This window comes from Geodermatophilus sp. SYSU D00814, assembly GCF_054050055.1.
On the sequence record NZ_JBJGYP010000017.1, the window covers coordinates 1 to 56780 of the forward strand.

At 76.3% G+C, this 56780-nt stretch carries 53 protein-coding genes and 2 pseudogenes (1 of these 55 running past the window's edge); 19 read left to right on the forward strand and 36 right to left on the reverse strand.

What is annotated here, in order from left to right:
• Window positions 1-107 precede the first annotated feature (107 nt).
• A complete protein-coding gene (gcvP, locus tag ACI780_RS14495) occupies window positions 108-3101 on the forward strand; it encodes an aminomethyl-transferring glycine dehydrogenase (protein ID WP_457003711.1) in 2994 nt (997 codons plus the stop codon).
• A gap of 83 nt (window positions 3102-3184) precedes the next feature.
• The gene (locus tag ACI780_RS14500; protein WP_457003713.1) at window positions 3185-4126 is read left to right on the forward strand and encodes a hypothetical protein; all 942 of its coding nucleotides are present in this window, start codon (window positions 3185-3187) and stop codon (window positions 4124-4126) included.
• A 31-nt stretch (window positions 4127-4157) separates the two neighbouring features.
• Here the strand turns inward: ACI780_RS14500 and ACI780_RS14505 are convergent, their stop codons facing one another.
• Complete coding sequence (locus ACI780_RS14505; RefSeq protein WP_456872824.1) at window positions 4158-4361, reverse strand: DUF5999 family protein; 204 nt, start codon at window positions 4359-4361, stop codon at window positions 4158-4160.
• Between the two features lie 318 nt (window positions 4362-4679).
• Entirely contained in the window at window positions 4680-5642 is a 963-nt protein-coding gene (coaA, locus tag ACI780_RS14510; RefSeq protein ID WP_457003865.1) for a type I pantothenate kinase, read from the reverse strand.
• Between the two features lie 94 nt (window positions 5643-5736).
• On the opposite strand from coaA, the gene ACI780_RS14515 reads away from it, so the two are divergent.
• Window positions 5737-6567: a GNAT family N-acetyltransferase gene (locus ACI780_RS14515; RefSeq protein WP_457003715.1), complete on the forward strand. Its 831-nt coding sequence runs from the start codon at window positions 5737-5739 to the stop codon at window positions 6565-6567.
• Between the two features lie 47 nt (window positions 6568-6614).
• Here ACI780_RS14515 and ACI780_RS14520 read toward each other — a convergent pair whose 3' ends face one another.
• On the reverse strand, window positions 6615-7160 hold the full coding sequence (locus ACI780_RS14520; protein ID WP_456872826.1) for a YbhB/YbcL family Raf kinase inhibitor-like protein: 546 nt from the start codon (window positions 7158-7160) through the stop codon (window positions 6615-6617).
• A gap of 139 nt (window positions 7161-7299) precedes the next feature.
• Between ACI780_RS14520 and ACI780_RS14525 the strand changes: the two genes are divergently transcribed.
• Entirely contained in the window at window positions 7300-8049 is a 750-nt protein-coding gene (locus ACI780_RS14525; protein ID WP_456872827.1) for an HAD family hydrolase, read from the forward strand.
• Entirely contained in the window at window positions 8046-10418 is a 2373-nt protein-coding gene (locus ACI780_RS14530; protein WP_456872828.1) for a glycoside hydrolase family 65 protein, read from the forward strand. Before ACI780_RS14525 ends, ACI780_RS14530 begins: the two co-directional genes overlap by 4 nt.
• Here ACI780_RS14530 and pdxR read toward each other — a convergent pair.
• A complete protein-coding gene (gene pdxR / locus ACI780_RS14535) occupies window positions 10415-11887 on the reverse strand; it encodes a MocR-like pyridoxine biosynthesis transcription factor PdxR (RefSeq protein WP_456872829.1) in 1473 nt (490 codons plus the stop codon). The genes ACI780_RS14530 and pdxR overlap by 4 nt on opposite strands.
• Window positions 11888-12037: 150 nt before the next feature.
• On the opposite strand from pdxR, the pseudogene ACI780_RS14540 reads away from it, so the two are divergent.
• Window positions 12038-12826, forward strand: a pseudogene (locus ACI780_RS14540) (DMT family transporter); the annotation flags it as partial.
• An 82-nt stretch (window positions 12827-12908) separates the two neighbouring features.
• On the opposite strand, the gene ACI780_RS14545 reads toward ACI780_RS14540, so the two are convergent.
• On the reverse strand, window positions 12909-13565 hold the full coding sequence (locus ACI780_RS14545; RefSeq protein ID WP_457003719.1) for a M50 family metallopeptidase: 657 nt from the start codon (window positions 13563-13565) through the stop codon (window positions 12909-12911).
• 201 nt (window positions 13566-13766) lie between these two features.
• On the opposite strand from ACI780_RS14545, the gene ACI780_RS14550 reads away from it, so the two are divergent.
• The 3 genes from ACI780_RS14550 (at window position 13767) to ACI780_RS14560 (ending at window position 16794) form a co-directional block, all read left to right on the forward strand.
• Window positions 13767-14369: an antibiotic biosynthesis monooxygenase gene (locus ACI780_RS14550; protein ID WP_457003721.1), complete on the forward strand. Its 603-nt coding sequence runs from the start codon at window positions 13767-13769 to the stop codon at window positions 14367-14369.
• A gap of 707 nt (window positions 14370-15076) precedes the next feature.
• On the forward strand, window positions 15077-15946 hold the full coding sequence (locus tag ACI780_RS14555; protein WP_457003723.1) for an alpha/beta fold hydrolase: 870 nt from the start codon (window positions 15077-15079) through the stop codon (window positions 15944-15946).
• Between the two features lie 605 nt (window positions 15947-16551).
• A complete protein-coding gene (locus tag ACI780_RS14560; RefSeq protein ID WP_089403824.1) occupies window positions 16552-16794 on the forward strand; it encodes a hypothetical protein in 243 nt (80 codons plus the stop codon).
• A 50-nt stretch (window positions 16795-16844) separates the two neighbouring features.
• On the opposite strand, the gene ACI780_RS14565 is transcribed toward ACI780_RS14560, so the two are convergent.
• A complete protein-coding gene (locus ACI780_RS14565; RefSeq protein ID WP_457003725.1) occupies window positions 16845-17363 on the reverse strand; it encodes a hypothetical protein in 519 nt (172 codons plus the stop codon).
• A 106-nt stretch (window positions 17364-17469) separates the two neighbouring features.
• On the opposite strand from ACI780_RS14565, the gene ACI780_RS14570 reads away from it, so the two are divergent.
• The 5 genes from ACI780_RS14570 (at window position 17470) to ACI780_RS14590 (ending at window position 21808) form a co-directional block, all read left to right on the forward strand.
• Window positions 17470-18246, forward strand: coding sequence for a glycerophosphodiester phosphodiesterase (locus tag ACI780_RS14570; protein WP_456872657.1), 777 nt, complete (start codon window positions 17470-17472; stop codon window positions 18244-18246).
• Window positions 18243-19130, forward strand: a complete 888-nt coding sequence (locus tag ACI780_RS14575) for a lysophospholipid acyltransferase family protein (protein ID WP_457003727.1) — start codon at window positions 18243-18245, stop codon at window positions 19128-19130. The genes ACI780_RS14570 and ACI780_RS14575 overlap by 4 nt, the downstream gene beginning before the upstream one ends.
• Before the next feature lie 73 nt (window positions 19131-19203).
• Window positions 19204-20547 carry an MFS transporter gene (locus tag ACI780_RS14580; protein ID WP_456872655.1) on the forward strand — a complete coding sequence of 448 codons (1344 nt, stop codon included), beginning with the start codon at window positions 19204-19206 and terminating at the stop codon, window positions 20545-20547.
• Window positions 20544-21263 (forward strand): thymidine kinase, encoded by a 720-nt coding sequence (locus tag ACI780_RS14585; RefSeq protein WP_457003730.1) that lies wholly within the window; start codon window positions 20544-20546, stop codon window positions 21261-21263. Before ACI780_RS14580 ends, ACI780_RS14585 begins: the two co-directional genes overlap by 4 nt.
• A 200-nt stretch (window positions 21264-21463) precedes the next feature.
• Window positions 21464-21808, forward strand: coding sequence for an RNA polymerase-binding protein RbpA (locus ACI780_RS14590; protein ID WP_073419820.1), 345 nt, complete (start codon window positions 21464-21466; stop codon window positions 21806-21808).
• Between the two features lie 104 nt (window positions 21809-21912).
• Here ACI780_RS14590 and ACI780_RS14595 read toward each other — a convergent pair whose 3' ends face one another.
• From ACI780_RS14595 to ACI780_RS14610, 4 genes are all read right to left on the reverse strand, one after another.
• Window positions 21913-22425: an FxsA family protein gene (locus ACI780_RS14595; RefSeq protein ID WP_456872653.1), complete on the reverse strand. Its 513-nt coding sequence runs from the start codon at window positions 22423-22425 to the stop codon at window positions 21913-21915.
• 44 nt (window positions 22426-22469) lie between these two features.
• Complete coding sequence (locus tag ACI780_RS14600) at window positions 22470-23264, reverse strand: polyprenol monophosphomannose synthase (protein ID WP_457003733.1); 795 nt, start codon at window positions 23262-23264, stop codon at window positions 22470-22472.
• Complete coding sequence (gene lnt, locus ACI780_RS14605) at window positions 23261-24913, reverse strand: apolipoprotein N-acyltransferase (RefSeq protein WP_457003735.1); 1653 nt, start codon at window positions 24911-24913, stop codon at window positions 23261-23263. The genes ACI780_RS14600 and lnt overlap by 4 nt, the downstream gene beginning before the upstream one ends.
• A 182-nt stretch (window positions 24914-25095) precedes the next feature.
• Complete coding sequence (locus tag ACI780_RS14610) at window positions 25096-26616, reverse strand: amidohydrolase (protein WP_457003737.1); 1521 nt, start codon at window positions 26614-26616, stop codon at window positions 25096-25098.
• A gap of 126 nt (window positions 26617-26742) precedes the next feature.
• On the opposite strand from ACI780_RS14610, the gene ACI780_RS14615 reads away from it, so the two are divergent.
• A complete protein-coding gene (locus ACI780_RS14615; protein WP_457003739.1) occupies window positions 26743-27270 on the forward strand; it encodes a GNAT family N-acetyltransferase in 528 nt (175 codons plus the stop codon).
• A gap of 4 nt (window positions 27271-27274) precedes the next feature.
• On the opposite strand, the gene ACI780_RS14620 is transcribed toward ACI780_RS14615, so the two are convergent.
• The 6 genes and pseudogenes from ACI780_RS14620 to ACI780_RS14645 all read right to left on the reverse strand — a co-directional run bounded on the left by ACI780_RS14620 (window position 27275) and on the right by ACI780_RS14645 (window position 30931).
• On the reverse strand, window positions 27275-28339 hold the full coding sequence (locus tag ACI780_RS14620; protein WP_457003741.1) for a hypothetical protein: 1065 nt from the start codon (window positions 28337-28339) through the stop codon (window positions 27275-27277).
• Window positions 28336-28608: a sigma factor-like helix-turn-helix DNA-binding protein gene (locus ACI780_RS14625; RefSeq protein ID WP_457003743.1), complete on the reverse strand. Its 273-nt coding sequence runs from the start codon at window positions 28606-28608 to the stop codon at window positions 28336-28338. Before ACI780_RS14625 ends, ACI780_RS14620 begins: the two co-directional genes overlap by 4 nt.
• Before the next feature lie 162 nt (window positions 28609-28770).
• A complete protein-coding gene (locus ACI780_RS14630; protein ID WP_456872646.1) occupies window positions 28771-29646 on the reverse strand; it encodes a lysophospholipid acyltransferase family protein in 876 nt (291 codons plus the stop codon).
• Window positions 29647-29689: 43 nt separating this feature from the next.
• Window positions 29690-29878, reverse strand: a complete 189-nt coding sequence (locus tag ACI780_RS14635) for a hypothetical protein (protein WP_457003869.1) — start codon at window positions 29876-29878, stop codon at window positions 29690-29692.
• A 196-nt stretch (window positions 29879-30074) separates the two neighbouring features.
• Window positions 30075-30503 (reverse strand): annotated as a pseudogene (locus ACI780_RS14640) (carboxylate-amine ligase); the annotation flags it as partial.
• 14 nt (window positions 30504-30517) lie between these two features.
• Complete coding sequence (locus ACI780_RS14645) at window positions 30518-30931, reverse strand: glutamate-cysteine ligase family protein (RefSeq protein ID WP_457003746.1); 414 nt, start codon at window positions 30929-30931, stop codon at window positions 30518-30520.
• Between the two features lie 166 nt (window positions 30932-31097).
• Between ACI780_RS14645 and ACI780_RS14650 the strand changes: the two genes are divergently transcribed.
• Entirely contained in the window at window positions 31098-31961 is an 864-nt protein-coding gene (locus ACI780_RS14650; protein ID WP_456872644.1) for a hypothetical protein, read from the forward strand.
• Window positions 31962-31983: 22 nt separating this feature from the next.
• On the opposite strand, the gene ACI780_RS14655 is transcribed toward ACI780_RS14650, so the two are convergent.
• From ACI780_RS14655 to ACI780_RS14670, 4 genes are all read right to left on the reverse strand, one after another.
• Entirely contained in the window at window positions 31984-34143 is a 2160-nt protein-coding gene (locus tag ACI780_RS14655; RefSeq protein WP_457003748.1) for an intein-containing Rv2578c family radical SAM protein, read from the reverse strand.
• A gap of 139 nt (window positions 34144-34282) precedes the next feature.
• Window positions 34283-35173: a DMT family transporter gene (locus ACI780_RS14660; RefSeq protein ID WP_457003750.1), complete on the reverse strand. Its 891-nt coding sequence runs from the start codon at window positions 35171-35173 to the stop codon at window positions 34283-34285.
• A gap of 13 nt (window positions 35174-35186) precedes the next feature.
• Complete coding sequence (locus tag ACI780_RS14665) at window positions 35187-35672, reverse strand: Lrp/AsnC family transcriptional regulator (RefSeq protein ID WP_456872641.1); 486 nt, start codon at window positions 35670-35672, stop codon at window positions 35187-35189.
• A complete protein-coding gene (locus ACI780_RS14670; RefSeq protein WP_457003753.1) occupies window positions 35647-36786 on the reverse strand; it encodes a M24 family metallopeptidase in 1140 nt (379 codons plus the stop codon). The genes ACI780_RS14665 and ACI780_RS14670 overlap by 26 nt, the downstream gene beginning before the upstream one ends.
• 103 nt (window positions 36787-36889) lie before the next feature.
• On the opposite strand from ACI780_RS14670, the gene ACI780_RS14675 reads away from it, so the two are divergent.
• Window positions 36890-37882 (forward strand): 5'-3' exonuclease, encoded by a 993-nt coding sequence (locus ACI780_RS14675; protein WP_457003867.1) that lies wholly within the window; start codon window positions 36890-36892, stop codon window positions 37880-37882.
• A gap of 44 nt (window positions 37883-37926) precedes the next feature.
• Here the strand turns inward: ACI780_RS14675 and ACI780_RS14680 are convergent, their stop codons facing one another.
• From ACI780_RS14680 to ACI780_RS14690, 3 genes are all read right to left on the reverse strand, one after another.
• Entirely contained in the window at window positions 37927-38550 is a 624-nt protein-coding gene (locus tag ACI780_RS14680; protein WP_457003755.1) for a DUF4333 domain-containing protein, read from the reverse strand.
• 126 nt (window positions 38551-38676) lie between these two features.
• Complete coding sequence (locus tag ACI780_RS14685) at window positions 38677-41523, reverse strand: DEAD/DEAH box helicase (protein ID WP_457003757.1); 2847 nt, start codon at window positions 41521-41523, stop codon at window positions 38677-38679.
• A 158-nt stretch (window positions 41524-41681) separates the two neighbouring features.
• Window positions 41682-42620, reverse strand: coding sequence for a diacylglycerol kinase family protein (locus ACI780_RS14690; protein ID WP_457003759.1), 939 nt, complete (start codon window positions 42618-42620; stop codon window positions 41682-41684).
• Window positions 42621-42811: 191 nt separating this feature from the next.
• On the opposite strand from ACI780_RS14690, the gene ACI780_RS14695 reads away from it, so the two are divergent.
• Window positions 42812-44311, forward strand: coding sequence for an FAD-dependent oxidoreductase (locus tag ACI780_RS14695; protein WP_457003761.1), 1500 nt, complete (start codon window positions 42812-42814; stop codon window positions 44309-44311).
• Between the two features lie 93 nt (window positions 44312-44404).
• Here ACI780_RS14695 and tatC read toward each other — a convergent pair whose 3' ends face one another.
• The 5 genes from tatC to ACI780_RS14720 form a co-directional block, all read right to left on the reverse strand.
• Window positions 44405-45328 (reverse strand): twin-arginine translocase subunit TatC, encoded by a 924-nt coding sequence (gene tatC, locus ACI780_RS14700; protein ID WP_457003763.1) that lies wholly within the window; start codon window positions 45326-45328, stop codon window positions 44405-44407.
• Window positions 45329-45347: 19 nt separating this feature from the next.
• Complete coding sequence (tatA, locus tag ACI780_RS14705) at window positions 45348-45674, reverse strand: Sec-independent protein translocase subunit TatA (protein ID WP_457003765.1); 327 nt, start codon at window positions 45672-45674, stop codon at window positions 45348-45350.
• Between the two features lie 83 nt (window positions 45675-45757).
• Entirely contained in the window at window positions 45758-45970 is a 213-nt protein-coding gene (locus ACI780_RS14710; protein ID WP_456872633.1) for a hypothetical protein, read from the reverse strand.
• Window positions 45971-45980: 10 nt separating this feature from the next.
• Window positions 45981-46961 carry a helix-turn-helix transcriptional regulator gene (locus ACI780_RS14715; RefSeq protein ID WP_457003768.1) on the reverse strand — a complete coding sequence of 327 codons (981 nt, stop codon included), beginning with the start codon at window positions 46959-46961 and terminating at the stop codon, window positions 45981-45983.
• Window positions 46958-47947: a helix-turn-helix transcriptional regulator gene (locus ACI780_RS14720; protein ID WP_456872631.1), complete on the reverse strand. Its 990-nt coding sequence runs from the start codon at window positions 47945-47947 to the stop codon at window positions 46958-46960. The genes ACI780_RS14715 and ACI780_RS14720 overlap by 4 nt, the downstream gene beginning before the upstream one ends.
• A gap of 78 nt (window positions 47948-48025) precedes the next feature.
• Here ACI780_RS14720 and ACI780_RS14725 point away from each other — a divergent pair, with 78 nt between their 5' ends.
• On the forward strand, window positions 48026-49162 hold the full coding sequence (locus ACI780_RS14725) for a DUF3866 family protein (RefSeq protein ID WP_456872630.1): 1137 nt from the start codon (window positions 48026-48028) through the stop codon (window positions 49160-49162).
• A gap of 38 nt (window positions 49163-49200) precedes the next feature.
• On the opposite strand, the gene pafA is transcribed toward ACI780_RS14725, so the two are convergent.
• The 8 genes from pafA to arc all read right to left on the reverse strand — a co-directional run.
• Complete coding sequence (gene pafA / locus ACI780_RS14730) at window positions 49201-50559, reverse strand: Pup--protein ligase (RefSeq protein WP_457003770.1); 1359 nt, start codon at window positions 50557-50559, stop codon at window positions 49201-49203.
• Between the two features lie 50 nt (window positions 50560-50609).
• Window positions 50610-51539 (reverse strand): proteasome subunit alpha, encoded by a 930-nt coding sequence (gene prcA, locus ACI780_RS14735; RefSeq protein ID WP_456872566.1) that lies wholly within the window; start codon window positions 51537-51539, stop codon window positions 50610-50612.
• Between the two features lie 5 nt (window positions 51540-51544).
• Window positions 51545-52402: a proteasome subunit beta gene (gene prcB, locus ACI780_RS14740; protein WP_456872567.1), complete on the reverse strand. Its 858-nt coding sequence runs from the start codon at window positions 52400-52402 to the stop codon at window positions 51545-51547.
• A 153-nt stretch (window positions 52403-52555) separates the two neighbouring features.
• Complete coding sequence (locus ACI780_RS14745) at window positions 52556-53125, reverse strand: endonuclease VII domain-containing protein (protein WP_457003773.1); 570 nt, start codon at window positions 53123-53125, stop codon at window positions 52556-52558.
• A 217-nt stretch (window positions 53126-53342) separates the two neighbouring features.
• Window positions 53343-53552 (reverse strand): ubiquitin-like protein Pup, encoded by a 210-nt coding sequence (locus tag ACI780_RS14750; RefSeq protein WP_089403799.1) that lies wholly within the window; start codon window positions 53550-53552, stop codon window positions 53343-53345.
• 72 nt (window positions 53553-53624) lie between these two features.
• A complete protein-coding gene (locus ACI780_RS14755; RefSeq protein ID WP_457003775.1) occupies window positions 53625-54608 on the reverse strand; it encodes an acyl-CoA dehydrogenase family protein in 984 nt (327 codons plus the stop codon).
• Window positions 54608-56113 carry a depupylase/deamidase Dop gene (gene dop / locus ACI780_RS14760; protein ID WP_456872570.1) on the reverse strand — a complete coding sequence of 502 codons (1506 nt, stop codon included), beginning with the start codon at window positions 56111-56113 and terminating at the stop codon, window positions 54608-54610. The genes ACI780_RS14755 and dop overlap by 1 nt, the downstream gene beginning before the upstream one ends.
• Window positions 56114-56247: 134 nt before the next feature.
• Window positions 56248-56780: the 3' end of a proteasome ATPase gene (gene arc / locus ACI780_RS14765; protein WP_089403796.1), read on the reverse strand. It continues 1249 nt past the right edge of the window; the window shows 533 of its 1782 coding nt (coding positions 1250-1782); its start codon lies beyond the right edge, outside the window — the gene reads right to left on this strand; the stop codon is at window positions 56248-56250.

A 56780-nucleotide genomic window follows, 5' to 3' on the forward strand; every position in this document is an offset into this window, starting at 1 on the left:
CGCCCCGCCCCGCCCCGACCCGGCGCCCCGCCCCGACCCCTGACCACGCGCGCTGATCGGCGCCCGCCGGCGCGGGGGTGCGGCGGCCCGCTGGTAGCGTCGTGGCAATGGCGGACGCTGCTGCTGGCCCCCTCCCGTCACTGCGCGCACTGAGCCCCGCGGGCTCGTTCGCCGCCCGGCACATCGGCCCCCGCGCCGACGAGACCGCCGCGATGCTCGAGGCCGTCGGGTACGACTCGTTGCAGTCACTGGTCGACGCGACCGTGCCCGAGGCGGTGCGCGACCGCGACGCGCTGAGCCTGCCGCCGGCCGCCGACGAGGCCGCCGTCCTCGCCGAGCTGCGCGAGCGCGCCGCGGCCAACGAGGTGTTCACCTCGATGATCGGGCTGGGCTACTCCGGCACGGTCACCCCGGCGGTCATCCAGCGCACCATCCTGGAGAACCCCGCCTGGTACACCGCCTACACGCCCTACCAGCCCGAGATCAGCCAGGGCCGGCTCGAGGCGCTGCTCAACTTCCAGACGATGGTCGCCGACCTCACCGGCCTGCCCGTGGCCGGCGCCTCGATGCTCGACGAGGCCACCGCCGCCGCCGAGGCGATGACCCTGGTCCGCCGGGCCGGCCGCGCCAAGCCGGGCGCGGTGTTCGTCGTCGACGCCGACACGCTGCCGCAGACCCTCGCGGTGCTGCGGACCCGCGCCGAGCCGCTCGGCATCGGCCTGCACGTCGCCGACCTGTCGCAGGGCTGGCCGGCCGACCTGCCCGAGGCCGGCGCGTTCGGCGTCCTGCTGTCCTACCCCGGCGCCAGCGGCGCGGTCCGCGACCACCGGGCGCTGGCCGAGGCCGCGCACGCCGCCGGCGCGTCGGTCGTCGTCGCCGCCGACGTCCTGGCGCTGACCCTGCTCGAGGCGCCCGGCGCGTGGGGGGCCGACGTCGCCTGCGGCAGCACCCAGCGCTTCGGCGTCCCGCTGGGCTACGGCGGCCCGCACGCCGGCTACCTGTCGGTGCGCGAGGGCCTGGCCCGCCAGCTGCCCGGCCGGCTGGTCGGGGTGTCGGTCGACGCCGACGGCGACGTCGCCTACCGGCTGGCGCTGCAGACCCGCGAGCAGCACATCCGCCGGGAGAAGGCGACCAGCAACATCTGCACCGCCCAGGTGCTGCTGGCGGTGATGGCCGGCGCCTACGCCGTCTACCACGGCCCCGAGGGGCTGACGGCGATCGCCGCCCGCGTGCACCGCAGCGCGCTGGCGCTGGCCGGGTGGCTGCGCGCCGGTGGCGTCGACGTCGTCCACGAGGCGTTCTTCGACACCGTGCAGGCGCGCGTCCCCGGCCGGGCCGACGACGTGGTCGCGGCCGCCGCCGCCCGGCGGGTCAACCTGCGCCGCGTCGACGCCGACACCGTGGCCGTCGCCTGCGACGAGACGACGACGCCGGCGGTGCTGCGGCTGGTCGCCGAGGCCTTCGGGGTCGCCGCGGAGGAGTCGGCGCTCGACGACGACGGCCCCGACGTGCTGCCCGACGAGCTGCGCCGCCGCACGCCGTTCCTCACCCACCCGGTCTTCTCCGCGCACCGCTCGGAGACGGCGCTGATGCGCTACCTGCGGTCGCTGTCGGACAAGGACCTGGCGCTGGACCGCACGATGATCCCGCTGGGCTCGTGCACGATGAAGCTCAACAGCGCCGTGGAGATGGCCGCGATCAGCTGGCCGGAGTTCGCCGGGGTGCACCCCTTCGCGCCGGCCGGGCAGGCCCGCGGCTACCGGCAGCTGATCGACGAGCTGTGCACCTGGCTGGCCGAGATCACCGGCTACGCCGCCGTCAGCGTGCAGCCCAACGCCGGCTCGCAGGGCGAGTTCGCCGGGCTGCTGGCCATCCGCGGCTACCACGCCTCCCGCGGGGAGTCGCACCGCGACGTCTGCCTCATCCCGAGCTCGGCGCACGGCACCAACGCCGCCAGCGCGGTCATGGCCGGCATGCGGGTGGTCGTGGTGGCCTGCGACGAGGCGGGCAACGTCGACGTCGCCGACCTGCGCGCGAAGATCGACCAGCACGCCGGGCGGCTGGCCGCGATCATGATCACCTACCCGTCGACGCACGGGGTGTTCGAGACCGACATCCGCGACATCTGCGCGGCGGTGCACGACGCCGGCGGGCAGGTCTACGTCGACGGCGCCAACCTCAACGCGATGGTCGGGCTGGCCCGGCCGGGGCGCTTCGGCTCCGACGTCAGCCACCTCAACCTGCACAAGACGTTCTGCATCCCGCACGGCGGCGGCGGGCCCGGCGTCGGCCCGATCGGCGTCCGGGAGCACCTGGTGCCCTTCCTGCCCGGGCACCCGCTGGCCGACACCGGCGGGCAGGGCCCGGCGGTGTCCGGCGCGCCGTTCGGCTCCGCGGGCATCCTGCCGATCTCGTGGGCCTACCTGCGGCTGATGGGACCCGACGGGCTCCAGCGGGCCACCGAGCACGCCGTGCTGGGCGCCAACTACCTGGCCGCCCGGCTGCGGGAGCACTACCCGGTGCTCTACACCGGCGCCGGCGGGCTGGTCGCCCACGAGTGCATCCTCGACATCCGGCCGCTGACCCGGGCCACCGGCATCACCAACGACGACATCGCCAAGCGGCTGGTCGACTTCGGGTTCCACGCGCCGACGATGAGCTTCCCGGTGGCCGGCACGCTGATGGTCGAGCCCACCGAGAGCGAGGACCTCGCCGAGCTCGACCGGTTCGTGGAGGCGATGGTGGCCATCCGCGCGGAGATCGAGCAGGTGGCCACGGGGGAGTACGACCGCGAGGACAACCCGCTGCGCAACGCCCCGCACACGCTCAAGATGCTCACCGGCGAGTGGGCGCGGCCCTACCCGCGGTCGACGGCGGTCTTCCCCGTGCCGCGGCTGGCCACCCGCGGCTACCTCGCCCCGGTGCGGCGGATCGACCAGGCGTTCGGCGACCGCAACCTGGTGTGCTCCTGCCCGTCCCCGGAGGCCTTCGCCGAGCCGGAGCCCGCGCACGCGCCGCGGACGCACGTCCCCGACCGCGGCGAGGGCGCCCCCGACGACCTCGGCACCGCCGCCGACGTGGTGGGCGCGGGCCGGGCCTGAGCGCGGCCCCCGTGGCACGGGTACCGGCCGGTTCCGACCTCCGGAGGGTGCGGCAGGTCACCGCGCCGGTGGATCATGCAGCCATGGCGGCCACGACGCGGCGACGGGTCCGGACGACGGGTGCGGCGCTGGCCGCCGCGGCGCTGCTGACGGCGGGCTGCGCGGGCTCCGACGAGCTGGCACCGGCCGCGGCCACCGACGAGAGCTCGACGCCGGCGCCGTCGCCGACGCCGCAGACCTCCCCGCCCGCGACCTCGGCGCCCGGGAGCTCCGCGCCGGGGACCTCGGCGCCCGGCACGTCGGCACCGGAGACGTCGGTGCCGGGGACGTCGGGCACCCCGTCGGCCACGCCGGCGCCCCCGCCCGACGCGGGAGGCTCCGGTGAGCTGGACGACCGGCTGCTGCCCGCCTCGGCGTTCGGCGAGGACGCGACCGTCGTCGCCATCACCCTCGACCAGCTCGGCGCCGGCTCCGGCTGGGGTGGCTGGGGAGGGTGGGGCGGCTGGCCCGGTCCCTGGTACGACAGCGACCAGGACGGCGACGGCGACGACGACTGGGCCGGTGAGGTGACCGTGGAGCCGGCCGGCTGTCAGGCGGCCCTGGAGGCCATGCCCGCCCTCGGCGACCAGCTCGACGGCCTGGCCGTCGCCTCGCAGGCCGCCCGCACCCCGCAGACGCAGACCGTGCAGGTGCTGGCCGAGTCCCCGCAGCTCGAGGGGCTGCCGCTGCCCGTCGACGAGCTGCTGGCCCGGTGCTCGTCGATCACCACGACCGGCCCGTGGGGCGGGAGCACGACCGTGCAGCTGACCCGCCTGGACGTGCCGCAGCTGGGCGACCGCAGCGCCGGCGTGCAGTTCACCGTGGCGCCGGCCGGCGAGGAGAGCCACAGCGTGCTGGTCGGCTTCGTCGTCGACGGGTCCCGCGGGCTGCTGCTGGCGCAGAGCGCCGCGCCGGACGCGGCCGAGCCCGACCCGGCGGCGTTCACCGCCCTGCTGGGCGAGGCCGCCGAGGCCGCGGCGGGCTGACCGGATCGGGCGGTCGGGTCCGGCGGTCGGGTCAGGCGGAGACCAGGCCGGGGGACCGCCACTGGTGGTGGTCGGCGACCGCGCGGCCGTCGGGCAGCAGCTCGCCGTCGTCGTCGAACAGGACGACGCCGTTGCACAGCAGGCTCCAGCCCTGCTCGGGGTGGCTGCTCACGACGGCGGCGAGGTCACGCGCGTCGCTGGTGGCGTCGGGGCAGGGGGTCGTGTGTACGCACATCAGGAGGACTCCCGATCGGGCCGGCTCACGCCGGGTCTACGTGCAGTGAGCGTCCGGTCACCGGACGTCTCCGAGTGTGCGCCCGCCCCTGCGGTGTTCCGAGTGACGAATCCCACGACCTGACCCGTTCGGGTCGTCAGACCTCGCCATGGCGGAGGCCGCCGGTGGCGCGGACCATGCCGCCGGCGCGGACCATGCCGCCAGCGCGACGGCGGAGGTGCCGATCGCCTCCCTTGACCGTTATCCCCAACTTGGCCGCGCGCGGGCACGATGGCCGGGTCGGGGAGGGGGAGCAGCGAGGAGAGGGACGCCGCCCGGTCAGAGCTTGCGGAGCAGGATCCGGCGCACCGAGTGGCCGGCGGACTTCTGCAGCACCAGCCGCGCCCGCGACCGCGTCGGGGCGATGTTCTGCCGCAGGTTCGGGCCGTTGACCGCCGCCCAGATCGACAGCGCGGTGGCGCGGGCGTCGTCGTCGCTGAGGTCGGCGTAGCGGTGGAAGTAGGCGGAGGTGTCGGCGAAGGCGGTGCGGCGCAGCGCGAGGAACCGCTCGACGTACCACTGCTGGATGTCGCTCTCCGCGGCGTCGACGTAGACGGAGAAGTCGAAGAAGTCCGAGAGGAACACCTCGGGCACCCGGCCGTCGTCGCGGCGGCCGGCCTGCAGCACGTTGAGCCCCTCGAGGACGAGGATGTCGGGCCGGTCGACGGCCTGCCGCTGCCCCGGCACGACGTCGTAGGACGAGTGGCTGTACACCGGCGCGCTGACCTGGCCGCGGCCGGACTTCACGTCGGCGAGGAACCGGACCAGCGCGCGGCGGTCGTAGCTCTCGGGGAAGCCCTTGCGGGTCAGCAGCCCGCGGGCCTCCAGGACGGCGTTGGGCCACAGGAACCCGTCGGTGGTGACGAGGTCGACGCGCGGCGAGCCGGGGCCGGCGGCCAGCAGGGTCTGCAGCAGCCGGGCGGTGGTGCTCTTGCCGACGGCGACGCTGCCGGCCACCGCGATGACGTAGGGGACCTTCGCGGTGGTGTCGCCGAGGAAGCGGTTCTGCGCCGCCCACAGCCGCTGGCTGGCGGTGACGTGCAGGCCCAGCAGCTCGGCCAGCGGCAGGTAGACGGTGGCGACCTCGTCGAGGTCGATGCGGTCGCCGAGGCTGCGCAGGGCCTGCAGGTCGGCCTCGTCCAGCGGGAGCGTGCGGGCGCCGGCGAGGGCTCGCCACGCGTCGCGGTCGAAGGCCGCGTAGGGCGAGATCGAGGGCCGGGTCCCTGCCGTCACGCCGTCCATCGTGCCGCCCGGGTCCCGCCGGCCCGACCGCCGGGTCACCCCGACAGGGGGAACGACCCCGGTCCGGCGCGGGGCACGCGCATAGGGTGCCGGTGTGCCGACCCGCCCAGGGCTGCTCGACCGCGTGGAGCGGTACGCCGCCGCCGCGCCGCTGCCGGACGCGCGCCCGGTGCCGGCCGGGGCGCTGGACGTGCCGCTCGGCCCGCCGGCCTGGCCCTACCCCGCCCGCCCGCGGCCGGGCGCCGGTGCCGTGAGCGCCGAGGACGTGCGCGCCGCCGCCGCGCTGCAGGAGCAGGCGGGGCTGCCCGCGGCGGTGGAGTGGATCGTGCAGCGCACCCCGTCGCTGGACGCCGCCGCCCGCCGCGCCGGCCTGCTGGTGTCGCACTTCCCGCTGCTGGTGGTCGACGACCCGGTGGAGGTGCTGCTGCCCGCGGGCGTCCGGCTCTACGTGGTGGGCGCCGAGGACCCGGCGCTGCCGCACTACCAGCACCTGCTCGAGACCGGCTTCGCCGCCCACCACGACGACGACCCCGACGGCACCACCAGCGACGAGGAGACCGACGAGGAGACCCTCCCGGAGCCCCGCGCGGCGGTGCTGCGCGAGCGGGTCGCCTCGGGCCGGACGGTGGTCATGGTGGCCATCGAGGACGGCGAGCCGGTGGGCGTGGGCTCGCACCACCCGGTCGACGTCGACGGCACCGAGATCAGCGAGATCGTCGGCGTGGCGAGCTCCCCGCGGCGGCGCGGCCGGGGCGTCGGCGCGGCGCTGGCCTCCGCGCTGGTGGCGCAGGCCGCCGAGACCGCCGACCTGGTCTTCCTCACCGCCGGCGACGACGACGTCGCCCGCGTCTACGAGCGGGTCGGCTTCGCCTGGCTGGGCTCGACCGGGGTCGCCGCCCGCCCGCCGGAGCGGCCGCACGGCTGACGCCCGGCGGCGTCCCGACCCGTGCGAGGGCCGGGACGCCGGGGCGGTCAGTCCTGGGTGTAGGTGACCACGAGGGTCGCCCGGGCCAGCGTGTGGCCGAACAGGTTGAAGCCGTGGAACGCGGGGCTGGCGTCGGCGGGCACGCCCATGTCCTCGGTGTCGAGGGCGTGCACCACCACGTAGTAGCGGTGCGGGCCGTGGCCGGCGGGCGGCGCGGCGCCGACGTACCCGGGGAAGCCGGCGTCGTTGCGCAGCTGCCGGGCGCCGGCCGGCAGGCCCGACCCCTCCTGGTCGCCGGCACCGTGGGGCAGCTCGGTCACCGAGGCGGGCAGGCCGGTGACCACCCAGTGCCAGAAGCCGCTGACCGTGGGGGCGTCGGGGTCGAAGACCGTGACGGCGAACCCGCGGGTCTGCTCGGGGAAGCCCGACCACGACAGCTGCGGGGACCGGTCCTCCCCGCCGGCGCCCATGACGCCGCTGACGTGCGGCATGGGCAGCACCTCGCCGTCGCGCAGGTCGGTGCTGGTCACCGTGAACGACGGGACGGGCGGCAGGAACTGGTACGGGTCGGGGGGAACGGGCCGGTCGGCCACGGGCGGTCCTCTCCTCGGGTGGACGGGCGGTGCGGGGCACTCCGCGCCGAGCCCAGGCTGCCGACTGCGCGCCCGCCCCGCGACCGGGGGCCGGACGTCTCGACAGGTCAGCGGCGCGACGCGCCGGTAGCGTCGCAGCGTGCTCGGACTCCCCGACGGCATCCGCGCCTGTCTCTTCGACATGGACGGCGTCCTCACCCGGACCGCCACGGTGCACATGGCGGCCTGGAAGCGCACGTTCGACGAGTTCCTGCGCGCCACCGAGCCGCAGGCCCCGCCGTTCACCCAGCTGGACTACAACCGCTTCGTCGACGGCAAGCCGCGCGCCGACGGCGTCCGCGACTTCCTCGCCAGCCGCGGCATCACGCTGCCCGAGGGCACCCCCGACGACCCGCCGGCCGCGCAGACGGTGCACGGCATCGGCCGCCGCAAGAACGAGCTGCTCCTCACCGAGCTCGCCGAGCACGGCGTCGAGGTCTACCCCGGCTCGATGGCCTACCTGCGCGCGGCCAAGGAGGCCGGCCTGGCCACCGCCGTCGTCACCGCCTCGGCCAACGGCGAGCAGGTGATCGACGCCGGGGGGTTCGCGCAGTACATCGACGCCCGCGTCGACGGGGTGGTGACCGCCCGCGAGGGGCTGCGCGGCAAGCCCGCGCCCGACACGTTCCTCGCCGGCGCGCGGGCGCTGGGCGTGGAGCCCGCCGCCGCCGTGGTGTTCGAGGACGCGCTGGCCGGTGTGGCGGCCGGTCGCGCGGGGCACTTCGGGTACGTCGTCGGCGTCGACCGCGTCGGGCAGGCCGACGCGCTGCGCGAGAACGGCGCCGACGTCGTGGTCACCGATCTGGACCAGCTGCTGGGGGACCGCACCGCGGAGGGAGACACCAGGTGACCGAGGGGCGCCCCAGCTTCCCGATCGAGCCGTGGTCACTGACCGAGATCGGTCTCGACCACGCCTCGCTCGGTGTGCACGAGTCGGTGTTCACCCTGGCCAACGGGCACATCGGCATGCGCGGCTCGTTCGAGGAGGGCGAGCCGATCGTCGTCCCGGGCACCTACCTCAACGGCTTCTTCGAGGAGCGGCCGCTGCCCTACGCCGAGGCCGGCTACGGCTTCCCGGAGCAGGGCCAGACGGTCGTCAACGTCACCGACGGCAAGCTGATCCGGCTGCTGGTCGGCGACACCCCCTTCGACCTCGACTACGGCGAGATCGTCGAGCACCGCCGCACCCTCGACCTGCGCCGCGGGGTGCTGCGCCGGGTCACCGAGTGGCGCTCGCCCAACGGCCGGGTCGTGAAGGTCACCAGCACCCGGCTGGTGTCGCTGCGCCGCCGCTCGATCGCCGCGATCGAGTACTCCGTGGAGTGCAGCGACGACCGCGGCGACCTCTACGTGGCGCTGCAGTCGGACCTGCTGGCCAACGAACCGGTCGACAGCGGCAGCGAGAGCGACGACCCCCGCGCGGCGGCCGCACTGCGCCGTCCGCTGGTCAAGGAGATGGCCGTCGCCCGGATGCAGCGGGCGGTGCTGGTGCACCAGACCCGCCGCAGCAAGCTGCGCATCGCCGCCGGCATGGACCACGTCGTCGACGTGCCCGACTCGGTCACCGAGGACATCGAGGCCGGCGAGGACCTCGCCCGCTACACCCTCGCCGCGCGGCTGCCGCAGGGCTCCACGCTGAAGCTCGTCAAGTACCTCTCCTACGGCTGGAGCTCGCGCCGCTCGGCCGCGGCGCTGCGCGACCAGGTCGAGGGGGCGCTGGCCACCGCGAAGCTGGCCGGCTTCGAGCGGCTGCTGCGCGAGCAGAAGGAGGTGCTCGACTCGCACTGGTCGCTGGCCGACGTCGAGATCGAGGGCGACGACGAGCTGCAGCAGGCGGTGCGGGTCGGCGCCTTCCACCTGCTGCAGGCCTCGCTGCGCGCCGAGCGCCAGCCGATCCCGGCCAAGGGTCTCACCGGCCCCGGCTACGACGGGCACACCTTCTGGGACACCGAGACCTACGTGCTCCCGGTGCTGACCTACATCGCCCCCGACGCCGTCCGCGACGCGCTGCGCTGGCGGCACTCCACCCTCGACCTGGCCCGCGACCGGGCCCGCGAGCTCGGCCGCCGCGGCGCGGCCTTCCCGTGGCGCACCATCCGCGGGGAGGAGACCTCGGGCTACTGGCCGGCGGGGACGGCGGCCTTCCACATCAACGCCGACATCGCCGACGCCGTCGTGCGCTACCTGCACGCCACCGGCGACGAGGAGTTCGACCGCGACTTCGGCGCCGAGCTGCTCATCGAGACCGCCCGGCTGTGGGCGTCGCTCGGGCACTTCGACGCCGAGGACGGGTTCCGCATCGACGGGGTGACCGGCCCGGACGAGTACACCGCCGTCGTGGACAACAACGTCTACACCAACCTCATGGCGCAGCGGAACCTGCGCGAGGCGGCCGCGGCCGTCGAGCGGCACCCCGACGTCGCCGGGCGGCTGCAGGTCAGCGAGGACGAGGTGACGCTGTGGCAGCGGGCCGCGCGCATGATGCGGGTGCCCTGGGACCCGCGGCTGAGCGTGCACATGCAGTCGGAGGGGTTCACCCACCACGAGGAGTGGGACTTCGCCGCGACCCCGCCCGACCACTACCCGCTGCTGCTGCACTACCCGTACTTCGAGATCTACCGCAAGCAGGTGGTCAAGCAGGCCGACCTGGTGATGGCCCTGCACCTGCGCGGGGACGCCTTCACCCACGAGGAGAAGGTCGCCGACTTCGCCTACTACGAGGCCCGCACGGTGCGCGACTCCTCGCTGTCGGCCACCCAGCAGGCGGTCGTGGCCGCCGAGACCGGGCACCTGGAGCTGGCCTACGACTACTGGGGCGAGGCGGCGCTGACCGACCTGCAGAACCTGCACGGCAACGCCGGGCACGGGCTGCACATCGCCTCGCTGGCCGGCGGCTGGACGGTCGCCGTCGCCGGGTTCGGCGGCATGCGCGACCACGACGGCCGGCTGCTGTTCGCCCCGCGGCTGCCCTCGCGGATCACCGGGCTGCGCTTCCGGCTGGCCTACCAGGGCCGCATCCTCGAGGTCGCCATCGGCCGGGAGCAGACCACCTACCGGCTGCACGAGGGCGAGCCGCTCGACATCCACCACCACGGCCGGCGGGTGACCGTCGACGAGGGCGACACGGTGCTGGACAACCCGCCGCCGCCGGAGGTGGCCCCGGTGACCCAGCCGCCGGGCGCGGCGCCCCGCCGGCGCGGCAAGGGCCAGCGCGACTAAGCGAGGACGCGGGCCAGGCGGGTGACGGCCTCGTGCAGGCGGCCGGGCGGGGAGGCGGCGTAGCCGAGCACCAGGCCCGGCGGGCCGGGCCGCACCCGGTGCCAGGACAGCGGGTGCACCAGTACGCCGGCCTGCCGCGCGCGGGCGGCCAGCTCGGTGTCGTCGAGCCCGGGCCGCCCGGGCAGGGTGAGCAGCAGGTGCAGCCCGGCGGCCACCCCCTCCACCCGGGCGGCGGGCAGGTGCTCGCGGACGGCGGCGACGACGGCGTCGCGGCGGGCCCGCTGCCGGGCGCGGACCCGGCGCAGGTGCCGGTCGTGCGCGCCGCTGGTCAGCAGCTCGGCCAGGACCAGTTGCGGCAGCACCGGGCTGCCGAGGTCCATGGCGTGCCGGGCGGCGACCAGGTCCGCGTGCAGGTGCGCCGGGGCGGCCAGCCACCCCAGCCGCATCCCGGGCGCCAGGCTCTTCGACGTGCTGCCGGTGTGCAGCACCGACCCGGGCGCGGCGGACTGCAGCGCGGGCACCGGCGCGCGGTCGTAGCGGTGCTCGGCGTCGTAGTCGTCCTCGACCACCAGCCCGCCGCGCTCCCGCGCCCAGGCCAGCACCGCGCGCCGGCGCCCCGGCGCCAGCACCACCCCGGTGGGGAACTGGTGGGCGGGCGTCAGCAGCACCGTCGGCACGTCCGTGGCGGCGAGCGCGTCGACCACCAGCCCGTCGCCGTCGACGGGGACCGGCACCGGGTCGACGCCCCAGTGCGCCATCGCGTCCCGGGCGCCGCGCGACCCGGGGTCCTCCACGGCGATCCGCGGCGCCCCGCCCGACCGGGCGCGCAGCACCGACGCCAGCAGCGTCAGCGTCTGCGCCACCCCGGCGACGACGACCAGCTCGTCGGCGCCGGCCCGCAGCCCGCGGGTGCGGGCCAGCCACGCGGCGAGCACCGCCCGCAGCCGCGGGTGGCCGCGCGGGTCGCCGTAGCCGAGGTCGGCGTCTCCGGCGCCGCTCAGCACTGCCCGCTCGGCGCGCAGCCAGGTGGCGCGGGGGAAGGCGGCGAGGTCGGGCACACCGGGGGAGAGGTCGATGTCGACGCCCTCGGGTGCCCGCACCGGCAGCCGTGGCGCGGCGCCGTCGCCGGGGAATGCCTCGGACACGGCAGCGGACACGGGAGCGGCCCGGGCGGTCCGGAATCCCGGCGCGGGGCCGGCGACGACGGTGCCCGACCCGGTCCGCGCCACCACCAGCCCCTCGTCGGCCAGCCGGCGCCACGCCTCGACGACGACCCCGCGGGAGGTGCCGAGCTCACCGGCCAGCACCCGGGTCGGGGGCAGCGCCGCACCCGGGGCCAGCCGCCCGTCGGCCACCGCGGCACGCACCCGGTCGACCAGCCAGGTGGTCAGGCCCTGCGGCGGCGCCTCCTCGCGGCGCAGCTGCAGGAAGTCCGCGCCGCCGTCGTCCCGTGCTCCGGATCGGTCCACTCCACCTCGTCCCCATCGGACCTGTCCACCGGTCCACCGCGCGCCCAGGGTGGCACCGTGACCGCCCACCCGGACAGCCCCCGACCCGACAGCCCCCGGCCCGACAGCTCCGGCGGCACCGTCCGCGCGGCGGTGCCCGGTGCCCTGGCGATGACCTTCGTCGGGGGCAGCGTCGCGGTCTCGGGGCTGCTGGGGTCCGCCGAGGACGCCACCGCGCAGGCCGTGCGCTACGCGGCCGCCTGCGCGCTGCTCGTCGTGCTGGCGCGGGCCGCGGGCCGGCCGCTGCGGCGCCCGCGCGGCGCCGAGTGGGGCTGGCTGCTCGGCGTCGCCGGCACCGGGCTGGTGCTGTTCAACGTCGCCCTCGTCGAGGGGGCGGTGCACGCCGAGCCGGCGGTGCTCGGGGTCGCCGTCGCCAGCGTGCCGCTGCTGCTCGGGGTGGCCGGCCCGCTGCTGGAGGGCCGCCGGCCGCGCCCGCGGGTGCTCGTCGCGGCCGTCGTCGTCACCGCCGGGGCGGCACTGGTGCAGGGGCTCGGGCGCGCCGATGGCACGGGCCTGCTGTGGGCGCTGGTCGTGCTGGCCTGCGAGGCGGCGTTCACCCTGCTGGCCGTCCCGGTGCTGGGCCGGCACGGCCCCTGGGGGGTGTCGGTGCACACGACCTGGTTGGCCGCGCTCGGCTTCGCCGTCCTGGGGCTGACCACCGAGGGGCGCGGCGCGGTCCTGCGCCTGGGGCCGGCGGAGCTGCTCGCCGTCGGCTACCTCGCCGTCGGCGTCACCGCGGTCGCCTTCGTGTTCTGGTACGCGACGGTCACCCGCCTCGGCGCCGGCCGCGCCGGGCTGCTCACCGGCATCGCACCGGTCGCCGCGGCCGCCACCGGTGTGCTGCTCGGCGGGCCGCTGCCGACCCTGCCGGTGTGGGCCGGCGTCGCCGTCGTCGCCGCCGGGCTGCTGCTGGGGATGGGCGCCGGCGACCCGGTCAGCGCAGCAGCAGCCACCAGGCGGCCAGCGCGAGCGCGGCCTGTTGCTAGAGAACTAACAGCACGCCCCACAGCAGCGCGGTCTGGCGGGTGCGCGTGGCGAGGTGGGCGGGGTGGGAGTGGGGGGCGCGCCGCGGGCGGCGCGCGCCCTGCAGCTCCAGCACCGTCCGGGGCGCGGCCAGCAGCAGGAACCAGGTGACGACGGCGGCGAAGGCGGCCTGACCCGCGGCGGGCAGCCAGGCGGTGGCCCCGGCGACGACCGCGCCGGTGGCCAGCACCGCCCACAGCCCGAAGAAGTTGCGGATCTGCAGCAGCAGCAGCGCCAGCAGGGCCAGTCCCGCCCACAGGACCCCGGCGGCGTGCCCGGCGGCGAGCAGGGCCGCCGCGCCCAGGCCGAACAGCGCGGGGCCGACGTAGCCGGCCGCGCAGGTGAGCACCATGCCCGGGCCGGTGGGGCGGCCGGCGGACACGGTGAGCCCCGAGGTGTCCGAGTGCAGCCGGATGCCGGCCAGGCGGCGGCCGGTGGCCAGTGCCGCCAGCCCGTGGGCGCCCTCGTGGGCGATGGTCACCACGGTGCGGGTGGGCCGCCACAGACCGGGGCTGGCCACCACGACCAGCGCGACGACGGCGGCGCCGGCGACCACCGCCGGCGGGAGGGGGGCCACCGCGGCGGCGCGGGTCCAGAGGCGCTCGAGGAGGTCCACCGGACGGAGTCAACCGCACGGGTCTGTGAGCTCCAGGAACGCGGCAGCCGGGCGTGTGCGCCCGCCCATCCACTCGACGATCGTCGTCCGTTATCCCCAACTACTCCTCGTTTTTTCGGCAGGGAAGACCGACAGCGAGAGCGGGGGAGGTCACAGCCGGGGACCGTGCACCACCCGTGCCCGCGCGTCGATCCTGGTCGCGTGTCCTCGCCGTCCGCCCTGGCTCCCGAACGCCTGCCGGTCACCGTCTCCTTCACCCGCCGCGCCGACCCGGCGCACACCCGGGAGATGACGGCCTGGATCCGCGCCGGCCTGACGATGGCCGAGTCGTTCCCCGGCTTCCTCGGCGGCGGATGGATCCGCCCCCGCAACGGGTCCGACGAGTGGCACATGCTGTGCCGGTTCACCCACCACGAGGCGCTGGAGGCCTGGGAGGCCTCCGCCGAGCGGGCGTGGTGGCTGCGCTCGGCCGAGGGGCTCGCCGAGGTCACCCGCACCGAGCGGCGCACGGGCATCGAGGGCTGGTTCGACGTGCCGGTCGGCACCGAGGTGGTGACCCCTCCGCAGGCAGCCGCTCCGCCGCGGTGGAAGCAGGCGACGACCATCTGGCTGGTCTTCTACCCGCTCAACCTGCTGGCCACGGTGACCCTCGGCGTGTGGCTGGCCGACCTGCCGGTGGCGCTGCGGGTCGCCGTCGTCACGCTGACCCTGACGCCGCTGATGACCTACCTGCTGCTGCCCTGGATCACGCGCCGCCTGCAGTGGTGGCTCACCGGGCGTCCCTGGCGCGCCCGGCGCGGCTGAGGTCGTCACCGGCGCTCGGTGGGGGAGCGGGGCGGTCGTAGCGCCGAGGCAGCGGTCCCGCTGAGATCGCGCCGCCGACCGTCCGGGCCGCACCGGGCCGCACCGGGGTGGCCGCCTCGCGGGTGCGACGACGCTCGCAGTCGGCCCGCCGACGTCGAGGAGCTGGTGTGCGGTGGGACGGACCGTACGGACTCATCCCGTTATCCCCAACTCGCGCCGGACATTTGTCGACGGGAAGACCAACACCTATCGGGCAAGGCCCCTTGCGCCAGGGGAGCGGGGTCGTCGTAGCGGCGCCGTGGCGGATCCCCGACGCGCCGGAGCGGCGCCGGTGACGGGTGGACCGGAGCTGATCCGGTACCTCTGTGCGGGCGCCGGCGGTTCCGAGCTCGGGCGCGCGGCGGTGGTCGCCCTGGGCGACCGGCCTGCGCGAGCGATGGCGGACGACTCGAGCACGGCGGACCGGCGACTGCCGAGTGGCACGCCGGCAGGAGTACCACCATCGTCCGTTATCCCTAACAAAAAGGTGATCATTACACAGAGAACCAAGGAACAACACTGACCACAGGGAACCCCGGGGCGACGTCCTCGTGGGGGAGGAGCGGCGCGGCGGTCACCGCCACGCGTCCGGACAGCCTGGGGGGAGTGCGGTCCTGGCAGGCTGACCGGGCCCGCCCTCCGCGCGGGCCGTCGCCGGGGAGGCCGCCGTGGATCGCTCGCTGTACCGCACCGCGGCATCCCGCGAGGCGGTCCGTGCGTGGTGCGAGGGCCGGCTGGCCGAGTGGCCGACGGCGCACGAGCGGTCGGAGCTGGACACCCGGTTGGGCGCCACGCACCTGGTCGTCGCCGGCCAGGGCGAGACGACCGTGCTGTACCTGCCCGGGACGAACGTCAGCGCAGCCACCAGCCTGCCGGTGCTGTCGGCGCTGGCCGCCGGTCGCCGGGTCGTCGCCGCCGACGTGCCGGGTCAGCCGGGGCTCTCGGCCGGCGTGCGCCCGTCCGGTGACCGCCTGGCCGGCTACGGCGCCTGGGTCGGGGAACTGGTGGCTCACCTGCACGCCGGCCGCCTGGTCCTGGTGGGGCACTCCCTGGGGGCGGCGATCGCCCTGGCCGCCGAGCCGGACGGTGTGGCCGGGCTGGTCCTGGTCGACCCGGCCGGGGTCGTCCGGCTGCGGGTCGGGGCGTCCGTGCTCGCCGCGACCGTGCCCTGGCTGCTGCGGCCGACCACCGCGCGCAGCGCCCGCCTGGTGCGGCAGCTGCACGGGTCCGGACGTCACCGGGCGGACGACGAGGTCGAGTGGATGACGCTGGTCGCCCGCAGCACCCGGACGTCCGCGGCTCCCGGTCCGCTGCCGGCGTCGGTGCTGCGGCGCTGGCGAAGGACACCGCGGGCGGTGCTCTCCGGTGAGCGCGACTGCTTCCTGCCCGTGCCGCGTCTCCGGGACGCCGTCCGCCGCCACCTCGACGTGGAACTGCAGGTGCTGCCCGGGACCGGTCACATGGCGCCCGACGAGCAGCCGGAGGCGATCGTCGCGGCCGTGGACGCGCTCGGAGGACGCGGCGCCGGTGCCGGGTGAGCGCGCCACTCGTCCGGCATGACCCCGTCGTCGCGGCGCGGTGGAGGAGCGCTCAGGGGGCGGGATCCCGGACGCTACTTGACATAATGTGCATTATCGGCGCGACGGATGGGGTGCTCGGGAAGGGGTTCGAGGCCGGTCGCCGGGCCGGCCTCGTGTCACCGACGGATCCGTCGCATCGCGTCGACGTGCATCGTGCCGACGACACCAGTGGACGTCCACGAGCGACGGCGACGTGTGGCCGGATCCCGCCCGCGGGATCCGGCGACCCCAGCACTCGGCGACCCCAGCACTCGGCGACCCCAGCACTCGACGACCCCAGCACTCGACGACCCCAGCACCCGGCGACCCCGGCTGGCGGTTCGGCGCCCGTCGCCTCACGCGCCGGCTCGTCGAGGCACCCGGCTCCATCCGGCGGCTGGGCCCCGACCCGGAGTGCCGACGTCCTGGACCCGAGACGACGTCACGACCGGGCGTGCACACCGTTGTCGGCCCACTCCCCTCGACCTCCTCGATCACCCGTCATTGCGTCACCGTGACGTAATGACGGTGGTGTCGGCGGCTTCGACGGGCGGTGTGCCCGGTGCCTGCTTAGGGTCGGGTGCATGGAACTCCGACGTCCGCTCGCCGCCCTCCTGACCGCGCTGGCGCTGTTCGGGGGCGGCGCGACGGTGACCGCCTGCCAGGCCGCCGGGGACGGGCAGAACGACGGCACGACCGACGACAACAGCAGCAACGACAGCGGCGACGACCCGTCCGAGGACTCCCAGGACAACCTGCCCGACAACAGCAACGAGGACCAGGGCAACCCCGAGGACCAGGACGACGACACGCAGGACCCGGACTGACCCCGGACTGATCCGGACGGCGGCGGCCGGGGAACGGGTCGGCGGTCGGGTCAGCCGGCGCGCTCGGTGACCCAGAGCCGGTCGAGGCGGCCGGTGGAGTGCAGCAGGTCGGCCAGGGACCGCTCGAGCTCGGCCTTGGTGTGGCGCTCGCCGAGCAGGGTCTGCACGTCCTCGAGGGCGCAGCGGAGCTGGAACAGCCGGTCCTGCAGGCCGTCGAGGTCGGCGCGCTTGACGAGCACGACGTCGTCGGACAGGCCCGCCTTGGCCGTCGCCGACCGCTGCTCGTAGGCCCGCTGACGGCACGCCTGCCCGCAGTAGAGCCGGGGGCGGCCCACCGACCCGGCCTGGGGCAGGACGCGGCTGCACCAGCCGCACCGGCGGTCGGTACCGCTCCCCTGCCCCGCTGTGCGGGGCGCCGGCGCCGGGTGCGTCGTCACCGGGCGCGCCGCCGTCTCCTCCACCGGGTGCTCGGCCGCTCGCTTCGTCGCCCGTGCCGTGCCGGCCTCCCTCGTCCTGACCGCCTTCCGGGCCGTGCGCGCGGCCGCGCCGCGGACCTGCTGTTCTGCCACGGACCGGACGCTAGACGGCACCACCGACAGTCCCGGGTGACACGCCCGGGTGAGGCTCCGGAAGGGGCGCGGCGGCGTGTCGGGGGCCGCCGCTAGCGTGTCGCCCGTGGTCTCCGCCCGGTTCGCCTACCTCGACGGGCCGACGCCGCTGGCGATGGCGCACCGGGGCGGCGCGATCGAGCACCTGGAGAACACCATGCCGGCCTTCGAGGCCTGCGTGGCGATGGGCTACCGCTACCTCGAGACCGACGTCCGGGTGACCGCCGACGGTGCGCTCGTCGTCTTCCACGACCCGACGCTGGACCGGGTCACCGACCGCACCGGCCGCATCGAGCACCTGACGTGGGCCGAGGTCGCGCAGGCCCGCATCGGGGGCCGCGAGCCGGTGCTGCGGCTGGAGGAGCTGCTCGGGGCCTGGCCCGACGTGCGGTTCAACCTCGACATCAAGGCCGCCGGGGTGCTGGCGCCGCTGGTGCGCACGGTGCGCCGGATGGGGATGACCGACCGGATCTGCCTGGGCTCGTTCTCCGACGCGCGGGTGGCGGCCGCCCGGCGGGTGTTCGGGCCGTCGGTGTGCACGTCGCTGGGCCCGCGCGGGGTGGCGGCGCTGCGGCTGTCGTCGTACTCGCCGCGGGCGGCCGGGCTGGTGCGCGTGCAGGCCGGGTGCGCCCAGGTGCCGCTGCAGCTGGGCGGGCGGGCGCTGGTCGACGAGCGGTTCGTCGCCGCGGCGCACGCCCGCGGCCTGCAGGTGCACGTGTGGACCGTCGACACCCCGGAGGAGACGACGGCGATGCTCGACCTCGGCGTCGACGGGATCATGACCGACCGCCCGGCGATGCTGAAGGAGATCCTGCGGACCCGCGGGCAGTGGGTGCCCCGGTGAGCCGGTGGGCGCGGTGGCTGCGCACCTGGCGGCCTCCGGCGCCCCCGCTGCCGGACCACCTCGAGCCGGGACTGCGCGGCGACGACCCCGAGTGGTTCGCCCGGCAGCTGGCGATCGCCGCCGCGCCGCCGTGGCCGGTCTGGCTGTTCCTGCTGCGCCGCTGCTCGTGGCTGGTCGAGCTGTTCGGCCGGATCGAGGTCACCGGCACCGTCCCGGAGGAGCTGCGCCGCGGGCCGCTGCTGCTGGCCGCCAACCACGTCGGCGACTTCGACCCCTTCGTGATCGCCGTGGCGCTGCACCGGCTCGGCGTCGTGCCGCGGATCATGGCCACCGGCGGGATCCTGAGCGCGCCGGTGGCCGGGCCGCTGCTGGAGCGCGCCGGCGGCATCCGGGTCGACCGCGGCACCTCGCTGGCCCGGCACGCGGTGCGGGTGACCGAGGTCGCGCTGGCGCACGGCGGGCACGTGGTGGCCTATCCCGAGGGCCGGGTCGGGCTCGCCCCCGACGGCTGGCCCGAGCGCGGCCGCACCGGCACGGCGCGGCTGGCCCTGGGCGTGCGGGTGCCGGTGCTCCCGGTCAGCCAGTGGGGGGCGCAGGAGGTGCTCGCCTACGCCGACGACGTCACCAAGCTGCGCACCCTGGCGCGCTCGCTGCTGCGGCGTCCGGTGCTGCGGGTGCACGTCGGCCCGCCGGTGGTCCTCGAGGACCTGGAGCCGGGCCGGGTCGGGGACGCCCACCGGGCGCGGGTGCGGATCGCCGCGGCGATCACCCGGGGGCTGGTGCCGCTGCGCGCGGCGGGCCCACCGACGGCGCCCGACCCCACCCGGCCGACGACGGGGGTCGCGGCCTTCCCCGGCGGGATCGTGCCGACGGACGTCCCGTGACCCGGCGCGGGACGGGACATCCCGTGACCGGCCGGTGCTGGAGTTGCCCGGCCCCGTTTGGCACCCTGCGCCGGTGACTCCCGACGTCGACGCAGCGCCCGCCGATCCCGCGCTGCGCCGCGAGCGCTTCGGCTGGTACTCCTACGACTGGGCGATGTCGGTGTTCAACACCAGCGTCACCACCGTCTTCCTGGGCCCGTACCTGACCAGCGTCGCCGAGGACGCCGCCGGCGCCGACGGGCGGCTGCCCTTCCTGGGGCTGTCGATCCCGCCGGGCAGCTGGTTCTCCTACGTGCTGTCGTTCTCGGTGGTCCTGCAGGTCGTCGTGCTGCCGCTGACCGGTGCCGTGGCCGACCGCAGCGGGCACAAGCGGCGGCTGCTCGGCGCGCTGGCCGGCCTGGGTGCGCTCGCGGCGACGTGCCTGTTCTTCGTCGCCGACGGGCGCTACCTGCTGGGGGCGGCGCTGTTCGTCGTCGCCAACGTCGCCTTCGGCGCGGCCACCGTCGTCTACTACTCCTGGCTGCCCGACCTGGCCTCCCCCGACGAGCGCGACGCCGTCTCCAGCCGCGGCTGGGCGTTCGGCTACGTCGGCGGGGCGCTGCTGCTCGCCGTCCACCTGGGCCTGTTCCTGGGCGCGGGGTCGCTGGGGCTGACCGAGGGCGAGGCGGTGCGCATCTGCCTGGCCACGGCCGGCCTGTGGTGGGGGCTGTTCACCCTGGTGACGGTCTCCCTGCTGCGCGACCGGCCGCCGGTGTCCGGGCACGGCGGCGCGGCCCCGAGCGGGTTCCGTCAGTTGTGGGCGACGCTGCGGGGGATGCGGGCGTTCCCGCTGACGCTGTGGTTCCTGGGCGCCTACCTGCTGTTCAACGACGGCGTGCAGACGGTGATCTCGCTGAGCGCCACCTACGCCAGCGAGGAGCTGGGGCTGTCGCAGTCGGTGCTCACCGGCGCCATCCTCATGGTGCAGGTGGTCGCCGTGTTCGGGGCGCTGGGGCTGGGCCGGGTGGCGGCCCGCTACGGCGCCCAGCGCACCGTGCTGGGCTGCCTGGTGGCCTGGACGGCGGTGCTGGTGGCGGCGTACTGGCTGCAGGAGGGCGCGGTGGCGCAGTTCTACGCGCTGGCCGCCGTCATCGGGCTGGTGCAGGGCGGCACCCAGGCGCTGTCCCGGTCGCTGTTCAGCCACCTCATCCCGGCCGGCCGGGAGGCGGAGTACTACAGCTTCTACGAGATCAGCGACCGCGGGACCAGCTGGCTGGGGCCGCTGGCGTTCGGCCTGACCTACCAGCTCACCGGCTCCTACCGGTACGCGATCATCAGCCTGGTGGTGTTCTTCGTGGCCGGGTTCGCGCTGCTGGCCCGGCTGCCGATGCGGCGCGCGGTCGTGGCCGCCGGCAACACCCCGCCCGAGCGGCTGTGAGCGGTCCGGCACCGGCGTCGGTGCCGGCGTCGGGGGACCGCCGCCGCTCCCCCGCCCCGGCGCACCTGCGCTTCTTCCACGGGCCGATGGACTGCGGCAAGTCCACCCTGGCGCTGCAGGTCGACCACAACCAGAGCCGGCAGGGCCGCTCGGGGCTGCTGCTGACCCAGGGCGACCGGTCGGCGCGGCCGCAGATCAGCTCCCGGGTGGGGCTGGCGCACGACGCGGTGGAGGTCGACGCCGCCACCGACCTGGTCCTGCTGGTGCGCGGCCGCTGGGCCGAGGGCACCCGGGTGGACTACCTCATCGTCGACGAGGCGCAGTTCCTCACCCCCGGGCAGGTCGACCAGCTCGCCGAGCTCGTCGACGCCTCGCACGTGGACGTGTACGCCTTCGGCCTGACCACCGACTTCCGCGCCCGGCTGTTCCCGGGCACCCAGCGGCTGCTGGAGGTCGCCGACGACGTGCAGCGCATCCAGGTGGAGGTGCTGTGCTGGTGCGGCGCGCCGGGGCTGCTCAACGCCCGCGTCGTCGACGGGCAGATGGTGCGCGAGGGCGCGACGGTCGTCGTCGCCGACACCGCCCCCACCCCGGTGCCCGAGACCGACCACACGCCCGGCCCGGAGGTGCACTACCAGGTGCTGTGCCGCCGGCACCACGTGCTCGGCCAGCTGGGACCCACCGCGGCCGGCCCCGGCCAGCTCGAGCTGCCCTGACCCCTCTCCGGGCGGCACGGCTCCCCCGTCCGGGGGGCGGTACGCGCCCCAATACCACTCCATGCGATGATGGGGAACCGACTCAGCGGAATCTATCCGCGAAATCCGTCGTTGGTCTCCTTGACTCCCCGCGCGGTGGGTACTGCCTGCTGCGACGAGGACACCTGACCGACACCACCAGCACGAGAGGACGGTGTGCCATGGGCGAGCGTTCCCTGCGGGGCAGCCGACTGGGCAGCGTCAGCTACGAGACCGAGCGGAACACCGCTCCGATCGAGCGCCAGTACGTCGAGTACAAGTGCCCCTCGGGCCACCAGTTCACCGTTCCCTTCGCCGACGACGCCGAGGTGCCCGACACCTGGGAGTGCAAGTTCGACGGGGCGGCGGCCAAGCTGGTCGGCGGCGCCGAGCCCGCCCCCAAGAAGGTCAAGCCGCCGCGGACCCACTGGGACATGCTGCTGGAGCGCCGCTCCGTGGAGGACCTCGAGGAGGTCCTGGCCGAGCGCCTCGAGGTGCTGCGCGGCCGGCGGACCCGCGCCAGCTGAGACGGATCCCCTGCACGACCCCTGCACGACCCGGACGGCCCCGGTGGGACACCCCACCGGGGCCGTTCCGCGTCCGGGGACCGGTGGGTCCCCGGCGCCGCTGGTCAGCCGCGGGGGCCGGTGTCCACGACGTCGCCGGCGACCTCGCCCTCGATCACCCGGGTGGCACCCGACGGGCGCGGGATGGTCGCGCCGGGCACGCGGGCGCTGCGCACCCGCACCGGCCCCGCGGGGACCAGCCCCAGCCGGGCGGCGATGCCGCGACCGACGGCGGCGCGCACCAGCGGGCGGGTGACCGGCAGCAGGCACAGCAGCCCGACCAGGTCGCCGAGGAACCCCGGCAGCACCATCAGCACCCCGCCGACGGCGACCAGCCCGGCGTCGGAGGCCGTCAGGCCTCGCTGCAGGGTCCCGCCGCGAGCCTGCGAGCGGTGGAGGGCAGCGAGGTCCTTCATCTGGCGGGCGAGCAGCGCCCAGCCGAGCACGGTGGTGGCCAGCGCGGCCAGCACCGTCGCGCCCACCCCGATCCAGCTCGCGACCAGTACGAAGACGGCGATCTCGGCGAGGGCCCACAGCCCCGCCAGCAGCCGGACCCGGCGTCCTGCGGCTCGTCCCACGGTGTGTCTCTCCCCGGCCCGCTGCGCGGGCGGCCCGGGCCCGCCTACCGGGCCTCGCTGGACCGCCCGCCGTCGCGGACCCGTCCCGGTACGGCGCGGCGGACCCGTCCCGGCAGCCGGTCGGCCAGCCGGTCCTGCAGGCCCCACCACGTGACCCGTACCAATGCCTCCTCAACGATCGAGGCGGTCATCTTGCTCCGCCCGAACTCGCGTTCGCTGAAGGTGATCGGCACCTCGGTCACCCGGGCGCCCGCGCGCACCGCCCGCCAGGCCCAGTCGACCTGGAAGCAGTAGCCCTGGCTGGCCACCTCCTCGAAGGGCAGCCGGTCGACCAGCTCCCCGCGCACCGCGCGGAACCCGCCGGTGGCGTCGGCCAGCGGCAGCCGCAGCGCCCAGCGGGTGTAGAGGTTGCCCACCCGCGACAGCAGCAGCCGCCGCCGCGGCCAGTCCTCCACCCGCCCGCCGGGCACCCAGCGGGAGCCCAGCACCAGGTCGGCGTCGGCGAGCGCGGCCAGCAGCAGCGGCAGCTGCTCGGGGTGGTGGGAGCCGTCGGCGTCCATCTCGACCAGCACGTCGTAGCCACGCCCGCGGCCCCACCGGAACCCGGCGACGTAGGCCGGGCCCAGCCCGGACTTCTCCGTGCGCCGCAGCACGTGCACGCGGGCGTCCTCGGCGGCCAGCTTCTCGGCGAGCTCGCCGGTGCCGTCGGGTGAGCCGTCGTCGACCACCAGGGCGTGCGCGGTGGGGACGGCGGCGTGCAGCCGGTCCAGGACCGCCTCGAGGTTCTCCACCTCGTCGTAGGTGGGGACGACGACGAGGACCCGCGGCCCGGCGCTCACCGGCGGCTCCGGCGGGTGCTCCGGCGGGTGCTCAGCGCGGGGACGGCGACGGCGAGCACCGCGCCGGCGCCGAGCGCGGTCAGCACCCACTCCGGGGCGGCGCCGAGGCGCTGGGCGAGGGTGGTGGAGTCGCGCTGGGCGACCTCCTCGACGAACACCGCGGGGGTGAACAGCTCCGAGCGGCGGACCAGGGAGCCGTCGGGGGCCACGACCGCGGAGATGCCGCTGGTGGCGGCGACGACGACGGTGCGGCCGAACTCCACGGCCCGCAGCCGGCTGGCGGCCAGTTGCTGCTCGCTCTCGTCGGTGTAGCCGAAGGTGGCGTTGTTGGTCTGGACCACCAGCATGCCGGCGCCGGCCTCCACAGTGTCGGCGACGAGGGAGTCATAGACCACCTCGAAGCAGATGACGTCGCCGACCCGCGCGCCGCCCATGTCCAGCACCCCGACCTCGGTGCCGGAGGTGAAGTCGCGGCGGACGAGGTCGACCTTGTCGCTGAAGAAGCGGAAGAAGTCGCGGGCGGGCACGTACTCGGCCAGCGGCACCGGGTGGCGCTTGACGTAGGTCTGCCCCGGCCCGGTCCGCGGGTCCCACACGATCCCGGTGTTGGACAGGTACTCGCCGGGGCCCTCCACGACCGCGCCGACCAGCAGCGGCGCGCCGATCGCCGCGGCGGCGCGGCTGATCTGCGCCGCGGCGTCGGCGTTGGTGTAGGGGTCGATGTCGGAGCTGTTCTCCGGCCAGACGACCAGGTCCGGCTGCGCCCGCTCGCCGGCGGCGACGGCCTCGGCGAGCTCCAGGGTGCGCTGCACGTGGTTGTCCAGCACCGCCCGGCGGCGGGCGTTGAACTCCAGCCCGGCCTCGGGCACGTCGCCCTGGATCACCGCGACGGTGCGGGTCGGGCCGCCGTCGGTGAGCGAGGGGCCGGGCAGCGGCAGCCACGCGGCGGCGCCGAGCAGGGGGACCACCGCCGCGCCCGCCAGCGCCGCGGCCGCCGCCCGCCGGGCCGGCCGGCGGCCCTCGGGGGCGGCGCTGCGGACCCGGGCCAGAGCCAGCACCGCGGCGGCCAGCAGCGTGCCGGTCAGCGCGACCGCGAAGGAGACCAGCGGCACCCCGCCGTAGGCGGCCAGGGCGAGCAGCGGCCCGTCGGTCTGGCTGGTGCCCAGCCGGCCCCAGGGGAACCCGCCGAGTGGGACGCGGCCGCGCAGCGCCTCGTCGGCCACCCACAGCGCCGCGGTCCACAGCGGCCACCAGCGCAGCCGGGACACCGCCGCCGTCGCCGCGCCCAGGGCGGCGAGGAACAGCGCCTGGGAGACGGCCAGCGCTAACCAGGGGAAGGCGCCGACGTAGACGCCGGTCCACGACAGCAGGGGCACGAAGAACGCCAGCCCGCACACCAGGCCCAGCCAGGCGCCGACCCGGGCGCGCTGCCCGTGCACGGCCAGCGCGAGCGCCGCCGGGCCCAGCACCGCCAGCGGCAGCACCGCGTACCCGGGGAAGGCCAGCAGCGCCGCGAGCCCGCCGGCGGCGGCCAGCACGGTGCGTCCGGCCAGCCCCCGCCACGACGGCCAGCCCGGGGTCGCCCGCCGGGGGCGCTCGGGTGCGCCGGAGGCGGCGTCGAGCGTGCCCGCCGCGGCTGCTGGTGGCACCGCTGTCCTCCCCGCGACGTCGTGCCGCGGACCCGCGGCTGGCGCTCGCACCCGGGCACGGCCGCGGGCGCGGACCACGGCGTGGTCCACCGACCAGCATCCCATCCCGCGGTGCCGGACCGGGCGCACGACCGGCGGCGGTCCCCCGTGCGTGCGGTGACCGCACCCGGGGCGTCCCCCCGCTACAGCGACAGGACCTCACCGGCCACGACCAGCTGCGCGCAGCGCGGCCGGGCCCGCGAGCCCAGCACCGCGGCCAGCGCGGCGTCGGTGGCCCACAGCGCCAGGTCCGCCGGTGCGCCGACCGCCAGCGGCCCGGCCGGGGTCTCGGCGCGCACGGCGTGCCAGCCGCCGTGGGTGGCCGCGTCGAAGGCGTCGAAGGGGCGCAGGCCCGCGCCGGGGGTGCGGTGGTCGACCGCGGCGTGCACCCCGCCCCACGGGTCCAGCGGGGTCACCGGGGCGTCGCTGCCCAGCGCGAGCGCGACGCCGGCGTCGGCGAGGTCGGCGAACGGGTTGGTCGCCAGCGCCCGCGCCACCCCCAGCCGCTCGGCGTACATGCCCGCGTCCCCGCCCCAGGCGGCGTCGAAGGCCGGCTGCACGCTGGCCACCATCCCCCAGGCCCGCATCCGCTCCACCGCCTCCGGCCCGGCCATCTCCACGTGCTCGAGGCGGTGCCGGCAGGCGCGCACCGCGGCGGGGCCGAGCTCGGCGACCACCGCGCCGACGGCGTCGAGCACCTGGTCGACGGCGGCGTCGCCGATGCAGTGGAAGCCCGCCTGCACGCCGGCCACCGTGCACGCGCGGACGTGGTCGACCAGCGAGGCGGTGTCGAAGCGCAGCGCCCCGGCGGTGTCGGGGCGGTCGTGGTAGGGGCTGCCCAGCGCCGCGGTGTGCGACCCCAGGGCGCCGTCGCAGAACAGGTCGCCGCCGGCGCCGGCCAGGCCGAGCTCGGCGACCAGGTCCAGCCCGCCCCGCTCGGCGAGCTCCCCCCAGTAGCCGACCACCCGCGGTCCGGGGCGGTCGGCGGCCAGGGCCAGCAGCGCGCGCAGGTCCGCGGCGCTGGACACCTCCGGGCCGGCCATCTCGTGCACGGTGCCGATGCCCAGCCGGGCGGCCTCGGCCAGCGTGGCGGCCTGCGCGGCGGCGCGCTGCGGGCCGCTCACCGCGCCGTAGGCGGCCTGCCGGGCGGCGTGGTGGGCGTCCAGCCGCAGCTGCCCGTCGGCGGAGAACCCGGGCAGCGCGTCGATGCCGGGCACCCGGTCCAGCAGCGCGGTGGACACCGTGGCCGAGTGCACGTCGACCCGCGCCAGGTACGCCGGGCGGTCCCCGACGACGGCGTCGAGGTCGGCGCGGGTCAGGCCGCGGCCCTCCGGCCAGCCGGTCTCGTCCCAGCCGGTGCCCAGCAGCACCCCGGGCGGGGCGCCGACCGCGGCCGCCGTGACGGCGGCCAGCGCGTCGGCGAGGCTCGACCTCGAGTGGAGGTCGAGACCGGTCAGCGCCAGCCCGGTGGCGGTGGCGTGCACGTAGGCGTCGACGAACGCCGGGGTCAGCAGCGCACCGTCGCCGGGCAGCACCCGCCCGGCGGCCGGGGCGTCGCCGGCCGCGCCGAGCCAGGCGATCCGCCCGCCGACGACGTGCACCGCCCGGCCGGGACGGTCGCCGACGGTGACGTCGCGGACCAGCAGGTCCGGCGGGGTGGTCATGGCGGTGAGCATGACGGCGCCCCGGGACCGCCCCCGCCCCGGGTGGCTCCTGCTCCGGGTGGCTCCTGCTCCGGGTGGCTCCTGCTCCGGGTGGCCGGGGGCGGACAGCGGCGGTAGGCAGGACCGGTGCCCGACGGGGAGCTGCTGACCACCCGGTTGCGGCTGCGCGCGTGGACCACCGGCCGCGACGACCTGGCCCGGCTCACCGACCTCTACGCCCGCCCCGAGGTCACCCGCTGGCTCGGCGGTACCCCCTCGGTGGGGCCGGTGGAGCTGGTCGGCCGGTGGGCCGAGGTGACCCGCGCCGACCCGCGCTTCGGGTGCTGGGCGATCGAGGTCCGCGGCGAGCCGCCCGTCGTCGCCGGCACCGTGCTGCTCAAGCCGCTGCCCGACGGCGTCGGGGAGGTGGAGGTGGGCTGGCACCTGCACCCGGACTGCTGGGGCCGCGGCTACGCCACCGAGGCCGCGCGGGCGGTGGTGGAGCGGGCCTTCGGCGCCGGCCTGCCCGAGGTCTACGCGGTCGTCCGGCCCGGCAACACCGCCTCGGTCGCCGTCTGCCGGCGGCTGGGCATGCAGCCGCTGGGCCGCCTGCGCCGCTGGTACGACGTCGAGCTGGAGGCCTTCCGGCTCATGGCCCCGCCGGTGGTCGACTGACCCGTCAGTCCCCGGCCCCGACCTGTGCGACACAGGCCGCCACCGCGGCGTCGGAGGCGGCCTGCCGGGCGCCGACCTCCGCGTCGCTCAGCTCGCCGGGAGAGGCGATCCCGTCCGCGGGGGTGACGCTGACGCCGCCGTCGCCGTACACCTCGACGGTGATCCCCTGCGGGGCGAGGCACGCGGCGAGGACCTCGCGGACGGCGGGGTCGGTGAAGACGGCCTCGCCCAGCTCCCAGGCGGCGTACCGCGAGGACTCGTAGGTGAGCGTGATCCCGCGCAGCACGGTGGGGAACGACCCGCCCCGGACGATCTCGACCGTCTCCGCGCCGGCGACCGGCGGTGCCGCCACCTCGGCCACCAGGGCGCCCTCGGAGCCGGTCAGGTCCGTCCACACGTGGCCGATCGAGCGGTCGGGCAGGCGGACGGTCCCCGGCGAGTACCGCGCGCGGTCGCCGGGCTCACCGACGACGGCCAGCACCGGGACCGGGCCGGTGGTGTCGAGCAGCGACACGACCGCGTCCTCGGTGAACCGCTCGGGCGGGGCGAGCACCGTGAGCTCGGCGGGCGTGGCGCCGGCCGGGCCGCCGAACCAGGAGGCGACGCCCTGTCCCTGGTCGGCCCCCACGACGAGCGCCCAGCGGCGCCCGCCGGGCAGGTCGCCGGCGAACAGCACCTGCCGGCTCCCGGCCGGCGGGTTGAGCGCGGCGCCGTCGGCGCCCAGCGGCGCGGACCACTCGAGCGCCGCGACCCCGGCGACGAACGCGGCGTCGCCGGCGAGGGAACCGCGGGTCGGGAGGTCGGGGAGCACGGGGGCCGCCTGCACGGGAGGGCCCTCGGCGGCCTGGCCGGGGACGGGGCCGGCGTCGGGGAGGACCGCCGGCACCACCCCGGCCAGCACGGCGAGCAGCACCGCGACCCCGGCCCACGTCGCCCGCGCCCGCCGCTGCCGGCGGGACAGCGCGATCACGGCGTCGGCGGTGTCCACGCCCCGCGGCGCGGCGGCCTCCGCGGCCAGGCGCGCCAGGGCGTCCCGGACGTCGTGGTCGTCGAGGGCCAGGTCGGTCACGACGGGTTCCCATCGGTCAGGCGGGCGGTCCGGGGGCGCAGCGCCGCACGCACGGCCGCCAGGCCCCGGGCGGTGTAGGAGCGGACGGTGCTGGTCGAGCAGCGCAGCACCCGGGCGGTCTCGGTCTCGGTGAGGGCCTCGTGGAACCGCAGGACCAGCACGGCACGGACCCGCGGGGAGAGCAGGTCCAGCGCCCGCCCCAGCTCGTCGCCCAGCGCGTGGGCGTCCTGCCAGTCCCCGACGGGGACGTCGGGCAGCGTCCCGATCACCTGCTCGCCGTGCCACAGCCGGCGCCGCCGGCTGAGGTGGCAGTGACGAGCAGCCGGCGGACGCAGGCGATCGTGACGTCGTCCCGATCCGCGCCCATGCGCCCCCTTCCCGAGCGGTGCTCCTGTCGAGGAGACCCGGCGGACGGCCCGGATCCGTGCGGCTCAGGCGGCCGCCGCCGGTGGCCGGCGCCGGCCGGTCAGCCGCGCGCGCAGCCGCGCCCGCCGGCGGGTGCGCACCCGCCGGCCGGCGGCGTCCTCGACGTCGCGCGCCGCGGCCTCGGCCAGGGTGGGCGCCGTGCCGCCCAGGTGCGCCGGCAGCCACCACCGGTCCTCGGGGCCGGCCGGCTGCTGCGGATAGGTCCGCTGCGCCTCGTCCAGCAGCGCCTCCATGGCCACCCGGGTGCGGGCCAGCAGCGCCGCCGTGGTCTCTCCCGGCTCGGGCACGATCGGCTCGCCGACCAGCACGGTGACCGCGCGGCCGCGGGTCAGGTCGACCGGGCGCTTCTTGGTGGCCACCCGGTGCCCGCCCCACACCGCGGCCGGCAGGATCGGCACCCCGGCCTGGATGGCCATCCGGGCCGCCCCCGCCTTGAGGTCCTTGACGGTGAAGCTCTGGCTGATCGTCGCCTCCGGGAAGACCCCGACGACCTGGCCGTCCTTCAGCGCCCGCACCGCGGCGTCGAAGGCGGCCGCCCCGGCGGTGCGGTCGACCGGGATGTGCTGCATCGCCCGCATGAACGGCCCGGCGAACCAGTGCCCGAACACCGAGGCCTTGGCCATGAACCGCACCAGCCGGTGCCGCGGCAGCGCGGCGAGGCCGAGGAAGGTGAAGTCCAGGTAGCTGACGTGGTTGCTGCACAGCACCGCCCCACCCGACGCCGGCACGTGCTCGGAGCCGCGGACGTCGAAGCGCAGCCGCAGCAGCCGGAAGACCACCAGCGTCACCCGGATGACCAGCCGGTAGGGCGCGTCCCGGCGGTCGGGGCGCGGGCCGAAGGTGCCCCGCCGGACGACGTCGCGCCAGCTCGCGGTGTACATGGCCGGACCCTAACCGCACCGCCTGGGGACGTCCTGGGGTCGCTCAGGTCAGGGTCAGGTCGGCGGCGGCCCGCACCACGGCCGCCAGGTCCCCGGTCTCGCGGTGCACCCGGCGCTGCAGGTCCGCCCCGGTGCCGCGGGCCAGCACCGCCGCGACGCCGTCGGCCACCCGCTGCCGGTCCCCGGTCGCCTCCAGGGCGGGCGCGAGGTGCGCCAGCAGCGCCCCGACCACGTCGGGGGGGGGGGGCCCGCGCCCGCGGCGCCCACGCCGGCGCCGCCCCCGCGGCCCCCGCCGCCCCCCCCCCGCCCCCCCCCCCCCCCCCCCCCCCCCCGCCCCCCCCCCCCCCCCCCCCCCCGGTGCGCGGGTGCACCAGGTCCCCGCTCGTCCCCGACCGGCCCGCCCGCCACGCGGCCACCCGCAGCACCTCCGCGCGCACCGCCGGCACCGCTCCCCCGGCCCGCCACTCCTCCACGGCGGTGTCGACCAGCGCGCGCACCAGCCCGGCCAGGGTGACCGCGTCGGCCACCCGCAACGCGACGTCGGCCACCCGCACCTCCACCGTGGGCCAGCTGCGCGACAGCCGGGCGTCGAAGTACACCTGGCCGGCGTCGACGATCGTCCCGGTCGCCACCAGGTCCTCGACCAGCCGGTGGTAGCCGGCGGCGTCCCCGAAGGGCTCGGCGGCCCCCGCCGAGGGCCAGCGGCTCCACTCCTGCGAGCGGTAGCTGGCGTAGCCGCTGTCCGCGCCGAGCCAGAACGGGGAGTTGGCGGTCAGCGCGGTGAGCACCGGCAGCCACACCCGGATCCGGTCCAGCACGGCCACGCCCTCCTCGTCGTCGGCCACCGACACGTGCACGTGGCAGCCGCAGGTCAGCTGGTCGCGCGCGAGCAGGCCGAAGGTCCCTCCATCCGGCCGTAGCGCCGCCCCGGCGTCGGCTCCGGGGTGACGGCGACCGGCGAGCTCGCCAGCGCGGCCACCCGCGCCCCGACCGCGCGGGCGGCCGCGTCGGCCCGGCCCCGCCAGGAGCGCAGCTCCCGGTCGACCTGCGCCAGCCCGGTGCACACGGCGGTGCCCAGCTCCAGCTGCTGCCGCTTGAGCTCGGGGACCAGGTGCCCCGCCGAGCCCTCCGTACCGGTGCCGGCGTCGCTGCCGCGCTCGTGCTCCTCCGGGGTCTCCCCCTCCCCGCGGCGGGAGGCCACCTCGAGCGCCTCGGGCCCGAGCGGCACCGGCGTCCCGGCCGGGTCGACGACGAGCAGCTCCTCCTCGACCCCCACCGTGCGCACCCGGACATCGTTCCCGCGCGACCACGGCACCGCAGCCGGACGCCTCCCCGCCCCCGGATCGAGTCCGACCGATCCGCTCGCCTGAGGGGTGCCTCGGGCGTCATCGTCGCTCTTGGCTTGTACGAAGATTGTCGCTGTTGTTGGGGATAACGGGTATGGTGGGGAGGTGAGCCGGACGTGGCAGGGACCCCTCCCGGAGATGCCGTCGGTGCCCGCGGCCCGCGAGTGGGCGCGGCTGGAACCCCCCGAGGGCTACGCCGTGCAGTGGCGGCGGCTCGTCGACGCCGCGCTGGAGCTGGGCCTGGGCCCCGAGGAGCTGGCGAGCGGCGGGATGGACGACGTCGCCGCGGCCCGCGGCTGGAAGCCGGCCACCGTCACCCTGTACAGCAAGGTCGCCCGCTACGGCGGTGTCCCGCTGCCGACGCCGCCGACCCCCGAGCCCGACCCCCGCAGTCTCGACCTGCGGCCGTTGACCGAGGTCCGCAGCGAGCAGCCCGAGCACCTGCGCACCGTCGTCTGGTGCGCGATCGCGCTGCACTGGCCGGCGCCGGTGGGCACCTTCCGCGACCTGCGCCGCGACCAGGTGCACCCGACCGCACGGCGGCTGGTGGTGCACACCGACGACGGCGAGTGGGCGGTGCCCGGCGCGCTGACCGCCTGGCACGCGTGGGAGACGGTCCGCAACCGGTTCCCCGCGCTGGCGGAGAGCGTGTGGGTGCTGCCGGCGCTGCGCCGTGGCCCGGGCTTCGCCTCCGAGGTGGGCGGACGGCTGTCCAGCCAGGCGCTGCAGGTCACCTTCGCCAAGCACGCCGTGCGCACCGCGCTGTACCTGCGCGGGTCGACCACCGGCCGGCGGCGGCAGCAGGCCGAGGCGCTGGCCGCGGTCTACGAGACGCTGTCCTACGACTCCTACCGCCGGCTGGCCCTGGCCGCCGGCACCGAGCCGGTGGCCCCCCGGGGAGCGGTCCGGGCCGAACGGGCCGCACGCGCCAACCGGGCGTCCGCTGCCCCGGCGACGGCCGCGGACTGACCCCTCCCCTCCCCCGCGCGGGTCAGAGCAGCGACAGCTGCCCCGGGACGCCCCCGGGCGGCGGCGCCGCGCGCCTCCCGCCCCGCCGCACCGGCCGGGCCTCCCCCGCCGGCGGCAGGCTGCCGGCCGGGAACGCGGCCTCACCGTCACCGGGCACCCCCGACGGCGCCTGCCCGGCCCGCGCCTGCCCGCTCGCGTGCCGGTCCAGGCCGTGCCGGCGCAGCAGCGGCTCCACCCGCTCGGCCAGCCACGAGCGGTACTCCGACGGCACGTAGGGGCCGCCCCGGTAGAGCTGCCGGTAGCGCGGCACGAGCGCGGGGTGCTCGCGCGCCAGCCAGGCGGAGAACCACTCGCGGGCGCCCGGCCGCAGGTGCAGCGGGACCACGGTGACCCCCGTGGCACCGGCCGCGGCGACGGCCGCCAGCGCGGCGTCGAGGTCGGCGAGCCGGTCGGTCAGGCCGGGCAGGACCGGCGCCAGGAACACCCCGCACGGCAGACCGGCGTCGGTGACCGCGCGGACCAGGTCCAGCCGGGCGCGCGGAGAGGGCACCCCGGGCTCGAGGGAGGCGTGCAGGTCGTCGTCCCAGATGGCCAGGGAGACACCGAACCCCACCGGGACGTCGCGGGCGGCGTCGGCCAGCAGCGGGACGTCGCGGCGCGCCAGGGTGCCCTTGGTGAGGACGGAGAACGGCGTCCCGGAGTCGGCCAGCGCGCGGATCACCCCCGGCATCAGCCGGTAGCGCCCCTCGGCGCGCTGGTAGGGGTCGGTGTTGGTGCCCAGCGCCACGTGCTCGCGGCGCCACGACGGCCGCGCCAGCTCCCGGCGCAGCACCTGCACGAGGTTGGTCTTGACGACGATCTGCGTGTCGAAGTCGCGGCCGCTGTCGAGGTCCAGCCACTCGTGCGTCGACCGGGCGTAGCAGTTGTGACTGATCACCCCGTTGGCGACGAAGTCGCCGGTGCCTGTCGTGATGTCGAACATCGGCATCTCCAGGCCGAGGTCCTGGATCTCGACGATGCGCAGATCGGCATCGCTCGTGACCGCGGTGCTCGCCACCCCGCACTTGCGCCGGATCGCCGGGTCGACGAGGTGGATGAAGCGCAGGTGCTCACGCAGACCCCCACGGACACGGACGCAGGTCAGTCCGTCGGGGCGGCGTCGGTCCTCGAGGACCGCATCGAAGCCCGAGGACACGAGCGCAGCCTGCGTGTGGCCCAGGATCTCGGGGTCGGTGTTGGCGATCCGCACCGTGTGCCCGCTGCGGCTGCCCTCGGCGTCGAAGATGCCGGCGAGGAAGCCGCGTCGCCACGCGTCACTCGGCCGGTCCGGCCGGGTGATGTGCTCGGTGATGCGGGCGACGCTCGCGGCCGCCGAGGTCCGGATCGCGGTGAGTGCACGTCGGGTGGGTGTGGCCGCCGAGAGGTCGAACCGGTCGGTGCGGATGCCGATCTCGGCCAGGTACGTCTGGGCGCGGTCCAGTCCCTCGGGATCGATCAGCGCCAGCCGGAAGCGGTGCTGATCGGCGTGTCGACGCCCGCGCCGCTGGTAGCGGTACACACCCAGGTGCCCGTCACCCCGGATCATCCCGGTGAGCCATCCTCGCCGGTACTCGGTGCAGTTCGGCGGCGTGGCACCGGACCGGCCGAAGCCGAGCAGCTCGTCGTTGGTCGTCAGGTGAGGACGCCGCGCGTGCCCCGACGTCGTCCCGGTGACGTGCTTCCACCCCCGTGCGCTGAGGAAGCGGTGGTCACCGCTGGCGATGATCTCCGTCCCGTCGGCGAGCGTCACCCGGTGAGCCGGCTTGGTCGTGCCCCAGTGCGCGAGCACCTCCGTCTCGACGTAGTGCCGGTAGGTCCCGCGGCGCTCGGTCCCGACGATCCGATCCCCGACGCGCAGATCGGCGATCGGTCGCTGGTCGCCGTCGGCCATGAGGACACGGGTGTCACCCGCGAGGCAGTACACGCACTGGTGCAGACAGCCCCGGTAGGGGTTGATCGTGTAGCGGAACGGCATGCGCGAGGCCGCGGGCACCTCGTTGAGCGCCGACCGGGCCAGCACCTCGTGCAACGTCACACCCGGGAACTCCGGCACCTGCACGCTGCGCAGCAGACCGCGGGCGCTCGGCATGCCGGGCAGCAGCGTCCCGTCGTCGGCGTCCAGCCGCTGCCCCTCCCAGCGCACGGACCGATGCGAACACACGTTCGACGAGATGTCCAGTCGCCCCCGTCGGTGGTCAGCGGTTCGTCGCTTTCCCTGTTGGGGTTCGCGACTGTTGGGGATAACGGTCCAGGGAACCGACGACGGGCGGCCAGGACACCGCTCAGCTCCCGGCCGCGGGTGCCGCCACCGGAGGTGGGCGCGGCTCGGTGCGGGTGAGCAGCACGACGCCGACCACGGCGACCAGTGCGGCCGGGCCCCACACCAGCGCGCGCCCGGGCTCGAGGTGCTCCCCCAGCAGCAGCCGGGCCGCCGGCACCGCGGCCAGCGGGTCGACCACCACCAGGGCCGGCAGGGACCAGGCGAGCGAGCCGCGACCGTAGGCCTGCTGCGCGCCCACCTGGGCGACGACGGAGGCCACGACGGCGCCGTAGGGCTCGGGGCGCAGCAGCGCGGCGGCCGGCCCGTCGGCCGCGAGCACGCCGAGCGCCGCCGAGACCAGCACCGCCGCCACCCCCGCGGCCAGGCCCCCGGTGACACCGCAGGCGAGCGCCGCGGCGCTGCCGGACCCGAGGCGGGCGGTGAGCGCGACGGCCAGCACCGCCACCACGACCGCGGCGACCGACGCCCACGCCGGCGGGGGCCCGGCCGTCGCCCGGCCCGGGCGGGCCGCCACGACGAAGACCACCAGCCCGCCCACGGTGAGCAGCGCACCGGTCCACTCCCGGCGGCTCGGGGACCGCCGGGAGCGCGCCGCCCGCACCGCGAGGGCGGCCACCAGCTCCCCGGCGAGCAGCGGCTGCACCAGCGACACCGGGGCGAGGGCGAGGGCGGCGACCTGGGCGCCGGTCCCGCTCGTGGTGGTCGCCTGGCCCAGCAGCCAGGTGCGCTGGCGCACCATCGCCCGCATCCGCAGCCGCCCGCCGGTCGCGGCCCGGGCCGCCGCCTCGTGCTGCAGCACCGACCCCACCCCGAAGAGCACCGCGGCGAGCAGGGCCAGCAGCGTGCCGGGCAGGTGGTCCCCGATCCCGCGGGCCACGTCGGCTTCCGACACCGGTCCTCCGGGTTCAGACGGGAGGACGGTCCTCGTAGGAGGTGGACAGCACGACGGTGGTGCGGGTGCTGACGTTCGCCGTCGTGCGGATCTCCCGCAGCAGCGCCTCCAGCGCCTCCGGGGAGGCCACCCGCACCTTGAGCAGGTAGCTCTCCACGCCGGCCACCGCGTAGCAGGCCTCGATGGCGTCCAGGTGCACCAGCTTGGCCGGGGCGTCGTCGGCGTGGGCCTGGTCGAGCGGGGTGATGGAGACGAACGCGGTCAGGCCCAGGCCCACCAGCCGGGCGTCGACGGTGGCGCGGTAGCCGGTGATCAGGCCCCGCTGCTCGAGGCGGCGCACCCGCTGGTGCACCGCCGAGACCGACAGCCCCACCCGCGCGGCCAGCTCGGTGTAGCTGGCGCGCCCGTCGCGGGCCAGCATCGCCAGCAGCGCCCGGTCGACGTCGGGCGTGGTGGGGTGCTCCCCGCCGGGGTCAGCCGGGGAGGACGACGAGCGCACGGGGACCCTGGTTGAGGGCGCGCACGCCCTCGTCGGTGCAGACGACGATGTCCTCGATGCGCGCGCCGGCCCGGCCGGCGAGGTAGATGCCCGGCTCGACGGAGAACGCCATGCCCGCCTCCAGCGGCAGGTCGTTGCCGGCGACGATGTAGGGCGCCTCGTGGGTGTCCAGGCCGATGCCGTGCCCGGTGCGGTGGATGAAGTGCTCGCCCCAGCCGGCCGCGGCGATGCGGTCGCGGGCGGCGGCGTCGACCTGCTCGGCGGTGACGCCGGGCCGGACGGCGGCCACGGCGGCCTGCTGGGCGTCCTGCAGCACGGCGTACCACTCGGCGACCTCGGCGCCGGGCTCCTCGCCGACGGCGTAGGTGCGGGTGCAGTCGGAGCGGTAGCCGGTGGCGGTCTCCCCGCCGATGTCGACGACGACGACGTCGCCGGCGCCCACCACCCGGTCGGAGAGCTCGTGGTGCGGGCTCGCGCCGTTGGGCCCGGAGCCGACGATGGTGAAGTCGACGGCGACGTGCCCCTCGGCGAGGATCGCCGCGGCGATGTCGGCGCCCACCTCGGCCTCGGTGCGGCCCACCCGCAGCCACTCCCCCATCCGGGCGTGCACCCGGTCGATGGCCGCGCCGGCCGCGGCGAGCTCCTCGACCTCGGCCGGGGTCTTGACCATCCGCAGCCGGTCGAGCACCGGCGTCGCGAGCTCCAGCGCCGAGCCCGGCAGCGCCCGGTGCACGCCGAGGGCGTGCTCGGCCCAGGTGCGCGCACCCACGGCGACCCGGGTGGGCGCGGCGCCCAGCCGGGCGGTGGCCTCGCGGGCGACGACGGCGAAGGGGTCGTCGGTCTCGTCCCAGGCGACCAGGTCCAGGCCGAGGGCGCCGGCCGGGCTCGCGTCGACCATCGGCGCCTCCAGCCGCGGCACCACCAGCAGCGGCTCACCGCTGCGGGGCACCACCAGCGCCGTCAGCCGCTCCATGGCGTGGGCGTGGTAGCCGCACAGGTAGCGCAGGTCCGAGCCCGGGGTGAGGACGACGACGTCGACGCCGAGCTCGGCGGCGACGGCGCTCGCGGCGTGCACCCGGTCGATGCTGACGAGGGCCCCCGTGCTGTCTGCCACGCCCGGACACTAACCCCGCACACCGACGCAGGACACCGGCCCCGGGCGCCGGCCGCTCCCGCCGGGGATCCCCCGACCGTTACCGTCCCCGCCCGTGACGACCATGCTGCTCGACGCCGCGAGCCTCTACTTCCGGGCCTTCTACGGCGTGCCGACCAGCGTGACCTCCCCCGACGGGCGCCCGGTCAACGCCGTCCGCGGCTTCCTGGACATGACCGCCCGGCTGCTGACCGCGCACGGCCCCGACCGGCTGGTGGCCTGCTGGGACGACGACTGGCGCCCGGCGTTCCGGGTGGCGGCGCTGCCGTCGTACAAGGCGCACCGGCTGTCCCCCGACGGCGGGGAGGAGACCCCCGACGAGCTCGGCCCCCAGGTGCCGGTGCTCGTGGAGGTCCTGGCCGCCGCCGGCATCGCCCGCGTCGGGGCGCCCGGCTACGAGGCCGACGACGTCATCGGCACGCTGGCCACCCGCGCCCGCGGGCCGGTCGACGTGGTCACCGGCGACCGCGACCTCTTCCAGCTCGTCGACGACGCCCGCGGGGTCCGGGTGCTCTACACCGCCCGCGGGATCACCGACATCGAGGTGGTCGACGAGGCCGCGGTCACCGCGAAGTACGGCATCCCGGGGCGGGCCTACGCCGACTTCGCGGTGCTGCGCGGCGACCCCAGCGACGGGCTGCCCGGGGTGGCCGGGATCGGCGCGAAGACGGCGGCGGCGCTCATCAGCGAGTTCGGCGACCTGGCCGGGATCCGGGCGGCGGCCGCGCGCACCGCCGTCCCCCGCCCGCCGCTGACCGCCGCCGTCCTCAAGCGGCTGCACGCCGGGGCGGAGTACCTCGACGCCGCCCCGGTGGTGGTCGCCGTGGCGCGCGGGATCGACCTGCCGGCGGTGGAGGGGACGCTGCCCCGCCGGCCGGCCGACGCCGCGGCGCTGGCCGGCCTGGCCGAGCGGCACGGCATCGGGTCCTCGCTCGGGCGGCTGGGCGCCGCGCTGGGCTGGCCGGCCGACGCCCTCGACCGAGACGACCTCGACCGAGACGACCTCGACCGAGACGACCTCGACCGAGACGTCCTCGACCGAGACGTCCTCGACTGAGACGTCCTGGACCGCGCGGACACCGGCCGCAGCTGCCCGTCAGCTCAGGCGACGTCCCAGGTGTAGGCGGCGGAGTCCGCGTCGGTGATCGCGACCCGGATGGTGACGTCCTCGCCGTCCTCGGTGGTGCCCGCGCACTCGTAGGTGGCGCCGGTCTCCACCACCATCTCCTGGTCGCAGGAGACCTCGATGCCGACGCCGAAGGTCTCCTCGAACTGCTCGGCGATGTCGCTCTCGGCGCGGCCGGCGTCGAGGACGTCCTGGCCGAGCGCCAGCGCCAGGACGATCGCGACCGCGATGACCACCAGTGCCAGCGCCGTCCCGATGAGGGGGCCGGTCCGCGACTTCTTCGGCTGCTGCCCGTAGCCGCCCGGCTGGCCGTACTGCCCGGGCTGGCCGTACTGCCCGAACTGCCCCGGCTGCTGCCCGTACTGCCCGGGCTGGCCGTACTGGCCCGGCTGCGGGTACTGCCCGTACTGGCCCGGCTGCGCGTACTGGCCCGGCTGCTGCCCGTACTGGCCCGGCTGCTGCCCGTACTGCCCGGGCTGGCCGTACTGCCCACCCGGCTGGCCGTACTGGCCGGGCTGCGGGTAGCCGGGCTGCTGCCCGCCGTACTGCCCCGGCTGCCCGTACTGCCCCGGCTGGCCACCCTGCGGGGGGTTGGTCATCGTCGCTCCTGCTCGTTCCGTCGACCCGGACGGGTCCTCCGATGACACTGCGTCACCGGAGCGGGGGGATTGTGCACCACCCGGCGGCTCGTCCGGCCGCTCCGCGCCGCGGCCGTCCGACCCGGGTCAGCCGCTGACGGCGACCGCGACCACGCCGCGGCGGATGCGGCCCACCGCCGCACGCGCCACCCCGGCCACCGACTCGTCGGCCACCTTGGCCAGCTGGTCGAGGACGTCGACGAGCTGGCGCGCCCACCGCACGAAGTCGCCGCCGGAGAGCTCGGTGCCGGCCTGCTCGGCGCCGGCGAGCACCCGGTCGAGGGTCTGCCCGTCGGTCCACCGGTAGGCGGCCCAGGCGAACCCGAGGTCGAGGTCGCGGGTCGCCGGCAGGCCCCGGTCGAGCTCGACGTCCTGCAGCCGCGAGCGGATCCGGCGCATCTCACCGATCGCGCCGGCGACCCGCCCGGCCGGGACGGCCGGCTGCCCGGGGGTCTCCCGCCGGGCCTCGAACACCAGCGTGGAGACGGCGGCGGCGAGCTCGGCGGGGCCCAGCCCGCGCCACGCGCCCGCGCGCAGGCACTCGGCGACGAGCAGGTCGCCCTCCGACCAGATGCGGGCCAGCCGGCGGCCCTCCTCGGTGACCCGCGGGACGTCGTCGACGGGAGTGGGCTCCGCGGTGTCGGCCGGCACCAGCGGCGCGGCCTCGGGCACCAGGTAGCCCAGCTCCTCGAGGACGTCACAGGTGCGGTCGAACTGCCGGGTCAGCGACCCGGTGCGCTCGGCCATCTTCCGGTGGGTGGCCTCGGCGTCGGCGACCGCGCGCAGGTACCGCTCGGCGAACCGGACCCGCTCCTCCCGGTCGGGCAGCGCGTGCACCGGGTGGGAACGCACCGCCCGGCGCAGGTCGGCCAGCACCGGGTCGTCGGCGGCGGCTGAGCGGTTCTTGACCCGCCGGGCGCCGAGGTCGTTCTCCACGCGGGCGGTGCGCAGCGTGGCGGCCAGGTCACGGCGGGCGTGCGGGCTGCGGTGGTTGAAGTTCTTCGGCACCCGCACCCGGGCCAGCGCGCTCACCGGCGTCGGGAAGTCCACGCTGCCCAGCCGGCCGGCCCACTTGTCCTCGGTGAGCACCAGGGGCCGGGGGTCGGCCAGGTCGGTGATGCCCGGGTCGAGCACGACCGCCAGCCCCTGCCGGCGGCCGGAGGGCACGCGGATGACGTCACCGGGGCGCAGCGCGGCCAGCGCGTCGGCGGCCTCGATGCGGCGCTTGGCGGCCGAGTCGCGCGAGAGCTCCTTCTCCCGGTCGGCGATCTCGCGGCGCAGCCGGGCGTAGGCGAGCACGTCCCCGCCCTCGGTGGCCATCTCCGCGGCGAACCGCTCGGCGTCGCGCTCGGACCGCGCGGCCTGCCGGGCCAGCCCCACCACCGACCGGTCGGCCTGGAACTGGGCGAAGGAGGAGGCCAGCAGCTCGCGGGCGCGGGCCCGGCCGAAGGAGCCGACCAGGTTGACCGCCATGTTGTAGCTGGGCCGGAAGCTCGAGCGCAGTGGGTAGGTGCGGGTGCTGGCCAGCCCGGCGACGACCGAGGGGTCCATCCCCGGCGCCCACACGACGACGGCGTGCCCCTCGACGTCGATGCCGCGCCGCCCGGCCCGCCCGGTGAGCTGGGTGTACTCCCCCGGGGTGACGTCGACGTGCGCCTCGCCGTTCCACTTCACCAGCCGCTCGAGCACCACCGTGCGGGCGGGCATGTTGATGCCCAGCGCGAGGGTCTCGGTGGCGAACACGGCCTTGACCAGGCCGCGGACGAAGCACTCCTCCACCGTCTCCTTGAACGCCGGCACCAGCCCGGCGTGGTGGGCGGCGATCCCGGCCAGCAGCCCCTCGCGCCACTCCCAGAAGCCGAGCACGTGCAGGTCCTCGTCGGGCAGGCCGTCGGTGCGCTCGTCGACGATGCGGGCGATCTCGGCCCGCTCGGCCTCGTCGGTGAGCCGCAGCCCGGACTGCAGGCACTGGGCGACGGCGGCGTCGCAGCCGTTGCGGCTGAAGATGAAGGTGATCGCCGGCAGCAGCCCGGCGCGGTCGAGGCGCTCGACGACCTCCGAGCGCGCCGGCGGGCGGTGGCGGGGCCGGTGCCAGTCGCGGTCGCGGCGGGACCCGCCGTTGCCGCCGCCCCAGGTGTCCAGCCGGCGCTCGTGCTCGCGGACGTAGCGCACCAGCTCGGGATCGACGACGCTGGCGCCGCGGTCGCGGGTCGACTGCTGGCGCGGGTCCTGGCCCTGCTCGGCGGCGTGTGCGGCCGGGCGCAGGCTGAACAGGTCGAACACCCGGCTGCCGACGAGCATGTGCTGCCACAGCGGGATGGGCCGCACCTCGCTGACGACGACCCTCGTGTGGCCGCGCACGGTGACCAGCCAGTCGGCGAACTCCTCGGCGTTGCTCACCGTGGCCGACAGCGACACCAGGGTCACCGACTGCGGGAGGTGGATGATCACCTCCTCCCACACCGCACCCCGGAAGCGGTCGGCGAGGTAGTGCACCTCGTCCATGACCACGTAGCCGAGGCCGTCGATCGCCGGCGACTCCGCGTAGAGCATGTTGCGCAGCACCTCGGTGGTCATCACCACCACCGGCGCGTTGCCGTTGATCGCGTTGTCCCCGGTGAGCAGCCCGACCCGCTCCTCCCCGTAGCGGTCGACGAGGTCCTTGTACTTCTGGTTGGACAGCGCCTTGATCGGCGTCGTGTAGAACGCCTTGCGCCCCTCGGCCAGCGCCTTGTGCACCGCGAACTCGCCGACGACGGTCTTGCCGGCTCCGGTGGGCGCGCAGACCAGCACGCCGGCGCCCTGGTCGAGCGCCTCGCAGGCCTCCACCTGGAACGGGTCGAGGGAGAACCCGAGCTCGGCGGTGAAGTCGGCGAGGGTCGGGTGCGCGCTGCGCCGCCGGGCAGCCGCGTACCGCTCGGCGGGGCTGGACATGCTCTCCACGTTAGGCGCTCCCCTGCCGGGCCGCCGGGCCGGTCGGTCGTGCGCGCAAGTTGGGGATAACGGTCAACCAGTGACGGGCCGGACCCGCGTCCTCCCGCACCCCCGGGCGTCCTCCCGCACCTCCCACCGTGCGGGAGGACCCGCCACGATCAGGTCACCTGATCGAGGCCCCCGCGACCCTGGCCGCCCCCACGGCCGCTGCCGGCCACCGTCAGCGCGCCGGGCACCGCCTCGGCCACCAGCGGCAGCGCGGCCACCGGCTCCCCGTCGGCGTAGCCGGTCAGCCCGGCCCCGGCCAGCTCCACCCGGGCGGCGCGGTGCACGCTCACCGCCGGGTGCCCGACGTGGGTGCCCGCGGTCAGCCGCGGGCGGGTGCGCACCAGCTCCCGGCGCGACACCGGGCCGACCACGGTCACGTCGAGCAGCCCGTCGGCGGGGTCGGCGGCCGGGCAGACCCGCATCCCCCCGCCGTACCAGGCGGTGTCGCCGACGGCGACCAGCGTCACCGGCACCGTCCGCGCCGCCCCGTCGAGCGTGAGCACCACCTCCCGCGGCCGCAGCCGGGCCAGCTCGGCGAGGATCGCGACGTCGTAGCGGCGCGGACCCCTCGGCCAGCGCAGCCGGTTCGCCCGGTCGGTCACCGCGGAGTCGAACCCGCAGCACAGCACCGTGGCCCACCAGCGCCCGCCGGCCCGCCCGGCGTCCACCGTGCGCAGGGCCCCGCCGGCGCGCAGGTCGGCGGCGGCCGCGGCCGCGGCGGCCACCGGCTCCGGCGGGACGCCCAGGGCGAGGGCGAGGTCGTTGCCGGTGCCGGCCGGGACGACCGCCAGCGGCGTGCCCGTCCCGGCCACCGCCTGCAGCGCGGCGTGCGCGGCGCCGTCCCCGCCCACGGCCACCACCGCGCCGGTGCCCGCGGCGACGGCGTCGGCGGCGGCCCGCTCCGCCTCGTCCCGGCCGGCGGCGGCCAGCACCCGCGGCACCAGCCCGGCGCGGCGCAGGGTGGCCAGGACGGCGGCCGAGACCACCCGGGCCCGGCCGCGCCCGGCGGCCGGGCTGACCAGGACGGCGACCTCCATACCGCTGCCCACCCCCTCTCCGACCGGCCGCCGGGCGCCGTGTGACACGTTCGTGCGTCATTGCCACCGACGGTGCCCGAGCGGCTGTGACACCGGCCGGTGCAGGTGCATGATGACGCGGCGTTCGTCTCACCCCGCAACCGATCCCGACCTCACCGACCGACCTCCCCGCCGGATCCGGGTGAGCCCACCCTGGAGGAGTCATGCAGGTCGTCATCGCCGGTGCCGGCATCTCCGGACTCACCACCGCCCTCGCCCTCGCCCGGCAGGGGCACGAGGTCCGGCTCGTCGACCGCGACCCCGCGCCGCGCCCGGGCGACGTCGCGGGCGTGGAGGACTGGCAGCGGCGCGGTGTCGCCCAGTTCCACCAGCCGCACGCGCTGCTGGCCCGGCTGTACTCGGAGCTGGCCGCGGCGCTGCCCGACGTCCTCGAGGCGCTGCTGGACCGCGGGGCCCGCCCGGTGGCCCTCCCCGACGACCTGACCGCCCTGTGGTGCCGCCGCAGCACGCTGGAGTGGGTGCTGCGCACCGCGGTGGAGACCGAGCCGGGGGTGACGCGTGACGAGGCCGCCGTCAGCGAGGTCGCCGTCGACGGGGACCGGGTGGCCGGGGTGCGGCTCGCCGACGGCACGCTGCTGCCCGCCGACCTCGTCGTCGACGCCACCGGCCGGCGCGGGCGGCTCTCCCGCCCGTGGCTGCGCGAGGAGGTCGACGTCCCCGCCGACGAGGTGTACGTCTCCCGCCGCTACCGGCTGCGGCCCGGCGCCGCGTTCGGCACCGTCAACCGCAACGTCATCTCGGTGGCCGAGGGCGACGGCTACACGCTGCTGGTCTTCCCCCACGACGCCGGCACCTTCACCGTCTGCTTCACCCGCCTGCCCGACGACCCCGAGCTGGACCCGCTGCGCGAGCAGGCGGCCTTCGAGGCGGCCACGCAGGTGGTGCCCCTGGCCGCCGAGTGGACCGACCCCGAGCGGGCCGAGCCGGTCTCCCCGGTCATGGTCATGAGCGGCCTGCGCAGCACCTTCCGCACCCTCGACGACGCCGCGCCACTGGGGCTGCAGCCGCTCGCCGACGCCGTCTGCACCACCAACCCCCACTTCGGCCGCGGCTCGGCGCTGGCCATCACGCACGCGCTGCGGCTGGCCGCCGCGGTGGCCGCCGCCCCCGACGACGCCCGCGCGTGGCGGGCGCAGGTCGACGCCTGGGTCGACGGCGAGCTGCGCGCGTGGTTCGACGACGCCCGGATGACCGACGTCGCCCGCGCCCAGGCCTGGCGCAACGTGCGCGACGGCCGCCCGCCGATGACCGGCCCGCCGGCCGGCGCCGGGCCCGACCGCGCCGCGCCCGTCCCCCACTTCCTCGTCCTCGCCGCCGCCGGCGCCGACCCGGTGGTGGCCCGCGCGGTGCTGCGGCACTTCCACCTCGTCGACCCGCCGGCGGCGCTGGACGCGGTGCGCCCCCGGGTCGCGGAGATGCTCGCCCAGGGCTGGCTGCCCGGCCGCCCGCCGCCGCAGGCCGGGCGCCCCCGCGACAGCGCGGTCACCGCCGACGACGGCGGCCCGTTCCGCCCGGGGCCGCCCCGGCAGTCGCCCGACGAGCGGCCCGCCGGCGGCCCGCCGCCGGGAGCACCGGTGGGCCCGCCGCGGCGGCGGCTGGTGGAGGCGCTGGCGGCCTGGGCGCCGGACGCCGCCGTCCGCTGACACGGCTGGCACGGCACCCCGGGACCGGCACGGACGAGGGCCCGCCGCTCGGAGCGGCGGGCCCTCGTTCGTCCGTGTGCGGGTGCGGGGTGCTCAGCGGGAGCGGGCGCCCGGGCCGTCGGCCGGGGCGGCGTCGCCGGCCAGCAGCTGCTCCGGCGGGGTGGGCGCCGCGTCCAGCGGGGAGGCCTCGTCGTCGGACAGGCCGTGGAAGTGCTCGATCGCCTCGCGCCGGGCCCGCCGCTTGTCCACGACGCGGGCGACCTGGATGGCCAGCTCGAACAGCACCACCATCGGCAGCGCCATGGCCAGCATGGTGAACGGGTCCTGGGTGGGCGTGACGAACGCGGCGAAGACGATGGTCAGGAAGAAGATCCACCGCCGGCTCTTCGCCAGCGCCGCGTGCGACAGCACCCCGACCAGGTTGAGCGCGACGGCGATCAGCGGCAGCTCGAAGCTCAGCCCGAAGGCGACCAGCAGGCTGATGACGAAGCCCAGGTAGTCCGGGGCGGTCAGCTGGAAGGCCACCTCGTCACCGGCGAGCTGCAGCAGCAGCTCCAGGCCCTTGTACAGCGTGATGTAGGCCAGCACCGCGCCCAGGGCGAACAGCAGCGTGGAGACGGCGACGAAGGTGACCGCGTAGCGCTTCTCGTTGCGCTTGAGGCCCGGGGTGATGAACGCCCACAGCTGCCACAGCCAGAACGGGCTCGACAGCACCGCCCCGGCGATCAGGCCGATCTTCAGCCGCAGCAGCACGCCGCCGAAGACGTCGAGGACCACCAGCCGGCAGTTCTCCTCGCCCTGGAAGCGCAGCTCGGCCGGCAACGAGCAGTAGGGCTCGCTGAGGAAGGTCAGCAGCCCGTGGTCGTACCAGAGGAACCCGGCGATGGTGCCCAGCGCCAGCGCCAGCAGCGCCTTGGCGACGCGGTTGCGCAGCTCGGTGAGGTGGGCGACGAGCGTCATCGTCGCCTCGGGGTCCCGCGGCCGCCGCCGGCGACGCCGCAGGGACGGACCGCTCACGCCGCTGCCCCGGGGGCGGTCAGCGGGCGTCGGCGGCGCCGGGCTGGGCGGCGCGCGCCCGCAGCTCGGCCGCGCGCGCCTCCGCGGCGGCCGCCTCGGCCTCCAGCTGCGCCCGCCGGTCGCGGTCGGCGGCGTCGAGCGGGACCGGCGACGAGGTGAACGACGACAGGGGCGCCGGGGGCGCCGCGGCGGGGCGGGCGTCGTCGTCCTTCATGCCCTTCATCTCGCCCTTGAAGATGCGCAGCGAGCGGCCCAGCGAACGGGAGGCGTCGGGCAGCTTCTTGTAGCCGAACAGCAGCAGGACGGCCAGGATGATCAGGCCGATCTCCAGCGGGCCGAGGTTCATGCGTCCTCCAGGTCGAGTGGACGAGGGCGATGCTACGCCCGGCGGTCTCCGTTCCCGAGGCGCGCGACGTCGGCCGCCGCAGGTCAGCGGGTGCCGGCGCCCGGGTCACCGGCCTGCAGCCGCGCCGCCCGCGCGGCGGTGGCCTGGGCCTGCTCCAGCACCGGCCGCACGTCCTGCTCGGCGGCGGCCAGCTCGCGGGCCAGCCGGCGGCCGGCCCCGAGCACGCCGAAGGCGATCGCGCCGAGCACGACCAGCGACAGCACGACGACGGCGATCCAGACCACCCACAGCAGCACGGCGCCGACCCTAGGCCCCGGCGTCCCCCAGCCCGTAGCGGGCCAGCGCGGCGCGGGCGTCGGCGGCCACGGCCGCGGCCAGTTCGGCCGGCTCGTCGACGGCGGCGGCCCCGCCGAGGGAGGACACCAGCCGCCGCGCCCAGGCCAGGTCGGCGGTGCGCAGGGCGACGGCCAGGCCGCCGGGCGGGTCGTCGACCTCGCGGACGTCCTCGACCGGGTAGTACTCGGCGACCCACCGGGCGGTGCGGGCCAGCCGCAGCCGCACCACCGGCGCGTCCGGCGGCGGCTGGTACACCCCCGAGGCGATGTCGCGCGGGGCGGCCTGCGGCGGCGGGGCGGCCGGCTCGTCGAGCACCTCGACGTCGTCGATGCGGTCGAGGCGGAACAGCCGCACCCCGGCCACCTCCCGCGACCAGGCCTCCAGGTACCAGCGCCCGTCGACCAGGTGCAGCCGCATCGGGTCGACGGTGCGCTCGGTGCGCTCGTCGCGGGTGGGCACGTAGTAGTGCAGGTGCAGCGCCCGGCCGCGCTCGAGGCCCTCCCGGACTACCGCGAGGGCCTGCTCGCGGGCGTCGACGCTCAGCGCCACCGGGGTCACCCGCTCGGCGGCGTGCCCGGCGGCGGCCGACACCTTGGCCAGCGCACGGCTGACCGCGTCCTGCTCGGCCAGGCCCGGCAGGTCCAGCAGCGTGCGCAGCGCGACCACCAGCGCGACGGCCTCGTCGGTGGTCAGCCGCAGCGGGCGCACCATGCCGGCGGTGAAGGTGACCCGCACCCGGTCGCCCTCGAAGGACAGGTCGATGAGGTCGCCGGGGCCGTAGCCGGGCAGGCCGCACATCCACAGCAGCTCCAGGTCGCGCCGCAGCTGCCGCTCGGGGACGCCGAAGTCGCGGGCCACCTCTGAAAGCGGCACACCCTCCGGCCGCGCGGTGAGGTAGGGCACCAGCGACAGCAGCCGGGTCATCCGCTCGGTGGTCGCCGGGGTGCTCACGCGTGCTCCCCCGAGGCCGCCAGCCGCGTGAGCCGCTCGACCACCGCCGCGCGCACCTCCGCCGGCGCCTCCACCACGACGTCGGGACCGTAGGCGGCCAGCTGGTCGGCCAGCCGCCACGGCTCGGTGGTGCGCAGCTGCAGCCGGTCCTCCCCGTCCTCCCCCGCGCCCAGCGGCTGCGCCCCGCGGCGCAGCCCGACCGCGGTGCCCGGGCGGGCGCGCACGACCACCACGTGCTCCTCTCCCCCGCCGGAGCGGTCGGCCTGCCGGGCCACCACCGCGGCCAGGTCGAGGTCGGCCGGCGGCTCGAACGCGTTCTCCGGCCCCACCGCCCTCGGCGTGCCGACCACCCGGGACAGCCGGAACACCCGCGGCGCCTGCCGGTCGAGGTCCTGACCCACCAGGTACCAGCGGCCGTGCCAGGCCACCACCCCCCACGGCTGCACCCGGCGCCGGGCGGGGGCGGCCTCGTCGGGACGGCGGTAGTCGAACTGCAGCACCCGGCGGTCGCGGGCGGCGGCGTAGGCCGGCTCGAACGCCGGCTCGTCGGAGTCCAGCCGCGGCTGGATGGGCAGCGCCCGACCGGGGTCGACGTCGAGGCCGGCCGCGCGCAGCTTCACCAGCGCGCTGTGCGCCGCGCCGGCCAGCTGCGCGGACTCCCACAGCCGCAGCGCCAGGCCGACGGCGGCGGCCTCCTCGCCGGTGAGGGTGATCTCGGGCAGCTCGTAGTCGGCGCGGGCGATGCGGTAGCCGTCCTCGGTGTCGAAGACGCTGGTGCGACCGGTCTCCAGCGGCACGCCCATCTCGCGCAGCTCGGCCTTGTCGCGCTCGAACATGCGCTTGAACGCCTCGTCGGCGCGCGCGGTGCCGTCGTCGGGCTCGTAGCCGGGGACGGTGGCGCGGATGCGGGCCGCGGTCACGTACTGGCGGGTGCCGAGCAGCGCGATGACCAGGTTGACCAGCCGCTCCGCCCGCTTCGCCGACACGGGCCCAGGCTAGTCAGACCGCGCCGATCGCACCCGGTCCGGTCCGCGCCCGCCCGGGACGCTCGTTAGCGTGTCCGCGTGGGGGACGAGACGACCGTGCCGGGCAGCGTCCAGGGCAGTGTCCAGGGCAACGGGCAGCGCATCCGCTGGCGACGCGGGCGGGTGACGGCGACCGGGCGCAGCTGGCGCGACGCGGTGGAGCTGACCGTGGAGGTACCCGGCGACGGCGAGGTGCGGTCCCTGGCGCACCCGTCGCTGGTCGGCGTCCCCGAGGTCGGCGACGAGGTGCTGCTCAACACCACCGCCTGGGCGCAGCGGCTGGGCACCGGCGGGTACGCGCTCGTCGTCGCCGTCCCCGACCGGCTGCCACCGGACCCCTCCGGCCCCGGGCACCTGGTCAAGGCGCGGTACACGCCGATGCAGGTCAGCGTGCGGGGCGTCGACGAGCAGGACACCGAGCACCACGCCGCGATCGCCGAGGCCGAGGACCTCGGCGGCATGCCGGTCGTCGTCGCCGACCTGCACTCCGCGCTGCCGGCCGCGCTGATCGGGGTGTTCGCCACCGACCCCGACCTCAGGGTCGCCTACGTGATGACCGACGGCGGGGCGCTGGTCGCCGGGTTCTCCCGCACGCTGCACACGCTGGCGCCGTCGCTGACCGGGGTGGTCACCGTCGGGCAGGCCTTCGGCGGGGACCTCGAGGCGGTCACCCTGCACACCGGCCTGCTCGCCGCGCGGCACGTGCTCGGCGCCGACGTCGCCGTCGTCACCCAGGGGCCGGGCAACCTGGGCACCGGCACGCCGTGGGGCTTCTCCGGGGTCGCCGCCGGCGAGGCGTGCAACGCCGTCAGCGTGCTCGGCGGGGAGCCGATCGGGGCGCTGCGGATCTCCGACGCCGACCCGCGCCCCCGCCACCGCGGGGTGTCGCACCACTCGCTGACCGCCTTCGGCCGGGTGGCGCTGGCCGGGGTGACGCTGGTCGCCCCGCGCGGGCTGGGCTCGGAGCTCGGGCAGCAGGTCGAGGAGGACCTCGCCGGGCAGCCCGAGCGCAACCGGGTGGTGTGGGTCGACGTCGACGGGCTCGACGAGGCGCTGCAGCTGTCGCCGGTGACGCTGTCGACCATGGGCCGCGGCTGGCCGGAGGAGCGCGCCTACTTCCTCGCCGCCGCCGCGGCCGGCCGCTACGCCGCCCTGCGGGTGCCGCTGCCCGACTGACCCGCCCGAGGCCGTGCAGTTCCGCGGACGTGCACGGGTCACATGCTGGCGATGAGCTTCTCCACCCGCTCGTCGACGCTCTTGAACGGGTCCTTGCACAGCACGGTGCGCTGGGCCTGGTCGTTGAGCTTGAGGTGCACCCAGTCGACGGTGAAGTCGCGCCGCTTCTCCTGCGCCCGGCGGATGAACTCCCCGCGCAGCTTGGCGCGGGTGGTCTGCGGCGGCACGTTCTTCGCCTCGAACACCCGCGGCTCGTGCGCCACCCGCTCCACCTGCCCGGCGCGCTCGAGCAGGTAGTACAGCCCCCGGGTGCGGGAGATGTCGTGGTAGGCGAGGTCCATCTGCGCCACCCGCGGCGAGGACAGCGACAGGTCGCGCTTGGTGCGGTACCGCTCGATGAGGGAGAGCTTGATCGCCCAGTCGATCTCCCGGTCGATGAGCGAGAGGTCGCCGCTGTCGACGGCCTTGAGCACCCGGCCCCACAGCTCGAGCATCTGCCGGTGCACCGGGCCGAACCCCTCCCGGTCGACGAACTCCGCGGCGCGGGAGTGGTACTCGGCCTGGATCTCCAGCGCCGACATCTCCCGGCCGTTGGCCAGGCGCACCTTGCGGCGGCCGGTGGTGTCGTGGCTGATCTCGCGGATGGCGCGGATCGGGTTCTCCAGCGCCATGTCCTTGATCGGCACCCCGGCCTCGATCATCCGCAGCACCAGGTCGGTGATGGTGACCTTGAGCAGCGTCGTCGTCTCGCTCATGTTCGAGTCGCCGACGATGACGTGCAGCCGCCGGTAGCGCTCGGCGTCGGCGTGCGGCTCGTCGCGGGTGTTGATGATCGGCCGCGAGCGGGTGGTCGCCGAGGACACGCCCTCCCAGATGTGCTCGGCGCGCTGGCTGACGCAGTAGATCGCCCCCCGCGGGGTCTGCAGCACCTTGCCCGCGCCGACCACCAGCTGCCGGCTGACCAGGAACGGGATGAGGACGTCGGCCAGCCGGCTGAACTCCCCGTGCCGGCCCACCAGGTAGTTCTCGTGGCAGCCGTAGCTGTTGCCGGCCGAGTCGGTGTTGTTCTTGAACAGGTAGATGTCGCCGGTGACGCCCTCCTCGGCCAGCCGCTGCTCGGCGTCGACCAGCAGGCCCTCGAGGATCCGCTCCCCGGCCTTGTCGTGGACGACGAGCTCGACGAGGTCGTCGCACTCGGCGGTGGCGTACTCCGGGTGGCTGCCGACGTCGAGGTAGAGCCGCGAGCCGTTGCGCAGGAACACGTTGGAGCTGCGCCCCCACGACACCACGCGGCGGAACAGGTACCGCGCGACCTCGTCCGGGGACAGCCGCCGCTGGCCCCGGAAGGTGCACGTGACGCCGTACTCGGTCTCGATCCCGAAGATCCGTCGGTCCACGGACCGAGCCTAGGCGCCGCAGCCGACTCCGGCCGGTTCCCGCGGCGGGGTCAGTCCTCGCCGCGCGCCGCGCCGCCGGAGCCGCCGTCGGGGCCGCCGCCGGCGCCGTCGGCCGGGCCGGTCTGCGGGCCGCTGCCCTCCCCCGAGCCGCCGGTGCCACCGGCGGTGTCCGGCGCCGCGGGGTCGCCCAGGCCGGCCGGGGTGCCCGGCTGCGGGGCACTGGGCGTGTGCGCGTGGGTGGCGCCCTCCGGCGCGTCGTCACCGGCGGCCCGCTCGCCCAGCAACGACCGCAGGGCCGCGCCCACCACCCGGCGGAACGCCCGCTTGGGCCGCCGCCGGTCGAGGACGGCGACCTCGAGCTGGGTGGCCGCGAGCAGCTCCCCGGACCCGTTGCCGCCCGACATGGCCGGGCTGACCGCTGACAGCGCCCGGACGCCGACCATGAGCGCCTCGCCCAGCGGCAGGCCCTGCCGGAAGTTCTCCCGCAGGTGGCCGGTGACCGCCTCGGCCTGCCCGCCCATGACGACGAAGTCCGGCTCGTCGACGACCGAGCCGTCGAAGGTGAGGCGGTAGAGCTGGTCGGCCTCGGGGTCGGTGCCCACCTCGGCGACGCACAGCTCGACCTCGTAGGGCTTCATCTGCTCGGTGAAGATCGCGCCGAGGGTCTGCGCGTAGGCGTTGGCGATGACCCGCCCGGTGACGTCGCGGCGGTTGTAGGAGTAGCCGCGGACGTCGGCCAGCCGCACGCCGGCCACCCGCAGGCTCTCGAACTCGCTGTAGCGGCCGACGGCGGCGAAGCCGATCCGGTCGTAGATCTCCCCGACCTTGTGCAGCGTGGAGCTGGGGTTCTCGGCGATGAACAGCACGCCGTCGGCGTAGGTGAGGACGGCGACGCTGCGCCCGCGGGAGATGCCCTTGCGGGCGTACTCCGAGCGGTCGCGCATCAGCTGCTCGGGCGAGGCGTAGTACGGCATCGTCATGGCGTTCAGGCCCCCCGGTCGACGTTCTCGCGGTCGGCGGCGGCGCGCTCACCGACGATGGTGTCGGCGACCCCGGCCACCTCGGCGTCGGTCAGCCGCACCGCGCCCTCGGCGTCGACGCGGTACACGATCGGGTACAGCCGCCGCACCGGGTCGGGGCCGCCGGTGGCGGAGTCGTCGTCGGCGGCGTCGTAGAGCGCCTCGACCACGGTGCGGGTGGCGGCGCCGCCGTCGAGGCCGGACCGCCACGTCTTCTTCAGCGAGTTCTTGGCGAACAGCGACCCCGAGCCGACGGCGGCGTAGCCGCGCTCCTCGTAGTTCCCGCCGGTGACGTCGTAGCTGAAGATCCGGCCCGGGCTGGCGCCCTCGGCGGCGTCGAGGTCGTAGCCGGCGAACAGCGGGACGACGGCGAGGCCCTGCAGCGCGGCGCCGAGGTTGCCGCGGATCATCTGCGCCAGCCGGTTGGCCTTGCCGTCGAGGCTGAGCGTCAGGCCCTCGATCTTCTCGTAGTGCTCGAGCTCGACCTGGTAGAGCTTCACCATCTCGATGGCGATGCCCGCGGCGCCGGCGATGCCGATGACCGACCAGGTGTCGGCCGGGTAGACCTTCTCGATGTCGCGGCTGGAGATCAGGTTGCCCATCGTGGCGCGCCGGTCGCCGCCCATGAGGACGCCGTCGGCGTAGGTGACCGCGACGATCGTGGTGCCGTGCGGGGTCAGGTCGCCGGCGTTCACGGTCGGCAGGGGGCGCTTGCCGGGCAGCAGGTCGGGCGCGGCCTGGGCCAGGAAGTCGGTGAACGAGGAACCCACCCGGTCCAGGTAGGCGGGCGGGAAGCCGCTCCGGCCGGTGTGCGACTGGGTCAACCCGTCCACCTCTCCGCCCGCTCGCGGGGCGCTCCTCGACGTGCCGCGGGCACCCCGCGGCGGCTGTCGCCGACCCTACCGGCGCGGCCGGTCCCCCACCGGGGGCGACGGGGGACCCCGGTCGGAGCGCAGCCCCGCACCCGCCGGCGCGGCTCAGCCCGCGGCGGGACGCTCCAGGGCGGCGACGAGCTTCGCCACCCGGCCGCGGACCACATCGTGCGTGGTGCACCCGGCGCCGCGGTGGCGCAGGGCGGACGCGCCCGGGGCGGGCGACCGTCGCCGTCCTCGTGGCGGGCGCTGCGGATCTCCCGACCCGCGCTGCGCGTCGCGGTGGCGCTCGACGTACTCCGCGGCGGCCCGCAGCACCGCCGGGTCGTCCTTGAACTGACCCAGGCCGCCGTTGCAGTTGAAGCAGAGCAGCTGGCGCACCCGGCCGGTGGCGTGGTCGTGGTCGACGTGCGCGGCCGGCGCCGTGCGGCAGACGGCGCAGCGTCCCTTCTGGGCGGCGAGCATCGCGTCGGCCTCCTCGGCCGTGATGCCGTACCGCCGCTGGAGGTGGTAGGTCCGCGAGCCGCCGACCCTGTCCTTGGACGCCTTGCCGCGGACGTTGTGGCAGGGCTTGCAGTACGTGTACACGCCGCTCGAGTTGGCGGTGGTCGTGGGGAAGTCCGAGACGGGCTTGACGGTGTCGCAGTCGGGGCACCACTTGGACCCGGACGGCACGTCTCGACCTACCGGGAAGCGGCGGCTCGGCGGACCGAGCCGCCGCTGTCGGGAGTCCCGGGACCTCGCCCTCGCATGGTCTCGGCAGTAGAACGCGAGGCCGTCTGCTCGACGTCTGTCGCGGGTGAACTGGTCGACCGGACGGCTGGCGCCGCAGTCAGGGCACCATTTTGAGTCAACCATTCAGACCGCCATTCTGGAAAGCCGAGAACGGCTTTCACTGACCCCCTTTTTGCACATATGAGCGAACGAATTCCTCGGCATTCTCCTCGAGGACGTCGTCGATTTCGTCCAGGATGGCGTCGACGTCCTCGGACATCTCCTTGTGCCGCTCGGCGACCTCGGCGTCGACGGACGCCTCGACCTCCTCGGTCTCCTCCCGGGTGCGGGTGGTCCGCGCCTGCCCGCCGGTGTCCCTGGTGGCCATGTGCCCTCCCCTGGTGCGCGCCGAGTGCGTGCTGGTGCCGAAACTACCCGCAGGTACCGACATCCGGCGGTCTCAGCCGGCCGCGCCGAACCGCTCCAGCAGCGCCTGCCGGATCGCCGGCCGGGAGCCGAACACCAGCAGGAACACCGCCTCCCGCGCCGTACGCTCCGCAACGCCGCCCGCCCGCGCCGCCGCGCTGCCGGAGGCCACCACCAGCGCCCCGGCGGCGCGGTGGGCCAGGGCCGCGGCCTCGGCGCGGGCCGCGGGCAGCTCCGCGGGGCCGGCGGCGTCCAGGCGCGCCCGGACGGCGTCGAGCGCGGCGTCCAGCGGGGAGGGCCCGACCAGCCGCGCGCAGCGCAGCGCCAGCCCGAGCGCCAACGACCCGTTGAGCCGCAGCCCGCCGGCGTCGGCGGCGCGCACCTGGGCCAGCGGGGTGGTGCCCAGCAGCCGGTCGGCCGGCACCCGGTGGCCGGTGAGCCGCAGCTCCACCGTGGCGCTGGCCTGTACCGCCACCAGCGACTGCGGCGCCGCCGCGAGCGTCGGCGAGCCGACCGCGTCGGCGAGCACGAAGGCCACGTCCTCGCCGTCGCGGGCCGCCACCAGGACGACGTCGACGAGACCCCACCCGGTCACCCACGGCACGGCGCCGTCGAGGACCAGGTCGCCGCCGTCCCGGCGCACGGTCACCGGGGCGGCGTCGGGGCGGGTGGCGGCCTGCAGCGCGATCCCGGCGCGGCGGCGGCCGCGGCACAGGTCGGCCAGCAGGTCCGGGTGCGTGCCCGCGGCGGCCAGCCGGCCGACGACGCCGTGGTGCTGCAGCCAGACGAACGCCGTCGCGAGGTCCCCGGCGGCGAGCTCCTCGGCGACGGCGGCGAGCGTCGCCACGTCGGCGTCGAGCCCGCCGGCGCCGGCCGGTCCCGCCAGCCCGTAGAGGCCGGCGTCGGCCAGCGCGTCGAGGTGCCCGCGTGGCAGCACGCCGGTGGCGTCGACCCCGGCGGCCGCCGGCGCGAGCAGCTCCGCGGCCAGCCGCCGGGCGGCCTGTGCCGGGGCGGTCATCAGCCGCCGGTGATGGTGTCGACCAGCTCCTGCGCGCTCGACGTCGACTCGAACAGCACCCCCACGTGGTCGCGGGTGCCCTTGAGCGGCTCCATCGTCGGGATGCGCACCAGGTTCTCCCGGCCCAGGTCGAACACCACCGAGTCCCACGACGCCGCCGCGACCTGGGCGGGGAAGCGGCGCAGGCACTCGCCGCGGAAGAACGCGCGGGTGTCCCCGGGCGGGGTGACCATCGCGCGGGTCACCTCCTCGTCGGTGAGCAGCCGCTGCATCGAGCCGCGGGCGACGAGGCGGTGGTAGAGGCCCTTGTCGGGGCGCACGTCGGAGTACTGCAGGTCGACCAGCTGCAGCCGGGAGTCGCCCCAGCCGAGCCCGTCGCGGGCGCGGTAGCCCTCCAGCAACCGCAGCTTGGCCGGCCAGTCGAGCCGGTCGGCCAGCCGCAGCGGGTCGTCGGCGAGGACGTCGAGCACCTCGGCCCAGCGGCGCAGGACGTCGGCGGTCTGCTCGTCGGCGCCGCCGCCGCGCTCGACGAAGCGCACCGCCTGGTCGAGGTAGGCGCGCTGCACGTCGACGGCGGTCATCCGACGGCCGTCGCGCAGCCGCACCAGCGCGGTCAGGGAGGGGTCGTGGCTGACCGCCTGCAGCGTGGCCACCGGCTCCTCGAGGGAGAGGTCCTCGGTCAGCGCCCGCGCCTCGATCATCGCCAGCACGAGCGCCGTCGTCCCGACCTTGAGGTAGGTCGACAGCTCGGCGAGGTTGGCGTCACCGATGATCACGTGCAGCCGGCGGTACTCGTCGGGGTTGGCGTGCGGCTCGTCGCGGGTGTTGATGATCGGCCGCTTGAGCGTGGTCTCCAGGCCCACCTCGACCTCGAAGAAGTCCGCGCGGGAGGAGATCTGGAAGCCCTGGGTGCGGCCCTCGGTGCCGATGCCGACCCGTCCGGCGCCGGCGAACACCTGGCGGGTGACGAAGAACGGGATCAGCCCGCGGATGATCTCGATGAACGGCGTCCGCCGGTCCATCAGGTAGTTCTCGTGCGCGCCGTAGCTGGCGCCCTTGCCGTCGGTGTTGTTCTTGTACAGCTGGATCGGCTGGGTGCCGGGGATGCGCGCGGCCCGGCGGGCGGCCTCGGCCATCACCCGCTCCCCTGCCTTGTCCCACAGGACGACGTCGCGCGGGTTGGTGACCTCCGGCGTGGAGTACTCGGGGTGGGCGTGGTCGACGTAGAGCCGCGCCCCGTTGGTGAGGATGACGTTGGCCATCCCCGAGTCCTCCTCGAGGTCGTTGTGGTCGAGCGCCTGCGCCGGGGAGAGGTCGAACCCACGGGCGTCGCGCAGCGGCGACTCCTCCTCGAAGTCCCACCGCGGCCGGCGGCGGGTCGGCGCGTCGGCCACCGCCCAGGCGTTCACCACCTGGCTGGAGAGGGTCGTCGGGTTGGCCGTGGGCTGCCCGGGGACCGAGATGCCGTACTCGACCTCGGTCCCCATCACCCGCCGAACGCTCATGCGACCGAGACTAGGCCCCGCCCGGCGGCCGCCCGCGGACCCCGCGGCAGGTCCGCTGCGCACGCACCGACGGCGACCGGCCGCCCCGCGCGCGAGGGCGGGGCGGCCGGGACCGGGTCGGTCAGCGGGAGCGGCTAGAGGTACTGGCCGGTGTTGGTGGCGGTGTCGATGGCGCGGCCGGAGTCGTTGCCCTTGCCGCTGATGAGGGTGCGGATGTAGACGATCCGCTCGCCCTTCTTGCCCGAGATCCGCGCCCAGTCGTCGGGGTTGGTGGTGTTGGGCAGGTCCTCGTTCTCCTTGAACTCGTCGACGCAGGCCTGCATGAGGTGGCCGACCCGCAGGCCGCGCGAGCCGACCTCCAGGCTCTCCTTGATGGCCATCTTCTTGGCGCGGTCGACGATGTTCTGCAGCATCGCCCCGGAGTTGAAGTCCTTGAAGTACAGGACCTCCTTGTCGCCGTTGGCGTAGGTCACCTCGAGGAAGCGGTTCTCCTCGCTCTCGGTGTACATCCGCTCGACGGTGCGCTGGATCATCGCCTGGACCGTGGCCTGGGCGCTGCCGCCGTTCTCGGCGAGGTCGTCGGGGTGGATCGGCAGCGACGGCGTCAGGTACTTGCTGAAGATGTCGCGGGCGGCCTCGGCGTCGGGCCGCTCGATCTTGATCTTCA

Excerpts from the sequence above, each read along its gene's own strand:
- ACI780_RS14755 (WP_457003775.1), bottom strand. The coding sequence starts at position 54,608 with ATGACCGCCCCGGCACAGGCCGCCCGGCGGCTGGCCGCGGAGCTGCTC.
- tatA (WP_457003765.1), bottom strand. The coding sequence starts at position 45,674 with ATGAACCTCGGCCCGCTGGAGATCGGCCTGATCATCCTGGCCGTCCTG.
- ACI780_RS14695 (WP_457003761.1), top strand. The coding sequence starts at position 42,812 with ATGCAGGTCGTCATCGCCGGTGCCGGCATCTCCGGACTCACCACCGCC.
- ACI780_RS14560 (WP_089403824.1), top strand. The coding sequence starts at position 16,552 with ATGGAACTCCGACGTCCGCTCGCCGCCCTCCTGACCGCGCTGGCGCTG.
- ACI780_RS14630 (WP_456872646.1), bottom strand. The coding sequence starts at position 29,646 with ATGTACACCGCGAGCTGGCGCGACGTCGTCCGGCGGGGCACCTTCGGC.
- prcA (WP_456872566.1), bottom strand. The coding sequence starts at position 51,539 with ATGACGATGCCGTACTACGCCTCGCCCGAGCAGCTGATGCGCGACCGC.
- ACI780_RS14610 (WP_457003737.1), bottom strand. The coding sequence starts at position 26,616 with ATGACCACCCCGCCGGACCTGCTGGTCCGCGACGTCACCGTCGGCGAC.
- dop (WP_456872570.1), bottom strand. The coding sequence starts at position 56,113 with ATGAGCGTTCGGCGGGTGATGGGGACCGAGGTCGAGTACGGCATCTCG.
- gcvP (WP_457003711.1), top strand. The coding sequence starts at position 108 with ATGGCGGACGCTGCTGCTGGCCCCCTCCCGTCACTGCGCGCACTGAGC.
- coaA (WP_457003865.1), bottom strand. The coding sequence starts at position 5,642 with ATGGACGGCGTGACGGCAGGGACCCGGCCCTCGATCTCGCCCTACGCG.
- ACI780_RS14750 (WP_089403799.1), bottom strand. The coding sequence starts at position 53,552 with ATGGCCACCAGGGACACCGGCGGGCAGGCGCGGACCACCCGCACCCGG.
- ACI780_RS14680 (WP_457003755.1), bottom strand. The coding sequence starts at position 38,550 with ATGACCAACCCCCCGCAGGGTGGCCAGCCGGGGCAGTACGGGCAGCCG.
- ACI780_RS14505 (WP_456872824.1), bottom strand. The coding sequence starts at position 4,361 with ATGTGCGTACACACGACCCCCTGCCCCGACGCCACCAGCGACGCGCGT.
- ACI780_RS14500 (WP_457003713.1), top strand. The coding sequence starts at position 3,185 with ATGGCGGCCACGACGCGGCGACGGGTCCGGACGACGGGTGCGGCGCTG.
- ACI780_RS14590 (WP_073419820.1), top strand. The coding sequence starts at position 21,464 with ATGGGCGAGCGTTCCCTGCGGGGCAGCCGACTGGGCAGCGTCAGCTAC.
- ACI780_RS14685 (WP_457003757.1), bottom strand. The coding sequence starts at position 41,523 with ATGTCCAGCCCCGCCGAGCGGTACGCGGCTGCCCGGCGGCGCAGCGCG.
- ACI780_RS14675 (WP_457003867.1), top strand. The coding sequence starts at position 36,890 with ATGCTGCTCGACGCCGCGAGCCTCTACTTCCGGGCCTTCTACGGCGTG.